Annotated in this window: 46 protein-coding genes (1 of these 46 only partly in view); 30 read left to right on the top strand and 16 right to left on the bottom strand. The window is 58.8% G+C overall.

Annotation, left to right across the window (positions count from 1 at the left end; translation table 11 throughout):
* Window positions 1-1,707, bottom strand: partial view of a heavy metal translocating P-type ATPase gene (locus tag IB272_RS25125; RefSeq protein ID WP_192445406.1) — the 5' portion only. Its footprint begins 768 nt before the window's first position; the window shows 1,707 of its 2,475 coding nt (coding positions 1-1,707); the start codon lies at window positions 1,705-1,707; its stop codon lies off the left edge, out of view.
* Window positions 1,708-1,747: 40 nt separating this feature from the next.
* On the opposite strand from IB272_RS25125, the gene IB272_RS34750 reads away from it, so the two are divergent.
* The gene (locus tag IB272_RS34750; protein WP_200953556.1) at window positions 1,748-2,371 is read left to right on the top strand and encodes an antibiotic biosynthesis monooxygenase family protein; all 624 of its coding nucleotides are present in this window, start codon (window positions 1,748-1,750) and stop codon (window positions 2,369-2,371) included.
* Window positions 2,372-2,648: 277 nt separating this feature from the next.
* The gene (locus tag IB272_RS25135) at window positions 2,649-3,587 is read left to right on the top strand and encodes an MYG1 family protein (protein ID WP_192445332.1); all 939 of its coding nucleotides are present in this window, start codon (window positions 2,649-2,651) and stop codon (window positions 3,585-3,587) included.
* Window positions 3,588-3,653: 66 nt separating this feature from the next.
* On the opposite strand, the gene IB272_RS25140 is transcribed toward IB272_RS25135, so the two are convergent.
* On the bottom strand, window positions 3,654-4,649 hold the full coding sequence (locus IB272_RS25140) for a GlxA family transcriptional regulator (RefSeq protein ID WP_192445334.1): 996 nt from the start codon (window positions 4,647-4,649) through the stop codon (window positions 3,654-3,656).
* A 627-nt stretch (window positions 4,650-5,276) separates the two neighbouring features.
* Between IB272_RS25140 and IB272_RS25145 the strand changes: the two genes are divergently transcribed.
* On the top strand, window positions 5,277-5,474 hold the full coding sequence (locus IB272_RS25145) for a hypothetical protein (protein ID WP_034799295.1): 198 nt from the start codon (window positions 5,277-5,279) through the stop codon (window positions 5,472-5,474).
* A gap of 183 nt (window positions 5,475-5,657) precedes the next feature.
* On the opposite strand, the gene IB272_RS25150 is transcribed toward IB272_RS25145, so the two are convergent.
* Window positions 5,658-6,680: a LacI family DNA-binding transcriptional regulator gene (locus IB272_RS25150; protein ID WP_192445337.1), complete on the bottom strand. Its 1,023-nt coding sequence runs from the start codon at window positions 6,678-6,680 to the stop codon at window positions 5,658-5,660.
* Between the two features lie 285 nt (window positions 6,681-6,965).
* Between IB272_RS25150 and IB272_RS25155 the strand changes: the two genes are divergently transcribed.
* From IB272_RS25155 to IB272_RS25185, 7 genes are all read left to right on the top strand, one after another.
* Entirely contained in the window at window positions 6,966-8,270 is a 1,305-nt protein-coding gene (locus IB272_RS25155; protein ID WP_089043826.1) for an ABC transporter substrate-binding protein, read from the top strand.
* Window positions 8,271-8,375: 105 nt separating this feature from the next.
* Complete coding sequence (locus IB272_RS25160) at window positions 8,376-9,323, top strand: sugar ABC transporter permease (protein ID WP_043613808.1); 948 nt, start codon at window positions 8,376-8,378, stop codon at window positions 9,321-9,323.
* Window positions 9,320-10,261 carry a carbohydrate ABC transporter permease gene (locus IB272_RS25165; RefSeq protein ID WP_043613810.1) on the top strand — a complete coding sequence of 314 codons (942 nt, stop codon included), beginning with the start codon at window positions 9,320-9,322 and terminating at the stop codon, window positions 10,259-10,261. The genes IB272_RS25160 and IB272_RS25165 overlap by 4 nt, the downstream gene beginning before the upstream one ends.
* The gene (locus IB272_RS25170) at window positions 10,258-10,446 is read left to right on the top strand and encodes a hypothetical protein (RefSeq protein ID WP_034799314.1); all 189 of its coding nucleotides are present in this window, start codon (window positions 10,258-10,260) and stop codon (window positions 10,444-10,446) included. The genes IB272_RS25165 and IB272_RS25170 overlap by 4 nt, the downstream gene beginning before the upstream one ends.
* 3 nt (window positions 10,447-10,449) lie before the next feature.
* A complete protein-coding gene (locus tag IB272_RS25175; RefSeq protein ID WP_192445339.1) occupies window positions 10,450-11,547 on the top strand; it encodes an ABC transporter ATP-binding protein in 1,098 nt (365 codons plus the stop codon).
* The gene (locus tag IB272_RS25180) at window positions 11,540-12,535 is read left to right on the top strand and encodes an ABC transporter ATP-binding protein (protein WP_034799319.1); all 996 of its coding nucleotides are present in this window, start codon (window positions 11,540-11,542) and stop codon (window positions 12,533-12,535) included. The genes IB272_RS25175 and IB272_RS25180 overlap by 8 nt, the downstream gene beginning before the upstream one ends.
* A gap of 9 nt (window positions 12,536-12,544) precedes the next feature.
* The gene (locus IB272_RS25185; protein ID WP_034799333.1) at window positions 12,545-14,215 is read left to right on the top strand and encodes a dihydroxyacetone kinase subunit DhaK; all 1,671 of its coding nucleotides are present in this window, start codon (window positions 12,545-12,547) and stop codon (window positions 14,213-14,215) included.
* Window positions 14,216-14,300: 85 nt separating this feature from the next.
* On the opposite strand, the gene IB272_RS25190 is transcribed toward IB272_RS25185, so the two are convergent.
* On the bottom strand, window positions 14,301-14,498 hold the full coding sequence (locus tag IB272_RS25190; protein WP_034799336.1) for a heavy-metal-associated domain-containing protein: 198 nt from the start codon (window positions 14,496-14,498) through the stop codon (window positions 14,301-14,303).
* Between the two features lie 327 nt (window positions 14,499-14,825).
* Window positions 14,826-15,245, bottom strand: a complete 420-nt coding sequence (locus IB272_RS25195; RefSeq protein ID WP_348646815.1) for an AlpA family phage regulatory protein — start codon at window positions 15,243-15,245, stop codon at window positions 14,826-14,828.
* A gap of 2,700 nt (window positions 15,246-17,945) precedes the next feature.
* Between IB272_RS25195 and IB272_RS25200 the strand changes: the two genes are divergently transcribed.
* From IB272_RS25200 to IB272_RS25225, 6 genes are all read left to right on the top strand, one after another.
* Window positions 17,946-20,210 carry a DDE-type integrase/transposase/recombinase gene (locus IB272_RS25200; RefSeq protein WP_192445343.1) on the top strand — a complete coding sequence of 755 codons (2,265 nt, stop codon included), beginning with the start codon at window positions 17,946-17,948 and terminating at the stop codon, window positions 20,208-20,210.
* 12 nt (window positions 20,211-20,222) lie between these two features.
* Window positions 20,223-20,633 carry a hypothetical protein gene (locus IB272_RS25205; protein WP_192445345.1) on the top strand — a complete coding sequence of 137 codons (411 nt, stop codon included), beginning with the start codon at window positions 20,223-20,225 and terminating at the stop codon, window positions 20,631-20,633.
* Window positions 20,614-21,207 (top strand): TniB family NTP-binding protein, encoded by a 594-nt coding sequence (locus IB272_RS25210; protein ID WP_192445347.1) that lies wholly within the window; start codon window positions 20,614-20,616, stop codon window positions 21,205-21,207. Before IB272_RS25205 ends, IB272_RS25210 begins: the two co-directional genes overlap by 20 nt.
* A gap of 65 nt (window positions 21,208-21,272) precedes the next feature.
* Complete coding sequence (locus tag IB272_RS35635) at window positions 21,273-23,639, top strand: transposase (protein WP_192445349.1); 2,367 nt, start codon at window positions 21,273-21,275, stop codon at window positions 23,637-23,639.
* A gap of 193 nt (window positions 23,640-23,832) precedes the next feature.
* Entirely contained in the window at window positions 23,833-24,396 is a 564-nt protein-coding gene (locus tag IB272_RS25220; protein ID WP_192445351.1) for a universal stress protein, read from the top strand.
* Window positions 24,393-24,596 (top strand): cold-shock protein, encoded by a 204-nt coding sequence (locus IB272_RS25225; protein WP_192445353.1) that lies wholly within the window; start codon window positions 24,393-24,395, stop codon window positions 24,594-24,596. The genes IB272_RS25220 and IB272_RS25225 overlap by 4 nt, the downstream gene beginning before the upstream one ends.
* A gap of 187 nt (window positions 24,597-24,783) precedes the next feature.
* Here the strand turns inward: IB272_RS25225 and IB272_RS25230 are convergent, their stop codons facing one another.
* The 4 genes from IB272_RS25230 to IB272_RS25245 form a co-directional block, all read right to left on the bottom strand.
* Entirely contained in the window at window positions 24,784-25,335 is a 552-nt protein-coding gene (locus IB272_RS25230; protein WP_192445355.1) for a papain-like cysteine protease family protein, read from the bottom strand.
* 79 nt (window positions 25,336-25,414) lie between these two features.
* Entirely contained in the window at window positions 25,415-26,359 is a 945-nt protein-coding gene (locus IB272_RS25235) for a hypothetical protein (RefSeq protein WP_192445357.1), read from the bottom strand.
* 28 nt (window positions 26,360-26,387) lie between these two features.
* Window positions 26,388-28,178, bottom strand: coding sequence for a hypothetical protein (locus IB272_RS25240; RefSeq protein WP_192445358.1), 1,791 nt, complete (start codon window positions 28,176-28,178; stop codon window positions 26,388-26,390).
* A gap of 111 nt (window positions 28,179-28,289) precedes the next feature.
* Window positions 28,290-28,862, bottom strand: coding sequence for a hypothetical protein (locus IB272_RS25245; protein WP_192445359.1), 573 nt, complete (start codon window positions 28,860-28,862; stop codon window positions 28,290-28,292).
* Window positions 28,863-29,486: 624 nt separating this feature from the next.
* Between IB272_RS25245 and IB272_RS25250 the strand changes: the two genes are divergently transcribed.
* Window positions 29,487-29,873, top strand: coding sequence for a SyrB-like regulator (locus IB272_RS25250; RefSeq protein ID WP_192445360.1), 387 nt, complete (start codon window positions 29,487-29,489; stop codon window positions 29,871-29,873).
* A 217-nt stretch (window positions 29,874-30,090) separates the two neighbouring features.
* Here the strand turns inward: IB272_RS25250 and msrA are convergent, their stop codons facing one another.
* The 4 genes from msrA to IB272_RS25270 all read right to left on the bottom strand — a co-directional run bounded on the left by msrA (window position 30,091) and on the right by IB272_RS25270 (window position 35,492).
* Complete coding sequence (gene msrA / locus IB272_RS25255; RefSeq protein ID WP_192445361.1) at window positions 30,091-30,816, bottom strand: peptide-methionine (S)-S-oxide reductase MsrA; 726 nt, start codon at window positions 30,814-30,816, stop codon at window positions 30,091-30,093.
* Between the two features lie 10 nt (window positions 30,817-30,826).
* Complete coding sequence (locus IB272_RS25260) at window positions 30,827-32,593, bottom strand: cytochrome c biogenesis protein DipZ (protein ID WP_192445362.1); 1,767 nt, start codon at window positions 32,591-32,593, stop codon at window positions 30,827-30,829.
* A 176-nt stretch (window positions 32,594-32,769) separates the two neighbouring features.
* Entirely contained in the window at window positions 32,770-34,098 is a 1,329-nt protein-coding gene (locus IB272_RS25265; RefSeq protein ID WP_192445363.1) for an ATP-binding protein, read from the bottom strand.
* Window positions 34,099-34,616: 518 nt separating this feature from the next.
* The gene (locus IB272_RS25270) at window positions 34,617-35,492 is read right to left on the bottom strand and encodes a LysR family transcriptional regulator (RefSeq protein ID WP_192445364.1); all 876 of its coding nucleotides are present in this window, start codon (window positions 35,490-35,492) and stop codon (window positions 34,617-34,619) included.
* Between the two features lie 167 nt (window positions 35,493-35,659).
* Between IB272_RS25270 and choX the strand changes: the two genes are divergently transcribed.
* Window positions 35,660-36,607: a choline ABC transporter substrate-binding protein gene (choX, locus tag IB272_RS25275; RefSeq protein WP_192445365.1), complete on the top strand. Its 948-nt coding sequence runs from the start codon at window positions 35,660-35,662 to the stop codon at window positions 36,605-36,607.
* A gap of 412 nt (window positions 36,608-37,019) precedes the next feature.
* Here choX and IB272_RS25280 read toward each other — a convergent pair whose 3' ends face one another.
* Entirely contained in the window at window positions 37,020-37,370 is a 351-nt protein-coding gene (locus IB272_RS25280) for a hypothetical protein (RefSeq protein ID WP_192445366.1), read from the bottom strand.
* A 227-nt stretch (window positions 37,371-37,597) separates the two neighbouring features.
* Between IB272_RS25280 and IB272_RS25285 the strand changes: the two genes are divergently transcribed.
* From IB272_RS25285 to IB272_RS25295, 3 genes are all read left to right on the top strand, one after another.
* Window positions 37,598-38,326: a hypothetical protein gene (locus IB272_RS25285; protein WP_192445367.1), complete on the top strand. Its 729-nt coding sequence runs from the start codon at window positions 37,598-37,600 to the stop codon at window positions 38,324-38,326.
* Window positions 38,327-38,856: 530 nt separating this feature from the next.
* Window positions 38,857-40,059, top strand: coding sequence for an SIR2 family protein (locus IB272_RS25290; protein WP_192445368.1), 1,203 nt, complete (start codon window positions 38,857-38,859; stop codon window positions 40,057-40,059).
* Window positions 40,052-41,767: an ATP-binding protein gene (locus IB272_RS25295; protein WP_192445369.1), complete on the top strand. Its 1,716-nt coding sequence runs from the start codon at window positions 40,052-40,054 to the stop codon at window positions 41,765-41,767. The genes IB272_RS25290 and IB272_RS25295 overlap by 8 nt, the downstream gene beginning before the upstream one ends.
* Window positions 41,768-42,379: 612 nt before the next feature.
* Here the strand turns inward: IB272_RS25295 and IB272_RS25300 are convergent.
* Window positions 42,380-42,931 carry a helix-turn-helix domain-containing protein gene (locus IB272_RS25300; RefSeq protein ID WP_210339507.1) on the bottom strand — a complete coding sequence of 184 codons (552 nt, stop codon included), beginning with the start codon at window positions 42,929-42,931 and terminating at the stop codon, window positions 42,380-42,382.
* A gap of 125 nt (window positions 42,932-43,056) precedes the next feature.
* Here IB272_RS25300 and IB272_RS25305 point away from each other — a divergent pair, with 125 nt between their 5' ends.
* The 9 genes from IB272_RS25305 to IB272_RS25350 all read left to right on the top strand — a co-directional run bounded on the left by IB272_RS25305 (window position 43,057) and on the right by IB272_RS25350 (window position 56,027).
* Window positions 43,057-44,229 carry an MFS transporter gene (locus tag IB272_RS25305; RefSeq protein ID WP_348646817.1) on the top strand — a complete coding sequence of 391 codons (1,173 nt, stop codon included), beginning with the start codon at window positions 43,057-43,059 and terminating at the stop codon, window positions 44,227-44,229.
* Window positions 44,230-45,522: 1,293 nt separating this feature from the next.
* Complete coding sequence (locus IB272_RS34755; protein WP_210339508.1) at window positions 45,523-47,397, top strand: amidohydrolase family protein; 1,875 nt, start codon at window positions 45,523-45,525, stop codon at window positions 47,395-47,397.
* Window positions 47,398-47,455: 58 nt separating this feature from the next.
* Entirely contained in the window at window positions 47,456-50,488 is a 3,033-nt protein-coding gene (locus IB272_RS25320) for an FAD-binding and (Fe-S)-binding domain-containing protein (RefSeq protein ID WP_192445371.1), read from the top strand.
* A 152-nt stretch (window positions 50,489-50,640) separates the two neighbouring features.
* Window positions 50,641-51,546 (top strand): GlxA family transcriptional regulator, encoded by a 906-nt coding sequence (locus tag IB272_RS25325; protein ID WP_210339509.1) that lies wholly within the window; start codon window positions 50,641-50,643, stop codon window positions 51,544-51,546.
* A gap of 160 nt (window positions 51,547-51,706) precedes the next feature.
* Window positions 51,707-52,360 carry an ABC transporter permease gene (locus tag IB272_RS25330; RefSeq protein WP_192445372.1) on the top strand — a complete coding sequence of 218 codons (654 nt, stop codon included), beginning with the start codon at window positions 51,707-51,709 and terminating at the stop codon, window positions 52,358-52,360.
* Window positions 52,360-53,463: an ABC transporter ATP-binding protein gene (locus tag IB272_RS25335; RefSeq protein WP_192445373.1), complete on the top strand. Its 1,104-nt coding sequence runs from the start codon at window positions 52,360-52,362 to the stop codon at window positions 53,461-53,463. The genes IB272_RS25330 and IB272_RS25335 overlap by 1 nt, the downstream gene beginning before the upstream one ends.
* On the top strand, window positions 53,460-54,197 hold the full coding sequence (locus IB272_RS25340) for an ABC transporter permease (protein WP_192445374.1): 738 nt from the start codon (window positions 53,460-53,462) through the stop codon (window positions 54,195-54,197). The genes IB272_RS25335 and IB272_RS25340 overlap by 4 nt, the downstream gene beginning before the upstream one ends.
* A 35-nt stretch (window positions 54,198-54,232) precedes the next feature.
* Window positions 54,233-55,123, top strand: a complete 891-nt coding sequence (locus IB272_RS25345; RefSeq protein ID WP_192445375.1) for a glycine betaine ABC transporter substrate-binding protein — start codon at window positions 54,233-54,235, stop codon at window positions 55,121-55,123.
* A gap of 58 nt (window positions 55,124-55,181) precedes the next feature.
* Complete coding sequence (locus IB272_RS25350; protein WP_192445376.1) at window positions 55,182-56,027, top strand: nitrilase-related carbon-nitrogen hydrolase; 846 nt, start codon at window positions 55,182-55,184, stop codon at window positions 56,025-56,027.
* 841 nt (window positions 56,028-56,868) lie between these two features.
* Here the strand turns inward: IB272_RS25350 and IB272_RS25355 are convergent.
* A complete protein-coding gene (locus IB272_RS25355; protein ID WP_192445377.1) occupies window positions 56,869-57,111 on the bottom strand; it encodes a hypothetical protein in 243 nt (80 codons plus the stop codon).
* Between the last annotated feature and the right edge of the window lie 560 nt (window positions 57,112-57,671).

Genomic DNA, 57,671 nt, shown 5'->3' on the forward strand with positions numbered 1-57,671 from the left:
CTCGAACCTGGCCGGTTCGGCGATCGCCAGTCCCTTTGCTTTGGCTGCGTCGACGATTGCTTCGGCGATCGGGTGTTCGGAGCGGGTTTCCACGGCGGCGACCAGCGTCAACACGGTATCACGATCGAAGCCTTCGGCGGTTTCGAGGTCGGTCAGCTCCGGGCGGCCCTTGGTCAGCGTACCGGTCTTGTCAACGGCGATGACGGCGGCGTTCCGCAGCGTCTGCAGCGCCTCGCCCTTGCGGAAGAGCACACCCATTTCGGCGGCGCGGCCGGTGCCGACCATGATCGAGGTCGGGGTGGCAAGGCCCATGGCGCAAGGGCAGGCGATGATCAGCACGGCGACGCCGTTGACGAGCGCGAAGGTGAGCGCCGGATCCGGACCGAAGACCAGCCAGACGCCGAAGGTCAAAAGCGCAATCGCGATGACGGCTGGCACGAACCAGGCGGTGACGCGGTCGACCAGCGACTGGATCGGCAGCTTGGCGCCCTGGGCCTGCTCGACCATCTTGATGATCTGCGCCAGCACCGTATCGGCGCCGACCTTGGTGGCCCGGAAGGTGAAGGAGCCGGTTTTGTTGATCGTGCCGCCGACGACTTCGCTGCCGGCCACCTTTTCGACCGGAACCGGCTCGCCGGTGATCATCGATTCGTCGACATAGGAGTTTCCGTCGAGGACGCTGCCGTCGACCGGAACCCGGTCGCCCGGGCGCACGACGACGGTGTCGCCAGTCTGCACGTCGGACAGCGGCACCTCGACCGTCTCGCCGTTGCGGATGACGCGGGCGGTCTTTGCCTGCAGACCCATTAGATGCTTGATCGCCTCGGAGGTCCGGCCCTTGGCGCGCGCCTCGAGGAACCGGCCGAGCAGGATCAAGGTGACGATGACGGCTGCAGCTTCATAGTAGACGTTGGCGGTACCGTCGGGCAGAAGGTCCGGCGCGAATGTGGCAACGACCGAGTAGATCCAGGCGGCGGAGGTGCCGATCGCGACCAGCGAGTTCATGTCGGGCGCCAGACGGAAGAGGGCGGGGACACCCTTCTGGTAGAAACGCAGGCCCGGGCCGAAGAGCACCAGCGTCGTCAGCGCGAACTGCAGATACCAGCTTTCCTGCATGCCGATATTGTTCATGACGAATTCGTGCACGCCCGGGATGAAGTGCGAGCCCATTTCGAGCACGAAGATCGGCAGCGTCAAGACAGCGGCAATCAGCAGCGCGCGCGCAAGCTTTCGCGTCTCCTGTTCGCGCTTCTCGCCTTCGCGGTCGACGCTTTCGTCGCCGGTCATGCGCTTGGCGGCATAACCGGCAACGCGAACCGCCTCTTCGAGTGCGGCGGCGGTGGCGATGCCCCTGGTTATGCGCACCGAAGCGCGCTCGGTCGCCAGATTGACGTTGGCTTCGGTGACGCCCGGAACGGTCTTCAGCGCCTTTTCGATGCGCGCGACACAGGACGCGCAGGTCATGCCTTCGATGGTGAGCTCGATCGTGTCTTCGGCCGCACCATATCCGGCATTCTCGATCGCCTTGACGATATCGGCGGACTTGGTGCTGGCATCGAAGCGGACGTCGGCGCGTTCCGTTGCGAGGTTGACCGAGGCCTCGGTCACACCAGGCACGGCGCGAATAGCTTTTTCGACGCGCGCCACGCAGGATGCGCAGGTCATGCCCTCGACGGGAATGCTGGCGCTCACTGCGGCGGCGGACATCGCTTCGAGGTCGTTTGTTCTAATGGGGGTCACAGATCCCATGATCGTGCTCCTTTCTCTGTCTTTTGTCACAACATGGGGCTTCCAACGATGGGAAGGTCAAGGGCACAAAAGAGATTTCTGCACGCCATCTTCAGAGCGGCTGGGAGAGGTCTGCCACCGCAGCGATAATTGCCCGCGATGCACGATGGACGCCGCCTTGACGCAAGCTTGGCCGCGAAGCTCGGCAGGTTTGTCAAAGCGCAGTTCGAATTGCTCCCGGTTTGCCGGCGATCGCAAGGCTGCGACCGTGCTTCGCGTGCCTCTTGCGAGTGAACTGCATCGGATCCATCCTGTAGAAGTTGCGTCCCATAGGGAGGTTAGGATGACGGCTTATAATTGTGTCCGTTTCCGCGTGAGACCCGGTCAAGAGGAACGGTTTGAGCAGCTTTTTCGCAGCGCTGGTCGCGACTTTGAAGGCTTGAGAAAGATGGCGCTCAGCAAGTCAGCGGATGGATCGTATTTCTCAATTGCCGAATGGGAAAGCCTTGAAGCGATCGCTGCGGCACGGCCCATGATGAAGGCGAACCTCGACACGTTCCGCGATACGCTCCTGGAACTCAGCCAGGATCTCGGGGTCACGGACCCGATTTCCGGCGAGGCGATCTTCGAAATGGCGCGTTAGGGCAATGTTGCTGCGCAAGGTGTGACGGCAACAGCTCCGTCGGTTGGTTGACGGGGAGGTCGGCCTTGGCTGCTAAGGTCGCGGACCTGATGACAGTGATGTCGTCGGCTTGCGAACGCGTGGGGCAGCATCAGGACTGGCACGACATCTAGCGCCGGATTTTGGATAGCTTGAGGGCAGAACACTGCGACGAAGGCGCGATGACGGGTTGAGGTCACCGCGGGCAATGGCTATGTCGTGCCGCACACACGCGTCACGAACCATAAGGCCATTCGGAATGATCCCAGACTTTCTCGTTACACATTCCGGTGGTTTCCACGCCGACGAGCTGCTTTCCAGCGTCATCCTTACGCGGCTTTTCCCTGAGGCTCGCCTCGTTCGCAGCCGGGCGTCGGAATGGCTGAAGCCCGGGGCGGACCGCATCATTTATGATGTTGGTGGCCAGTATGATGCCGGGGCCGGGCTGTTCGATCATCATCAGCGCGGGGCGCCGGTTAGAGAGGATGGCCAGCCCTACAGTTCGTTCGGCTTGATCTGGAAGCATTACGGTCGCGCCTATCTGGCAGCGTTCGGCGTTCCCGAGGCCCATGTGGAGGCGGTCCATGCGGCCTTCGATGCGCGCTTCGTGCTGCCGGTGGATCTGGTCGATAACGGCGCGCTCGACCCCTCCGTGGCCGGCCCATTGGCGGGGCTCACGCTGTCGGCGCTGCTGGAAACCTTGAAGCCTGTCTTCGACGAATCCGGCCAGGAGGCCGAGGACCGCAGCTTCCGTCAGGCCCTTTCGATCGCGCGCGCCTTCGTCGAGGCTGGCGTGTCGCAACGCGCCGCCAAGCTGCGGGCCGAGGCGCTCGTGCTGCAGCAGATCGCCCTTGCCGGTGAGAGCCGAGTGCTCGAACTGCCGCGGGGCATGCCGTTCCGCCCGGCGATCGTGAAAGCTGGCGCCGACCACCTGTTGTTCGTCGTTCATCCGCGCGAGAATGACTGGTGCCTGACGGGCATTCGCAAGGCCGATGAAGGGTTTGAGCTGCGCGCCGATCTGCCGGCTGCCTGGGCCGGCCTGACGAACGGCGAGCTGGAGGCGGCTTGCGGCGTGGCTGGCGCGCGGTTCTGCCACAACGGCCGCTTCATCGCGGCGGCAGCGACGCGGGAGGCAGCACTGGCCATGGCCGAGCTCGCCGTCAAGGAAGCAGTATCGGCGGGCAGCGGTCAGGCTTGAGGAAACTGATGAGCCGACGGCGGCGGCTATGGCCGGTGCGTTGTCGGCAGGATCGCCTGGGACGGGTCACGCCGAAAGTGTGGCCCTGAACTTGCTCGGCGATTGACCGTAGGTTTTTGCAAAAATCCGCGAGAAGTGGCCGGCGTTCTCGAACCCGACTTCGAGCGCGATGTCGATCAACGGCGCCTTCGTCTGCGTCAGCAGATGCTTGGCGCGTTCCAGCCGAAACTTCCGATAGACGAGCGCCGGCGACATTTTCGCCTTGTCCATGAACAGGCGTTCGAGCTGCCGTCGGGACAAGCCGACGGATGCGGCCAGCTCCGGGATCGACAGCGTGTTGTCCGTGTGCTGCTCCATGATGATGAGAGCGGCATTCAGGCGTGGGTCGTTGCTCTCGATCGCCAGCGGTTTTCTCGGCTGGACATGAAGATGCGAGCGGGCCTTGTCGATCTGCAGCACCTCGAGCGCATTTCGCTCGGCTTCCTTGCTGATATGCAGGCGCACGATATGGGCCGCCATGTCGGCGGCACTGCTGCCGCCAGCGCAGGATCCACGGGTGCGATCGAGATTGAAGAGACGGTCCGAGCGAACCTTGAGATCGGGGAACCGCTCGCGGAACGCCTGATAATGAAGCCAGCTGACGCAGACGGTGTGCCCGGTCATCAGGCCCGCTTCGGCAAGGACGAATGTCCCTGTACAGAGACCGATCAGAGGCACCTTGCGCGCCGCCGCCTTCTGGAGGAAGCGGACGGTGTCGTCGGCGATCGGCTGTTTGCTGTTGAGCAGGCCGCCGACCACGACGATGTAGTTGAACCCGGCGGGATCAACGAGGTCGGATGTCGGCGCCACCTGCACGCCGCAACTGGAGGCGATGAGATGCCGCGTGTTGCCCAGCACCTGCCAGTCGGCACGGATGCGGCCGGACTTGTCGAGCTCGTCGCTCGCAAGTCGCAGCGTGTCGATGAAGAGCGCGAATGCCGAAAGGGTGAAGGACCGCGCCAGAACGAAGCCGATCTTGAGACGTTCGGGCTGTGTCTCGCTGGATTTGATGGTCGACGTCATGTGCCCTTCATGCTCGTGCCGCCAAGACCTCCCGTTCCCTATCGAGCATGCTCGGACATATCAGGAGAGGTAGCCGCTGGCGGCCGAGACTTGCCTTTCGCTGTCCATGGGGAGCCTGGGTTCCGTTCTTCCGGCACCCCATGGTGTGGCGCGGGAGGTCGACGCCCGGATGAAGGCGTCTTCGTCCGCATCATAACGAAGAGGACGGGCTCAAATTGCTCTCGTCACGACCTGCGCCGCTACGGTTACGAACATTGCGGCCAGTGTCAGCGCCGCACTGAACCGTGCGACCTTCATCCGCCGTTCGCGCGAGCCGCTCCAATCATACCCCATCACTTCCCTCCCTCCCGACCGGGCCAGAACGCGTTTGCTCGGTCTTCCGCCGAACTGCAGGTCTCGCCAAGTCACGGCTTTGAGTTACCCCTCATGCTGCCGCGATGCCGCCGATCGTGTCAAGTTTACCTCGGCGCGAGCAATGTTCAGGTGCCCGTCATAGCTCTGCGCAAAGGCGGCTGCGCAAAGGAATTTGCTGTTCGAGGGCGCAAACCCCCTAGTTGTGCGGGGAGCCTCTTTCCGCCGTTGTGATAGTTTTCTCTTTGGTGTGATTTTTTAAAGGGAGGGCGAAGAATGCCCGGCACATTCTCTACCGCCGACATGGACGTGATCAAACAGCAGCACGAGGATTGGTGTCGCGCGAACGACACCGACCCGAACAGTCCCGCGGGAATAGAGAAAGCCATGCAGATGCTGGTGAATTATGGCGGCAGCGCCAGCCAGCAACCGTCCGCGCAGCCGCAGAAGGTGCGCGCCAAAGCGCGCGCCTGATCTCCGCATCCACCCACGTCATTTAGCGGTCCGCGCCTGTCCTCGATCGCCTTGAACGAAGGCGCCTGGTCATAGTCGGGTGCGTGGGGCGGGCCTCCTCACGCGCCTGTCGGCGGCGCCGTCGCGATCAGGCGTTGCCCCATCTGCTTGGGGTGCGCACGTCAAAGATGCACTCTCCGAGGGTCAGAGGTTCTCCTTGAGGAGGACCTCTATTCTGATCTTGTCCTGTGCGGCGTGCGGTTCGCGAAAATCCGTTCGCGCGCGCATGATGCGGATGGCGCTGCGCACCGCGTGTCCCGGGTCCTGGGCGATGACGGCGTCAACGCTGGCGTCGCGCAGGCCGCGTTCGCTGAAGGGGGTGCGTTCGTGGACGACCACCGTGATCTTTTGCAGATCGGTGAAGGATGCTGCGCCCTCGAGCGGGATCCTGGCCTCGGAACTCAACACGTAGATCGCCGCAACCTCTTGATTGTTTTCAAGGACTCGCTGGAGGATCTGGGTGGCCCTGCGCTCGTCGCCGTGGGTTTCGACCGAGGGCAGACATTGCAGGTGAGGGAACTGTGAATTGACGATATCGTCGAAGCCGAAGCGTCGCTGGATGCTGTCGAGCGACTGCATCGTCTCGGCCACGATCAGGACCTTTCCCGCCCTCCGGCCGACAAACCGGCCGATGATCTTGGCCGCCGTCGCGCCGGCGGCGTAGTTGTCGACGCCCACGAAATCGGCGGTCGGGAGCTTTTCCTGTCCGGACAGAAACTGCACGAACTTGACGCCGCGTTCGATCAGGCGGCCGATCGCGTCGCGCACTTGCGGCGATTCCGGCGCCATCATCGCGATCCCGTCGAATTCGTTCTCGTCTATATCGGCGAGGTACTTGGCAACCTTATGCGGGTCGTCGATCGGGATCTGGACGAAATCGAGGTCGATGAGATCCCCCTTCATCGACACCCGCGCCTCTTCCACCCGGTGGATGAGTTCCGCCAGATAGAGATCGCCGCTCGTCGGCAGCACGAACCGGAACCGGTAGCTCTTGTTGCGGGCAAGGCTGACGGCTGCCGGGTTTCGAATAAATCCAATGCGCTCAATGGCTTCGTTAACACTGCGAACGGCCTTCGGGCTGACATTCGGCCTGTCGTTCAGCACGCGGTCGACGGTTGCGAGGCTCAAGCCCGCTGCCTCAGCAAGATCTTTGGCTGTTGGCCGCATGCGGAACTCCCAGTGTGTATCGTTCCCAATCTACTCCACCAAAATCGCCGCGAAATCAAGAATTGATGTGCGCACCTCAAAAATCGCTTGCGTTGAGGTGCGCACCTCAGTTATGAATCCTTCAGCGAAGAACGCAGGCCCTGAATGCGGCCGCGCCCACCGCTAGTGCCAAGAGGATTTAGGTGCGCCAACCGCCCGGTCAGGGCGCTTTCCTTCTGATGGAGGTCAGAAGGTACAAGGGGGAGGAACCCAATGATGAAACGGATTCTGTTGAGCTCCACAGTCATGGTCGGAGCGTATTTTGCCATTGCGGGTGCGTCCGGTACGCACGCTTCCGCAGCCGAACTGACCCTTTGCTGGGCCGCCTGGGATCCGGCCAATGCGCTCGTCGAGCTCAGCAAGGATTTCGAAGCCAAGAGCGGCAACACGATGAAGTTCGAATTTGTGCCGTGGCCGAACTTCGCCGACCGGATGCTGAACGAGCTGAATTCCGGCGGCAAGCTCTGCGATCTGATGATCGGCGACAGCCAGTGGATTGGCGGCGCCGCCGAGAATGGCCAGTACATCAAGCTCAATGATTTCTTCGACAAGGAAGGGATCAAGATGGACGACTTCATTCCCGCAACCGTCATCGGTTACGCGGAATGGCCGAAGAATTCGCCGAACTACTGGGCTCTGCCGGCGTTCGGTGACGTGGTCGGTTGGACCTATCGCAAGGACTGGTTCTCGCGTCCCGAACTCCAGGCGGAGTTCAAGCAGAAATACGGCCGGGATCTCGCCGTGCCGAAGACCTTCGCCGAACTCAAGGATATCGCCGAATTCTTCCAGAAGCGCCAGGTCGACGGCAAGACCGTCTATGGCGCTGCCATCTATACGGAGCGCGGCTCAGAAGGCATTACCATGGGCGTGATGGACGTGCTCTACAGCTACGGCTTCGAGTACGGAAATCCGAAGAAAGCCTATGAGCTCGACGGCTTCGTCAACTCGGCGGACGCAGTCAAGGGCCTGGAATTCTACAAGGCGCTCTACGATTGCTGCACACCGCCCGGCCATTCCGACGCCTACATGTCGGAGGATATCGACGCCTACAAGTCCGGCCAGGTCGCCCTGCAGATGAACTTTGCCTTCACCTGGCCCGGCATCCATGCCGACGCCAATGTCGGCGGCGACAAGTCCGGCTACTTCCCCAATCCTGCTGGTCCGACCGGTGTGCAGTTCGCCCAGCTCGGCGGCCAGGGCATCTCGGTCGTCGCAGCGTCCGACAAGCAGAAGGAAGCGCTGGATTACATCAAGTGGTTCGCGCAGCCTGAAATCCAGAAAAAGTGGTGGGCGCTCGGCGGATACTCCGCACTGCGCTCGGTGGTCGAGGACCCGAGCTTCGCCACGAGCCAGCCCTATGCGCAGACGTTCCTCGATTCGATGGCAATCGTGAAGGACTTCTGGGCCGAGCCGTCCTACGCCTCGCTGCTGCAGGCCTCGCAGAAGCGCTTCCACGATTACGTCGTTGCCAACCAGGGCACGGCGAAGGATGCGCTCGACGGTCTCTCTGAGGACTGGAAGGACATCTTCGAAGACGAAGGCAAGTATTGACGCAAACACCCGCCGCCTCCCGGCGGAAGCGTCCATGCGGGGCCGGCCGGCCGATCTCTCGCGCCGGCCCCGCATGCCCATTCGTCAATGCCTTAGGGGAATACCATGCTCCATTCTTCGATCGATCGCGCTGCGCACGCGACGCCGCCCGTGCTTGCACGGCGCATCAGAGGCTTGTCGGACCGCGCGATCGCCTGGATCTTCGTCGCACCGTCCATTGTGCTTTTGCTTGCGATCAACATCTTTCCGCTGATCTGGACCGTCCGGCTGAGCTTCACCAATTTTCGCGTAAACCGCCCGAATGAACCTGTTCAGTTCGTCGGTCTGCGCAACTACCTCAACATCCTGACCGACAAGGACATCTGGCTGACGATGCAGGCGACGGCCCATTTCCTGATCTGGACGATCGTCCTGCAGGTGCTGATCGGCTTTGCTCTCGCCTATCTCATCAACAAGAAGTTCCGCGGCAACGACCTGTGGACGACCATCATCGTGCTCCCGATGATGCTGAGCCCGGCCGTCGTCGGAAACTTCTGGACCTTTCTCTACCAGCCACAGATCGGCCTGTTCAACTACGCGATCGGGTTCCTGACCGGCGCAGACCCGTCCAGTTTCTCGATGATCGGCGACACGTCGCTGGCGCCCTGGGCGATCATCATCGTCGACACCTGGATGTGGACGCCGTTCGTCATGCTCATCTGCCTTGCCGGGCTGCGCTCCATTCCGAGCAGCATCTATGAGGCGGCGGAATGCGACCGGGCCAGCAGCTGGCGCCAGTTCTGGACCATCACCATTCCGATGGTGCTGCCGTTCCTGATGCTGGCCATCCTTTTCCGCGGCATCGAGAACTTCAAGATGTTCGACCTGGTCGTGCAGCTGACGGGCGGTGGCCCTGGCTCGATCACGGAGCTGACGTCGATCAACCTGAAGCGTGAAGCCTTCGAGAAATGGCGCACCGGATACGCGTCCGCCTATGCCGTCATCCTCTTCGTGACCGTCTTCGGCCTTGCGTCGATCTATGTCAAAGCACTCAACAAGGTGAAGCAGAGATGAGCAGCTTTTCTGTAACGGAGCCATCCGCACGGCAGAAGTGGTTCGCAGGCGCCCTGGTCGTGCTTTATGCGGTGATCACCATTCTCCCGTTGCTCTGGATCATCGGAACGGGTTTCAAATCGCCCTCTGACGCGATCGCCTATCCGCCGAAGACCTTCTTCGAGCCGACGCTCGAAGGCTATGTGAACCTCTTCACGACGCGCACCCGCGTTTCGGAAGAACAACTGAAGGAAATGGGCGAACCGAAGACCTGGTACGAGCGTCTCGTTCGCAAGGATGGGCTGATCATCGCCGGCCCGTCGCGGTTCCCGGAGCGCTTCTACAATTCCGTCATCATCGGGTTCGGCTCGACGGTCCTGTGCATCGTGCTCGGAACGGCCGCGGCCTATGCCTTCTCGCGCTTCAAGGTGCCGCTCAAGGACGACCTGCTGTTCTTCATCCTTTCCACGCGCATGATGCCGCCGATCGCGGTCGCCATTCCGATCTTCCTGATGTTCCGCTCGCTCGGGCTGAACGACACCCATGCCGGCATGATCCTGCTGTATACGGCAGTCAACCTGTCGCTCTCGGTCTGGCTGCTCAAGGGCTTCATCGACGAGATCCCGATCGAGTATGAAGAGGCAGCGCTGATCGACGGCTACACTCGCTTCCAGGCTTTCTACAAGGTCGTGCTGCCCCAGGCGGCGACCGGCATCGCGTCGACGGCTATCTTCTGCCTGATCTTCGCCTGGAACGAATACGCCTTCGCCGTGCTGCTCACGTCGGGCACCGCGCAGACCGCACCGCCCTTCATCCCGACGATCATCGGCGTCGGTGGGCAGGACTGGCCGGCGGTGGCCGCCGGTGCGACCCTCTTCCTCGTCCCCGTGATGGTGTTCACGATCCTGCTTCGCAAACACCTCCTGCGCGGCATCACCTTCGGAGCGGTAAGAAAATGACAGCTTTCCTCAACCAGTTGCTCCGCCTTCGCCGTGGCGCATGGGAAATGGTGGCATCGGTGCTCATCGCGCTCGGCGTGGTCATGCTCATGCAGCCAGTGTCGCTCACGCTCTACTCCTTCTCCTTCCTCGTGACGCTGCTTGGAACAGTCATGTTCATCATCGTCAGCCATTTTCCGGAGTGACCCATGGCACAGATCAGAATTGAAAATGTGCGCAAGGAGTTCGGAGCGTTCACGGCTGTCCAGTCTTCGAGCTTCACGGTGGAAGACGGCGAGTTCTTCATGCTGCTCGGCCCATCGGGATGCGGCAAGACGACGACGCTTCGGATGATGGCGGGACTGGAGCTGCCGACGAGCGGCCAGATCTATATCGGCGGCGAAGAGGTCGGCATGAAGCGGGCGAGGGAGCGCGATATCGCCTTCGTCTTCCAGATGTTCGCCCTCTATCCCCACATGAACGTACGCAAGAACATCTCCTATCCGCTCGTCAGCCAGGGGATGAAAAAGGCGGATGTCGCCGCGCGTGTCGCCGAGGTGGCAAGGATCCTCAGAATTGAAGGCATTCTCGACAAGCCGGTTGGCGGGCTCTCGGGCGGTGACCGCCAGCGTGTTGCGCTCGGCCGGGCGATTGTCCGCAACCCGAAGGCCTTCTTCATGGACGAGCCGCTCGGCGCGCTCGACGCGGAGTTCCGCGAACACATGGCGGGGGAACTGCGGGCGCTGCACGATCGCATGGGCGCCACCACCGTCTATGTGACCCACGACCAGCTGGAAGCGATGCAGATGGGCGACAAGATCGTCGTCATGAACCACGGCGTCATCGAGCAATTCGGCCGGCCGCAGCAGATCTACGACTGGCCGGCGACCAAGTTCGTCGCCAAGTTCATCGGCTCCCCGTCCATGAACTTTCTGGAGTTCGAGGGCATGATCGGTATCGGCGGCGACAGCATCGATCTCGGTGGGAAAAAGGTGGCGGTGCCGGCGTCGCGTGAGGGCAGGGCCGGCACGCTGTCGCTCGGTGTGCGTCCCGAGCATGTCCGTTTCGTCGACGACTCCAGCTACAGAGGCCGCGTGATCGCCGTCGAGTATCTCGGCACGACACAGATCGTCACGATCGAAACGCCCAACGGCGAGATCAAGGCGCGCACGCCCTCCAGTCAGGCAGCCCGTACCGACGAGCTTCTCGGTCTCGATTTCAACGCGCGGACCTTGACGCTCTTCAATGCGGAGACGGGTCGTGCTCTTGTTTCCGAAGCCAACGAGGGAGTGCTGCGCCGTGGCTGAAGTCATCCTAAGAAACGTGACGAAGACATTCGGCACCCACACAGCGCTGGACGATGTCTCGATGACGATCCCGGACGGGTCGTTCGTGGTTCTCCTGGGACCGACAGGCGCCGGAAAGACGACGACGTTGCGTATGGTCTCGGGGCTCGACACGCCTAATAGCGGCGAGATCTTTATCGGCGGGATGTCCGTGCAAGGACTGACGCCGGCGCAGCGCAACGTGGCGATGGTATTCCAGCAATATTCGCTCTATCCGCATCTGTCCGTCCGGCAGAACCTGGAATTTCCGCTGAAATCCCCGCTCTTGAAAACGCCGCAGAAGACGATCGACGAAAAGGTGAACGCCATCGCCGAGGTCTTGCAGATTTCGCACAAGCTCGACAACAAGGCGACCGCCTTGTCCGGTGGCGAAATGCAGCGCGTGTCGATCGGGCGTGCGCTTGTCAGAAACCCGCAGATATACCTGATGGACGAGCCCTTGAGTTCGCTCGACGCGAAGCTTCGAGCCGATCTGCGCGTCGAACTGAAGAACATTCAGGCAAAGTCCGGGGCGACGCTTCTTTACGTCACCCACGACCAGATCGAAGCGATGACCATGGCAACGCATATCGGTGTGCTCGAAGAGGGCAGGCTTGTTCAGTTCGGATCACCAAGAGAGGTGTACGAAGCGCCGGTCAGCGTTTACGCCGCGACCCGCCTCGGCCAGCCGCGCATCAACGTCCTGCCTGCCAAGCTTTTTGCGGGCGCGCCGGACAAGGCGCAGTCGATCGGCCTTCGCCCCGAAAATATCGTCCAGGGCGCCGGAGAAGATGCACTCGTGACCCGTGTCGAACATCTGGGCGACCAGACGCGCCTGCATCTCACGTTCAAGCAGCACAACCTCGTGACGGTCACGGACCCCCATACTGGGTTCCGCGGCGGCGAGACTATCAAGATCCAGCCAGACAAGCCGCTCTTCTTCGACGCGGCCGGAATGCGCATCGCTTAGGAGGCGAACATGAATCAGTTTATCAACCGCAAGGAAAATGCGGTTACGGAAGCGATCGACGGGGTTCTTGCCGCATCCGGCGGCGCGCTCAGCCGCCTCGACGGATATCCGCACATTCGCGTCGTCCTGCGCTCCGACTGGGACAAGGGCAAGGTCGCGCTCGTCTCCGGTGGCGGCTCGGGACACGAGCCCGCGCATATCGGCTTCGTCGGCAAGGGCATGCTGACGGCCGCCGTCTGCGGCGACGTCTTCGCATCGCCGAGCGTGGACGCGATCCTCGCCGGTATCCTGGCGGTGACGGGACCTGCCGGCTGCCTGCTGATCGTCAAGAACTACACCGGTGACCGGCTGAACTTCGGCCTCGCGGCCGAACGCGCCCGCGCCTACGGCCTCAATGTGAGCATGGTCATCGTCGATGACGACATCGCGCTGCCGGACCTTCCGCAGGCGCGCGGTGTCGCCGGTACCCTTTTCGTCCACAAGATCGCCGGAGCGCTCGCAGAAAGCGGGGCGGACCTCGATACGATCGCCAATGCGGCGCGCAAGGTCATATCGGGCACGAGCACCATCGGCATGTCGCTCGATACCTGCACCGTTCCGGGTTCGCCGAAGGAACATCGCATCCCCGAGGGCCATGCGGAACTCGGCCTCGGCATCCATGGCGAAGCTGGCGTCGAACAGATTGTGCATTCCGATGCGAGAAGCGCTGTTGCCGCCATGGTCGAGCGCCTGCAGGCGGCGATGGAGGACAAGCCGCACGTGGTGCTCGTCAATAATCTCGGCGGAACGTCTATCCTGGAAATGTCTATTCTCATGCACGAACTCGCCCAGTCGGCGATCGCCGATCGGATCGTGCATCTGGTCGGACCTGCGCCGATGATGACGTCGCTGGACATGCGCGGCTTTTCCGTCTCCGTCTACCCGGCCGACAAGGCCGAGCTGGAGCTGTTGTCCCGGCCCGTGGCGCTTCCGGCCTGGCCAGGCGTGACCGCCGTCAGGCCGGTGAATGTACTCGCCCTGCCTGATGGCCTGACGCCGATTTCACCTCTGCCTTCGCGACACGATGCGACGCGGCAGTTCCTGCTTGCCTGCTGCAACCTGCTGATCGACGCGGAAAAGGACCTGAATGCACTCGATGCCAAGTCCGGAGACGGAGACACCGGCTCGACGCTCGCCGGCGCTGCACGGGCACTCATTCAGGCCCTCGATCGCCTGCCGCTATCCGACCACACTCAGCTCTTCCGCGCCATCGGGCAGGAGTTGAGCCAGACGATGGGCGGCTCTTCGGGCGTGCTTCTGGCGATCTTCTTTGCCGCCGCCGGGGATGGCGCCTCGAGCGGGCTTTCGATCCGCGAAGCGCTGAAAGCCGGGTTGGCGCGCATGCAGGAAATCGGCGGGGCTCAGATCGGCGACCGCACCATGGTCGACGCGCTTTCTCCGGCACTGGACGCGCTCGACGCGAGCATCGGCGCGGCCTCCAAGGCGGCGCGCGACGGCGCCAATCTGACCGCGACGCTGGTGCGGGCAAGGGCAGGGCGTGCCGCTTACATCAATGCCAAGCAACTCGAAGGGCACATCGATCCCGGCGCCGAAGCGGTCGCTCGCCTGTTCGAGCACCTGGCACGGCATCCGGATATGCTTGGGCGCCAGCCGGAGGGGGCCGCAGCCGTCGCCGGCTGACGGTGACCGAAGCATTGCCCTGACAACAAAACGCCCCGGAAAGCCGGGGCGTTTCGTGACGGGAGGTGTCGGAGGGAGCGTGCGCTCAGAGCGCGCGGCTCTCGTATCCGGCCGCCTTCAGGGCGTCTGCGATCGGCCCTGCCGCTGCGGCGGTCTCGACGCTGACTTCCCGATTGCCGAGATCGACCTTGATCGTTGCCTGCGGGTCGACGCTCAGGATCGCCTTCTGGACGACGCCGGCGCAGTGGCCACAGGTCATGTTGTCGATCTTGTAGTTCTGCATGCTTGTCTCCTTGGTTCGGTTGTGAGACAAACATGGCGTCTCCCACCGTTGGAAGGTCAATAGGCCTTCAAGATATTTGTTCACGGCATTTCCAGTGGTGAGCCAAAACCAAGATGGGCCGAAACCAAAAAAAGATGGCGCGCTCCAAAAAATGTTGGCGTGAACCATAAGCAGAATTTCCAGCTATCCTCTTATCCATATTAAGAGAATCCAGCGGATCCGGCCATACCTCGCCGCAGTTTCGCCACAGTCCGCGGTGCCGCGAACTGCATTTGCGGCACCGTTCAGTTGGGGTTGGCAAGGGTATCAGACCAAAAAAAGCTGACACTAAATGCTGGCATCCGTCGGATTGTCAGCGTCGGATTTGTGCTCAGTGCCCCGCGCCAGTTTGCCAAATCGGTCGAGGATGGCGGTCATCATAGCGGCCTCAGCGCTCCGAGCCTTCCTGGCAAATGCTTCGAAGACCGCGTTGAAAGAATTGTCGACGGTGGTTTCGTCCGGTATGCCGAAGGCTTCTCTCATTAGTTGAAGATTCCGGAGTTTCCAAGCTTTTGGGTTCTCAAGCCAAGCGTGGATTACCTCTTTCGGAAACCCGACCCGCCCGCCTGACAACTCAAGGTGCCAAGGAAAGGTGCCTTTCGGCTGCATGGTACGAATGTTCGTTTCCGACAGCGTCGTCATCTGGCAGACCTCCGGCCAAGTATAGTAATAAATGTGGAAATTAGACATAGCTTCGCCTCTCATCATTGCGTTAAAGTAAAGGTAATCACCTTCGCTCCTGCGAGCCAAAGAGGTAAAGCATAATACGCCTACTAATCGTATTCGTCTACAAAAATAGTCTATTGTGCTCGCACATATCTAGAGTGGTGTTCCTGAAGGCAAGTCATATTGTTGACAACGCGGATTTATATACTTAAAGATTCATAGTTGAATCTTTCCTGTCCGTCGGTGAGTTCTTCAAGGCTTGGGACCTTCGTATGGGCCTCTTCGGTCAGCGAGAGATGGGCCGCAGCACTCGTCCTGGGCTTTTAAAAAGGTTGACATTCACTTGCTCAGCGAACATAATGATCACGGTGTAATCATTTTGCTCACTAGGAGTGACAGCATGTTGTAGGGGAGGTGCGAGTAAGCGCAGCCGCTCGGCTGCAAGTCGAATCCTTCGCCTCAACGAGTGCGTGACCCGAATCCAATTCTCGTTTGGCTGTTCTGGACAATGTCAGCAAAGCTTGAGCAAGGATTCGCGAGTGTACGAGTTCATCGGCTTTGCGGCTGGAGATGCCCGCAAAAGCCGGCCGGAATCGTGTGTGTTGAATCCTCGAGCACAGCAGCAGTTGTGCTAGGAAGGTTTGCGCATCCGGAACGGGATCGACCGAGATCAGCCGCGTTTGAAGGATTCCACGAAGGATTCGGTCATGCCGTCCGAAGGCGGGCTGCGGAGGGAGTTAGCATGGCTCCATGCCCATCTCTCGCTGGAACGATCTCGTGGTCTTGGCGATGAAGCACGCGCCGTCAGTCACTCTGCGGAGTTTCGCAGGATGTTGATCCGGCCGAAGCGGTTTGCGATGGGGGTGATGACCAGCCCTGAGCATCTTCGCTGTTGATCCTCCGACTGTGGCAACATCGGCAAGGCCTCACGGCCAAAGACTCGGGGGCGAAAGCGAGCGCACCTTCTCTTTGTTGTCACCGCCGTTTTCGAACCCGTCTGAGCACCACCGAAGGATCGATGCTTTGGCCGCAACACGGCCAACATAACGGAGGGTATCGATCGCACCGGTATGCATGAAAAACGCCCCACTGAGTCTTCGTCACCCTGTAGACGCAGGTGGCATTTGCTAGTGTGGCCCTGGTTGGCGGCGCTTTGACGCAAAATGGCATGAACCGTCGATAGCCGTGGGTCGGCAAAGTGGCGATGATTCCTTTGATTGCTTCGACCAGTTCTCGATCAGCAGCGGCGGACGTCAACGGGCTTTGGAAGGACCAAGCTCAAGCACATCACCGTCGCAGTGAGTGGCTTTCGGCGCTTATAGGGAGCGCACCAGATGCTTCTTTGGCCGCGGCAATCTCAAGCGCTTCCTTGAGAGCTTCGCCTTCCATTGTCTTCTTCCCAAGTGGGCGCTCCGGCTCCTTGACCTGGCTCTGGAGGGCGATACTCCGATTCCGGGACGACGTCCTCTCAGAAGCCGGTGCCGTGACTGCGCCTTGCACCGCGAGCTTGCGCCAGTTGACACTTGACGCCGGGCTACGATGCTCACTGTCGCTTCCTGCTCATACGTCGCACGTGACCGGGTTTATGAGGCGAGTCCAAGTGGCTACTGACGCACCTGCGATTCATTTCAACTCGATGACAAGCTAACAGCGAAAGCGACCAAGGACTTTCGACGGTCGCCGTCTTGCGGTTCATAACTTCTTTGGGCTTCCTTGCTGATGCTTGGGGTTTCCCGCAGTACAAAGCGGCGGTTCGTGGTCGTTAAGGGCCAGCCGCGGGCAATGGTGCTTCGATATGCGGCGGCGAAAGCTCTCAAGCTTGGGCTAGGAAGAAGCAGGGGGAACAGGCTTATTGGAGGCGCGATGGGAATAAAACATAATTAAATCAAATAGTTATTGACTTTTCTTGAAAAACATGATGAGCTTTCGTTCCCCTTATTCCGTAGGAGCGCGAGCGATGGCTGCGTCTCTAACCTTTGGCCGTATCGCCAGATCTAAAGAGGGCGGTCCTCTCCGCCGCATACATTGTGGTGGTCGTCCATCTCCGTCAGGGTTCTATAGCGCCCGAAAGTCCCATGGACGGCATCTACCTTGGGAATCCAGGCCCGCTGAACTCCAGGCAATAATTCTAAACGATGTGTCGTGGCGTGTTTCGGAAGTGATGTCGCAGCCGCACCGCTTGGACATTTTTGTGAGGGGAGAGCCTTCTCCTCTTCACTATATTCCCGACCTCGAACTAGTAGCGGAGCCTTCCTTCGCCCGGGAAATATGTTCCGGTGTCCCTTTGGCGGTAGCTGCGATGGCGTGGGACCCTAAGCCTGTTCTCAGCGCCAGCGCTGCGCGCCTAGTCCTCGAGATTAAAAATGACGACGACCCAAGGAACGATGATCCCCGCTACCAGTCCAAGATTAAGCTCGCGAAGGAAGTTTATCGGAGACTTGGGTATTACTTCGCCGTAGTCCACCGAAGCGAGGGTATCGACTGTGTCGATCTCGCCTTCGCTCGCGACATTGCGGCAGACAGGTTCTGCAAAGTGGCGACAACTGACAGGTTGTTTGTCCAGGACTACCTGACCGATCAGGGTGGATGTTCGCTTCTTTCCAGATTGATCAACGCGCTAGGCGGTTCCCCCAATGCCATGGCGTGTATTAGCGCCCTTCATTTCGATCGGGTCCTGTGCATCGAAATCGCCGCGCCGCGCGACCAATGCCGAGTAGCGCTGATAGAGCGGGAGCGATGACAATGTTGGACTGCGACGTCCAAGTTGGCGAGATATATCGCTTGACGATCAGGAGACGCGAAGTCAGCTGTGATTTCACTGAGCAAAAGCGTTCTGGCATGCTCGTCTTCCAGAACCGCGAAACTGGTCGCAAGTTCAAGATGGGAGAGCACCAGTTTGTGGCGATGCGCCACAATGGCCAGGCGATCCGTGTCCGGCACCTCAGGAATGGCTTGGAGACTGTCGGGTTCGACCCTCGGGTAGTAGAGGATCCAAACGAGACGTTGATCAGCCAGACAGAGCGGAAGGCACGACAGGATGTTGCGCAGCGGCTCGCACGTGCCCGGGCGTTGTGTTTCGTCGTGACCCATTATGATGAGCAGACAGGCAGGAAGTCAGTGCCACGACTTCTTCGTGAACTGCGAAAGGTTGCGCCTCAAGAGGGTTTTGATTGGTTGCCTTCCAGAAGCACGGTCGCGCGCGCGCTGGAAATCGGTGAACCCGGCAACAGAACTGTATTGTCCTACTATGAAGATTACTACACGCAGGAGCCAGCGGCGCGATGGCCGCCAGCGATCCTTCAGTTGAAGGAGGAGGCAATCCAAGATTACTACACTGCCAGGTCTGGCAGTACCATCCGGATCAGCGACACGATCAACACGTTTCTTGAGAAAGTTGATCGCGAGTCACAGCGCCGGGTTTCAAATGGGCTCCCGGCGTTGCCGCGCCCCGACCGAGAGACGGTGCGTTTGTGGATTCATGGCGCGGCGACCGCGGAATTGTACGAAAGAAAATGGGGAAAGCGCGCGGCAATGCGGCGATACCGCGGCACCAACCCCGCCATTCAAGCTGAACGGATTCTTGAGAGGGTAATCTTCGACTCCACTCGTGTCGATGTCTGGTCTCCGATAACCGATGAGGCCGGTGAGACTCTTCTAAAAGAGCGTCCCTGGCTTACGATTGCGGTTGACGTGAAATCAAGGATGCTTTTAGCGGCGATTTTGACGTTCGAGCCCCCGTCGCTGCTGACGATCATGGAAGCGTTGAAGCAGGTCATCCGTCGCAAAGATTTCCTCATTGCCAAATATGGGTATCACAAGGGAGGGACCGACGGACACGGCAAGCTAGGCACCGCGCTCGTCGACAACGCGTGGGAGAATGCTGGATCCTCGTTCCAGGCCAGTTGCGAAAACGTCGGGATCAGTGTCGAGTGGGCACCCGTCAAGACTCCAGAGTACAAAGCCATCTGCGAGGTGACGTTTAAGATTTTGAATGACGGCATCTGGCATCGAATGAAAAGCGGCATTCCATACAAGCCGTTCGAGATGTCTTTGCGCGGTCTGACGCCGCAGAAGGAAGAGGGGTTCTCACTCGAGGTGCTTCAGGACCTACTGTGGGACTTCGTCGTTACCTGTCTCCACATGGAGCCAAGCGCTGGTACTGGCCGCGCTCGGGCGCAGGAGTGGCGCGAAGGGGTGGCGAAAGGGCATCGACATCTCGTTGACGATATTAATATGGTCGATCGTCTGTTCGGCGGTATCCGGAGGGCTTGGCTTACAACTCACGGGATCACTTACAAGGGGATGCGGTTTCACGATCCTGTGCTGACCTCGGACCTTCTCGATTCATTACTTCGCTACTCAAAAGCCCGAGATCAGCGAGCCACTCCGCTCAGCACCGGCACGGTGATTGTGCAGTTTGCGGTCGACCAGTCCGATTGTTCCTTCATTGACATCTGGGACTACCATCGAAAGCGACTTGTTCGACTGCCCAACGTCGATGCAAAATTCTCCTCCGGATGTTCCTGGCGCACGGCAAAGCTCATTCGCGAGCATGCCGAACGGGAGAACCTGGCTTTTCATACGGACGAAGAGAAATGCGCGGCGCGCGCTGCGTTCCGGCGCCGCCTTGAGTCCGAAGCCAAATCCGGACCCTATCGCGAAGCACGCAAGAAAGCCCGTGCCTACCACAGCGAAATGCGCCTGGTGCCCGGTGACGCTATCGTTGAGAGCTACGAAGAACCTAGTGTCACCGGCATGGACGGCTGCAACCTGTTCGTAGACGTCGCGATGAAGTACCGGGAGGACGAGGGGTTTGCGGCGAAGGGCTTCCGCCGAGGTGGAAAGAAGGCAACGCGTGCCTCCGTCCGTGCCCGTCAACGAAAAGCCGCGAAGGCGAAGTCGCCTAGTCCCCGCGCCATAGTCCCGTCAGTGGAGATTCCTCGCGTCGCGACGATGGTTGAGGATTCTAACGCCGCGCTCCGCCGCCTGGCGGACGATCTCGATTGAGGAGGAATTCGCATGTCCGGCGCAATTTCCATCAGTGACATAATGAGCAAATTCGACTGCATTCGGATCAAGCATCCTCGGCTTGAGGAGGCGCACATGTGGTTTGACACCATGAGGGGCACCAAACGCGCGTCCCCGCAGAGCCCCAAGAAGTTCATCTCGATTTTTGCGCCCGCCCAATCGGGGAAATCTATGAGCGTTTTGACCTACATACATACCAAAGTCGTCGATGAGGTGATCAAAGCAGGCTTGTTCGACAAAGATTTAGGTCGCGAAGCAATCGCAAAAGAGCAGAAGCTGGTTCTGCATCTGACGCTTACGGCTAAAGCGACGACGAAATCTTTTGTTGAGGATGTGCTGGTTGCGCTTGGAGACCCGTACCCGCAGGGCGATGAAAAGGGCCATGAAAAGGCGCGTCTATGATCTCATGCGCAAGTGTGGCACTGAGCTTCTGGTTATAGATGAGATCCAGCACCTTTCCGGGGATCGGCGACGAAAACGGTCCACAGCTGTGTCTGATGCGACCCCGGTCACCGATACCATGAAGGTAATGTTGATCCGTGGCCTTGTTCCAATCGTTTTTGTGGGAATTCCAGAAGCGAGGCATCACCTCTTCGGAGACCCACAGTTGGCGGAGCGCTGTATCAACGAGCTGGACTTTAAACCTCTTGATCTGATGAAGCCCAAAGAGAGAAAGATCTTTCTCGAATATTGTGGTCGCCTGAGTCTAAAGTTGCATCAGCACGAAATATTCGAAGATGAAACCGATCTTCTCAATGGAGATATCCCCGCGTGTTTGCACATTGTTTCGGGCGGGAGGATTGGGACTGTCTCTAATCTTGTGCTGTTCGCTAGCATAATTGCCTTTGAACAGGATGCCCGCTGCATAACGCGTGATCATCTCGTGCAGGCTACCGACGAATGGGCGATCCCCAAGGGAGTCATCGACTACAATCCGTTCGTCAATCCCCGTTCAGTAAAGGTGATCAAGACATGAGCGCCCAGGTGACAGCGCGAGCTCGGTCTGACTGCCCGAGGCTCGTCATTCCGTCGGCGCCCCAAGTGGGCGAGGGCATTGTTGAACTGATCGTTCGTGCCGCAAGCGAGAACTCCTACGACGGCCCTCTCGACGTATTGCGTGCTTTGGGCGTGCGAAAGTTCTTTACAGGTGATTTGGGGCGCACTTCCCCCTATGAGCGGCAACGCATAGCAGCTCTCTTCGGAGACTTTGCAGATTCAGTTTTGGAGGACGCGATTTGGCCGACCCCGGTGAAAGACCGACCAGGTTGGATCAGCTTTTTTGGGACTGCTCTACGTTCTGTGCATCTGGCATGGACCCGCTTCCGGGTGGCACCACGTTCGCTACGCCTTTCTTCTTATCTCCGGACCATCTGGCGGCTCAAAGTTCTGCCTTTTGATCCGGAGAGCAGAGAACGGTTGCTCGACGCGTGCCCTGTGTGCAAGGCTCCGTTCACGTTCACGCGTACCCTGGGAGTATCTCATTGCCCGTGCTGCGCGAAATTGGACGATGAGGGCTTCGTCCGAGGCGGTGTGGATTTAGCGGACTATCCGCAACGGATTGTGCATGTTCGCGATGAGGCGGCACTCGACTATTTTACCGGTCTGATCGATCCAAGCCCGGTCCTCAGGGCGCGAATATCGGAGTCGGCAGCTCCAGTCCTGTCGAAGCTCGACAGAGGAGATTTGTTCGAGGGTGGGATAGCAATAATTTGTGCGGTCACCACGCCTTCGGATTTTCGTGGGAGAACCCTCAACAGGCCCTTCGTTGCGAAAGACTACAAGCGCTTTACGCCGGATCTACTTGCGCGCGTAGGCCGCGCACTCATTGACTGGCCGGAAACGATCCAGGCGATCGCTGAGGAAATCCGTGCGGATGCACCACGACGGGCGGGATTTTTTGGGATCCACAAAGAGCTGGGCCCACTTCTATCGGTTACGATGGATCCGCATGTTCATCCCGATTTTCGGAAACTCCTGCGTCAGGAGTTGGACGCGAACATGGAAAGCAGCGCCTCGCGGCTTCCTACGGTCAGGCGTGCAGAAAACCGCCACCGCGACGACCTGGTGACGACGCAAGCGGCGGCGACATTGGTGGGACGCACCCGGAAATTTGTAGCAACCCAGATTGCCACCAGTCCTGACTTTACCGTCATAAGGACAGCTGGTGGCAAAGGGCCTACCCTACTCAAGGCGTCGGAACTCGAACGGGCCTTTGCACTGAAAGACAAGCTCCGTCCGTCGACGAATGCGGCAGTTCGTTTGGGAATACCTCGATCAGCGGTCGCTGATTTGGCTGAGGAAGGTCTGATCCTACGGGAGAGGGGCCCGATCGTCGCCCTGTCGTCCGGCAAGGCCTACTATCACAGCGATAGTCTCGAGGCCTTAATCCATCGTGTCATGAATACGGCGCGGCCTGAAGAGCCGCCGAAATGCGCGATCCGTATCACTGTCGGCATCAATCGGCTCGGTGGAGAGCTGAATGCGCGGTGGGGCGCGATATTCAAAGCCATTCTGGCGGGCGAGCTTCCGGTATGGCAGATCCGCGGAAGGCTATCGGCCGTCATGACGTCTCTCGCAGTGGAGCATATTAGTCGATTAGCGAATTATGTTCATGACAAACGGGATGTTCACCTTGTGCAAAGCGAGGTGGCCCTTTTAGCGGGTGAGAACCACAATACTATCACTTTGGCCATCCAGTACGGGCTTCTTTCCGACAAGCCGACTATCGACGAGGCTCGCCGCTTTGCTGAACTATACATTTCGACGCCTGCAATCCAAGCGGCTCTCGGAGACAGTGGTTGCGACATTGACATCTATTCCCTGCGCAAGGCGCTGGCCCAGCGCGGTGTGTTGCCTGCGCTCGAGCTTCCAGGTCGCGAGCGCTTCCTGTGGTTCCGCCAATCGATAGACTTCGACTGGCTGCGAACGGCGTTCGACGAGCATGAGCCACCGATGCCTTCGCTGTTGTCCGACGCTCAATGGGTAAAACTCCAGCCACTCCTCTCCTCTTTGATCCGATCCAGAGGCGCCTGCGACCAGGAGAACCGTCGCGATTTGGAGAATATGCTCGCTGTTCTCCGTTCGGGCAGAACCTGGCGCTCATTCGGCCAGGTTCACGGGCGGCTAGGACACCTGAGACGTCGATTTCAGATTTGGATCGAGGACGGTACCTGGGACCGAATCCTGCGGGAGCTCGTATCACTGAACTTGGCTGATTGGCCTCATCCGAAAACAGAAGACGGACACCGCCAACTCAAGACGGGGAGTGGGCTAGCGAGGTGTCTGCTGGTCGAACGAGCGACTTTGCTCAAGAGCAATAGTCGCAGCCATTTCAAGCCAATCGCAGATGTTCTGGCGAGTGCCCAATCAGAGGGCACCCTCATCGACCCAGGAGCTTCGCTGGAATAGCGAAGCGGGCTGAGATGCTAACAATGCCCAGGCGTCCGCGTCCTGGGAGACAGAGAACTTGGCGATCGAACGATCACCAGGCGGTGTGTAACTGTGAGTTTAGAAACCCCGGAGAGAAAGGTGAGGTGTGACATGAAGCCTAAAAACATATCTGACCAGCAGGAGCCACACGCGAAAATCGATGAGGTGAAACATGTCTAGCTATTACGATCCGAGCAGCGAAAGCTCGAAAGAACTGATGCCGCATGCAGTTTGGAATTTGGACATCATCAAGTGCCGCGCAACCGGTGCGCCGCTTGAGGTACTGAGCGTGTTTGACGTCGGACCACGCACATGTCTTTGTTTTGCGCCACGGCGAAGCTGGAGCAACGAGGCCATCATGGAGGCGCTGAACAGGCTGTCCCAAAGTACCGGCTATCCGATAACGGTCGAGCTCGGTGATGACCGACTCTTGTTTCCGGCTGTCGAGGAGTGGGCCCGCGACCACGGCGTCGATCTACGAATGGATTTGATGCTGAAGAGCCGAGTAGCTGAACGTCTTCTCCCAGATGCACTGGCCGCTATCAACGAACACTACAATCTGGATCGAGGCTGGCCGCGGGAGCTTGCTTCTAAACTGATGGCCATTCTGAACAGGGAACACCCAAGCGAGGAGCGGTGGCCCAAACCGCTCGGCCGACACAGTGCGGCTCGAATTGGCAGGGTGCGGAAAATGGGCTACCCGTTCAACCTCGCCAACAGAGGAGGGGCAATATGACAACGGGCAAGGTGAAGTTTTTCAATGCGGACAAAGGCTACGGCTTCATTACACCGGACGCCGGCGGCATTGACGTATTCGTTCACGTATCCGCGCTGCAGTACGGCGATGTCCTGAAAGAGGGTCAGACAGTTTCGTTTGATCTCGGACAAGATCGCAAGACTGGAAAATCGAAGGCGGAGAACGTTCGGCCGTTCTGAACGCAACTGCATGGCGTGAGACTCCGGCGATGCTGGAGCCTCACGCAGCTCTCTGCCGTTGGTAGGAACCATTGGCTGCCGACGAGCCGGAATCTGTGCGATCTCGCGATAGTCGATACGTTGCTCTGGCTCAGAAGCTGGCCAATTGCCACCGAGAGCGACGGTCCTCGAAATCCAGAGTCAGGTTTCAGGCATCCTCACGGAAAGCGATACACGCATGGCCCTCGATCGACAGCAGCTCGTCGAACGAAAGGAGTGAACGGTTCCCGCCCCTGCCTACTGGCAATGGATCCAATACCAGCAGCTCCTGGACACCGTCCTCTTCGGAGTACCCGATTACGACGAAATAATGATTAGCGTTGCCGACAACCAGTATGCGATCGTTCTCGATTTCTCGGCGAATGTCATCCCATTGAGGGTCCTTGATGAAGTACGCGCGGGCGACTTCCTGGCTGAAAGAGTTCCATTGACCGCGCACCAATTGCACGACGTTGCTGTTTAGGTTGCGCCCGCCGTCTTCCGCGACCCCCATGGAGTCGTCGAGTGCCCGCGCCATCTCCCATTGTTCGGTAATTCTGGTGCCGGTTCGCGATAGTGCTTCAGTGCTGGCCCTGGCTATCTCATACTGCGACAGCGTTGGCAGCCTGTAATAGGCGCGGACCATGGCCTCGGCGGCGGCGAAGCACCAGCTTCCCGTTTCCTGGGGGATCAAGGACGGAGGATTGCGAACCGTGCGCATTTTCGACTTCCTTCTCTCTAGGGTCAATGATTGACGTCGGTGGACGTGGAAGGGGCCGGTTGGACCGCCCCTTGGAAGTTCAGAAGAGGGCATCGACCGGTTCGTCGCCCAGCATGGCGTCGAACTTGAAAAGCGCTGCCTTGAGCGAAATGAGTTCCGAGCCGGAAGCGTCGATGTCGACGATACGCGGTTGGGAATCGTTCAGTTCCTCGACGACGTCGGCGATCGAGGCGATGTTGGTTCCGATGCCATCGCAGACGGCCTGCAGTTTTCCGTAGAAGAGGGAGATGTCGGTGAAGAAGGCCAGCTTGCGGCGCGCGGCCTTCTCGTTCTGATGCAGCGTGTCCTCGGTTGCTTCCAGCTGCTTGATTGTCCGGGTGTACTCGTCGCGCTGTCCCTGCAAGCTGGCGAGCAGGTCGCGGGTCGCGCTTAGTTGTCCTTCGTCCCTCTCACGCTCTTGGCGGTATCTATCGCGTTCGTCTGTGAGCGAGCGGATCTTTGCCTCGTCCTTGTCGACAAGGGTGATGATCCCCATGATCGCCCGGTCGAGACCCAGGCAGAAGATGGACCTGACTATGCTGCCTGCAGATTTATCGTTCAGTTCGTCCAGCTTACGGCGATGATGCGCGAGTTCGATTTCTGCCGACCTCATCTGATTGATGAGCTGACCGATCCGTTGGTTGAGCAACTCCACGCTCTGCTCATCCTTGTGGATTTCGACGCTAACGGCGGCGATTTCCTGCTGAATTCCGGTGATCTTCTCGTTGAGCAGGCCAAGGTCCGCGATGATCGATTTCACAAGTTCCGAAGTGACCTGCTGTTCCTTGGCATACATGCGCTCGCCGAGTTGGGCCTGGGAGAACAGATAATCGACCGCGTCCGACATTGCGGCAACCGTCGCCTCGGCCTCGTCCTGTTTTTGGTTCTTCAGCAGGTCGGTGGCTTCCGTAAGCTTCGCAAGAATAGTTTTGAATTCCACTACCTGCGGGTCTGCGGGTTCATTCTTGATCGCAACGTTGTTCATTGTTGTAACCCCTTCGTTCCTGGGACGATCAGGCGGCGCGAGCCTGCTCGATCAATGCGCGTTGCTGTTCGAGTTCGATGGTTGCTCGACGCGATTCCGACAGGTCATGTTCGACGATCACGCTGAGGTTTTTCGCAAGCTCGGGAGCCCGGCGGATCGCCTCTTCGATGGTCGGAGATTCCTGCAGGTACTTGACGGCCTTTGCCTGGGCGACGCCGGCGGACTTCAGGTAGTCGCCGGACAAGCCGTTCAGAGCGACCCACTGGCACATGTAGACCAGGAACGTCCTCATGAATTCCGGAGCACCGTATTCAGCGAGGCGGTCTTCCTTGTCGAGCTCCTTGAGGTCCTGGATGTCTCTCTGGAAACCTTGATCGGTCATGCGGCTGCAGTAGTTCGACATCTGGTCCCAGAAGAGAGATGCGTTCGTCAGCGTGCCGATGATCTTCCCAAGAGCGTCGATGGCGCTATGAAGGGAGTCTACGGACAAAGTCGCATTGCCTTCTTCGATCTTGATGTTCTTCAAGGACTCGGCGTAACCGGCCAACGCCACGAGTGATGCACGTTTCTGGTTTTCGAGTTCGATCTTCTGATTGAGAAATTTCATCTTCTCCTCATGGATCGAGTCCTCTGCACTGGCGGCGTTGCTGGCCATCTGATTGGTGGCGGCCGCCAGGTCCTTAAGAGCGGTACCGGCCGCTGCGTAGGCCTTGTTCGCCGCGTCGGCGCTCTTCTCTAGCGCTTGCACCTTCGTCGACATTTTTTCGAGTTCGGAGGCGACGGCCGCGAGTTCTTCCTTTTTCGCGTCACGCTTCTTCTTCAATGCCGACAGGTCGGCTTCCTTGACATTGCTGTCCTGCTCCATCTTGCCAACGGCTTCGTTCAATGCGTCGAGCTCCGACTTAATCTTGTCGTGGGCAAGTTTCCTGCCAGACTGCTGGTCCTGGGCCTCGATAAACTGCTTCTGAGCGGCATCGGACTGCTTTTTGGCCTCGTCGGCACCCGTTTTGGCGGATGCGATGCGATCGTTCTTCTCGATGGCGTTTCCAGCCTTGTTCAGAACCGTGCCGACCGGGTTTTGAGAAGCCGTAAATGCGCCGAGGCCCGCTCCGATGGCGCCTGTAATCGCCCCGACCACGCCCATCACCAGCGCCTTGGTCGCTTCCTTCTCTTCCCGGCTCTTGGCCTCTTCGTAGAGGGTTTGGGCATTGGAGATCTGACCGACCAGCTCCTCCTGGTTGACCTGTTCAGCCTTCTGCTTTGCAATCGTCTCGCGTTCGGCCTTCTGCGCCGCGAGCAGCCGATCGCGTTCGCTGGCCTCCTCCAGGATAGTGTTCGACTTCGCTTTGCTGGATTCGACCTGCAGGGTCTTGAACTTGTCTGCGAGGTCACCCGCCTTTTTCGACATGTTGCTCGATGAGTCTTTGCAGTGCGCCAGCTTTTTGATTGCCAGCGATTCCTGACCTTTTGTCAGCCAGCGGTATGTCTGCTGCAGCAGTTCGATGATGTTCTGGGTTTCTGTCTCGAACGTGGTCATGGTCACCACGCAGTCGTTGCAAAGCATAGCGAGGCGGCTTTGGAGTCCCGCAATATCCGCCTGCAGCGTGCCGCCCCTTGCACCCGCGACACCGTTGTAGGCCACATGGAAAAGCTCGACAGACAGGTCGAGATTTTGGGTTACGTCCTTGAGGCTCAGTTGTCCAAGGACAGCCTTCGCCTCTTTCTGAACGAGCGGGTCGTCAAATGATGGCACTTTGCTCAGGCTGTATTCGCGGTCGTCGACGGTTACGATAGCGTTGGATTCTTCATTGCTGGGCATGACGTTTTCCTCATTTTCACGTTGGATTGGAGCAGGCGCTGTCAGCGCGTGAACGAACGTCGCACGCGTCTGCAGACGGTTTCGTGGAGTGGAGGAGGGCGGCGAAGCAGCCTAGCCCTTCAACTCGTTCAATCGTGACTGCAGTTGCTGCAGCGCTTGGAGTTGGTCGGAGATCGCGCCGAGAATGTCGTTGAAGGCCTCGATGTCCGATGCGTTCTGCGGCATCGGGGCATCCTCGGATAGATCGGCATCGGCATTCCAGGGAACTAGAGCGCGCGACAGCAGGTTGTCAGCGGTGTTCTGCGCGAAGTCGAACGCCTCGAGAAAAACGGATTCCATGGCGCGCGCCATGGGCGTGGGTAGTTCCAATGCGAGTATGCCTACTCCGCCTGCAGTGGATGCTCCGTCTGGAAGACCCGTATAAAGTTCGCGGATCTTTCCGAAGCGCGCATGCTCGGCCAACCTGGTGCGTATCGGCCGCGATGTGTAACCGAGGTAGGTGGGGACGTAGTGGCTGTTCTGGAAGGATGTCTTGATCCAGAGGGAATAGATGCCCGTTCCAGTCAGCCCAAGGTTCGGAATCCTTTGTGAAACTGCCTGCAGATCCCCTTGGAGCAAATATTGCTTTGCACCGAGGTATTGCCACGTAAACTGAATTAGCTGCGCATAATGTTCGGCGTTCATTGGAGGGTCCCCATGATCTCGAGTGGAGGCGTCGTTCTCAAATCCGGCTGTCGTCTTTCACTGCCAGAACTCGGGCTTTTCGCTCGTCGAGTTATGTCCTCAAAAGTTGAGTCTGCAATCAAATATACAATTTATAGTTGCTGTTTGATTTGTAACGCTTCAAAATAGAACGTCCGAAGGCGAGTTGCCGGAGCCTGTGCGGGAGCATGCTAAGGAAGTTGGCCGAGTTCACCTCAGCGGGAGCGTCTGAACACTGCTACAAACGGGATCCGCTTTCGGTTTCATCTAAATGAACGCGACAGGCCGCCCGGGCGCATACGATCGGACGATGCCGAGTTGCTCGTCACACCGGACTCGGCTCGGGGCCGACCTCGGTGCGTATGGCCTGCCTAATCCGGTAAGTCGGTATGGCACGGCTCGGAGTATGACGATGTTGGCATTCGCGGCCGCTTGCTAAGTCGCGCACGTGCGCCGCGCCTTGGCGGAGCCCTGGATCAGCTCGGAATGAGATCTAAGCGGTCGGCTGAGCTAGCATTTCGGCCGCAAGCCATCGCTCGGAAATCGCCATGATTGACTCTGTTCCTTCTCCGTTGGAAAAAGATGCTCCATCGATGGGGAACGAATATGGCAGACGAAAGCAATACCGAAATCGCTGAGGCAACGACGCCGACAGAAATAGTGCCGCCGAAAAAACGCGAAGGTGCGAAGGCAAAGAAGGCGGCTATCACAGCACCCGCCGAGGCGCCAAAGGCCGACGCTGTCAAAGCTGTGCGGGGAGGCACGAAAAAAGCGGTGAAGTCGGTCGCCAGCACAGCGTCAACCAAGAGCACCGCGAAAAGCGTTGCGCGAGCCCGCGTGGCGAAGCAAACGACGGCGCCGCCGGCTGCGGATCTCGACGACATTGCGGACCTGCTTAAGCTCGAAGAAGAGAACGCGCGGCTCCGCAAGACGCTTGCTGAAAAGCTGCGCGCGGAGAACGCAGACCTGCGTAAAAGGCTTGGTATTTCCTAACTGTTGAGCGAGGCCGATAGGAGTTAGCGATCGGCCTCGTCCTTACTTTTGTCTGCGTGACGGTCGCAGCAATGCGTGCGACTGATCCAGCTGAAACAGTTTCAACGCCATCGATCGACTTGCTTCTATCGCTAGCGGGCGGCGCGGGAACTCTATTGGGCATCGCGCAATCCAGCTCTGGGATCTTCGGCCCCGCCGCTGCCCATTCGCTTCGAAGTTATGGTACTGAAAGGATCGGCTTCTCGCGATATAAAGTGGGATAAAGGCGTTGAAGAGCTTCGATCTTGGGCGCTTCGTAAAGACGTACGTAAGCTTGACCCGGGTTGTTGTATACGTAGTCCTGATGATAGGCCTCCGCCGGGTAGAAGGGCTTTTTGCGCTCGATAGTAGTCACTATGGGGCGGTCAAAGACCGCGGACGCGTTAAGCTGCCTGATGTAGCTTGAGGCGACAGCGGCCTGAGCTTCGTCGCGCGGGAAGATCACGGATCGGTATTGCGGACCGATGTCGGGCCCCTGACCTCCCAGTTGGGTAGGGTCGTGCGCTACCGAAAAATAGATCTCTAGCAACCGACCATAGCTGATCAGTTTGGGATCGAATTTGATCTCAACGGCTTCGGCGTGGTCGGTCTTGCCTGTTTCCGTCAGCTCGTACGTGGCCGTCTCAGCGGTTCCGCCAGCGTAGCCAGAGGTGACGCTCGTGACACCTACGACGTGCTGGAAGACCGCTTGAACTCCCCAGAAACAACCTCCGGCAAGAACTGCCTTCTGGCTCGGTTCCGTGGAGGCGATGTCATGAAGCGGCTTTGGAATCCGCGTGGCCTTGTGCGCCGGTGTCTCGCCAGCGAACGAAAGGGCCAGGCCGCCAACGACGACCGCAGCCGCGATGAGCAGGTACAGGGTTGCAGTTGACCATTTCTGGCCGTGAAGGTCCTTGTTGCCCATGGTGAGATCCTCAGCCAAAAGTGAAGACGAAGGCTTCGACGCCCGGCTTCAGAAAGCGGATCTCGAACGTCCGCTCCAGGGCGTCGCCAGACTGTCGCACCAACTGGTAGAGCCGGGTTTCTTTGACCGTTCCATTGCCTGACGCATCTGTGTCCGAGCCATGGTCGACTCCGGGCGGTTTTCCGTCTACCGTCACTTGGAACGGTACAGCGTCACCGTCGGCACCCGGTCCGAGCACCAGGTGCAAGTCACGTGCGCGAAACCGGTACGTAATGCCGCCGCCGGCCTCGTTTAGACGTGCCTGCTCCGCTCCAACGGTCCACGTGCCGGACAAGCCCCAACTATTGAGCCGAGGGTTGCTAATTGTATACCGCTGCGCGGTGTCCTCTAGAACCCGTTCGGCTGACGCAAAGTTCTGGGCACGCATGAATCCGATGTAGGTTTCGCCGGACCCCAGTCCCGCAAAGTTCGGGGCGGCTTCAGCGCCTTTTGCGTCCGGCTGGACGAAGCCGCTTTCCACCTTCCGCTTGCCCGCAGCATCAGCCAGAAGATCCTGGATGACGCGCTCGGACTCTTCGTAGTCGCCTTCCCCGAAATGGGTGTGCCGGATTTGCCCTTCAGCATCGATGAAATAGTGGGCCGGCCAGTAATTGTTGGCGAAGGCGCGCCAGATGGCAAAGTTGTTGTCGATCGCCACTGGGTAAGTAATCTTATAATCGCGTACTGCCTTCTCAACGTTCCCGATCTGCTTCTCGAATGCGAATTCCGGAGCATGAACGCCGATGACGACAAGTCCCTGATCCCGGTACTTCTCCGCCCAGGCGCGGACGTATGGAATGGTGCGTATGCAGTTGATGCAGGAATAGGTCCAGAAATCGACAAGCACGACCTTGCCGCGAAGCTCGGTCGTACTCAGCGGTTTCGAATTCAACCAATGTACAGCACCGTCGAGCGACGGGAATGATCCTTCGATCGGCAGATCGCTGCGATAGGCCGCCTGTCGCGTATCCTGAGCGGCAAGAGTCATGCGCGTGCTGTCTACGTTTGAAGATGTGCCACCGCGCATACGATCGAGGAGCGATTGTTCGAACCGCGCAGTGCTCGCGTAGGAGATCCGGGCTAGAACACCTGTGTCGAGACCAAGCGCAATCGCTGTGACACCGACTAGAACCGCAACCCCGAGACCCTGGCGAATATGGTCGCCGATGCCGAGAAAGCGTTTCATCGCAGCAAACACTCTGGCACTGGCAAGAATGGCGATGGCCAGAGAGGTCGCGGCCCCCGCGGCATAGGCGACAAGCAAGAGCGTCGTCTGGGCATTTGCCCCGTTCAGCGCCGCCCCGGTCAGCACTAGGCCGAGTACCGGTCCCGCGCAGGGCGCCCACAGCAGCCCGGTCGCAACGCCAAGCAGAATCGATCCACCGATGCTGCCCTTGTCCCCTCTAGCGGCGCTTCTCGACAGCCGGTTGCCGAGTTTTACAAGCGGGCCGGTGACGAAGGCGGCGGCCCGCGTCGAAAGCAGGGTCACACCGAAGACGGCGAGGAGTGCGATCGCCGCATACCGGCCGTAAACGTTCGCCTGTACCGTCCAACTGCCCCCGAGTGCCGCAAGCGAAGCGATGCCTGCAAAGGTCACGATCTTGGCCAGCAGCATGGGGAGAATGCGTCTGGAAAACGGCTGATCCGCGCGGGCAAACACGAAAGGCAGGACCGGCAGGATACAGGGGCTGACGATGGTCAGCACGCCTGCGAGATAAGCTACAAAAAACAGTATCATCGTCGTCTCTCTGCACAACATCAAAGCCTTCCGGCGTTGACGGCTTCACACGCGCGGCAGAGAAACACTGCGAAGTATCGGGTATGTTTCCGGTTTTCAGCGATATGTATCTGAGTGCAACAAGTGGCAGCGAGCGGATCGCAAAAGCGCTGCGGAACGGGGCTGGATGATCGTCGTCACAACGCGGCCAACGCAATCTCGGCTTCGAGCCCCCCGCCCTGCCTGTTCCGCAATGTCAACGTTCCTCCGAGAACATTGGCGAGTTGCTGGGCAATCGCCAGCCCGAGACCGGTACCACCCGTCTCGCGGTTTCGCGACTCCTCAAGCCTGAAGAATGGCTGCAGCACCTTCTCTAACTGGTCTTCTGGGATCCCTGGACCCCGGTCGGAAACTTTTATGCGGAGCTCTCCGTTGATGCCACGAGTAACATCGATCTCCGCGCTGCCGCCGAATTTGAGAGCATTATCAACTAAGTTCGTAAGGATGCGCCGCAATGCAAAGGGGCGCGTCGAAATTGCGCCGCCATTTAGCTGTGCGACCTTTACCTGCTTACCGGTATCCTGATAGTCATAGGCAAGGCTCTCGACAAAGGACGCAAGGTCGATACGGGAAGGCACTTCGGTTTTGCCATGGGCGCTCCGGGCATATGCGACACCTTCTTTTACAAGCCGCTCCACCTCTTCAAGATCCTGGACCAGCTTGGTGCGATCGCTGCTGTCGTCGGCCATCTCTGCGCGCAGCTTCATCCGGGTTATCGGCGTCTGCAGATCATGAGATATCGCGGCCAGTATTTGCACGCGTTCTTCCAGGTACTGCGCGATCCGGTCGCGCATGGCGTTGAAAGCTGCGGCTGCGTGTGCGACTTCGCGCGGCCCGACTTCGCTCAGGCGAGGGGTGTTGTGGTTCGGGTCGAGTGTGTCGGCAGCTTCCGCTAGCTTTGCGAGCGGGCGTATCGCAAGTCTCACGGCTATCCAACTGCAAATCACTAGAAGCAGAAGCTGTGCGATCAACACGAAGGGCAGCCAGTCCGCCACCTTCATCACGCCCCTCGGCGTGACGTCGATAGTCAATGGAGCCCCGTCGCTGAGGCGAAGATGCGCTTGAAAATGATGCTCCCGTTCGGTCAGAGCTTCGACCTTGATCGGGTAGGTCGCGCCTATCGCAGTCCGTATCTTGGAAGCCACCTCCGCTTCCTGTGGATCCAGCGCGGCGCTCCCGGGCGTTCCTTCGCCCAGGATGAACCGGTGCGAACCGCGTGCCAACTGATCCAGCCATGCAGGCCTCTCCGCCGCCGGGAGGCGGTCGAGAATCGCGACGGATGTGGCGATGTCGTCTTCGAGCGTTCTGAACATCACGGACTTGGCGGTCATATAGCGCTCGGAAAACAGCGCAATAAACGATAATCCATGCGCGAGCGCTAGGCCTGTCAGAAGAATGACGAAGAGGCGTGCCCTGAGCGTGTGCGGCCACAGGGAGGGCTTCTTGACGATCAACCGGGATCCCATCAGCGCAACTCCATGATCTCGAACCGACTGGAAGGACCATATGCCTTCCATTCCGCTACGCAGTCATACTCTTCTTGTAATGGGCTACAGCCTGGTTGGGGGTACCGCCGCAAACACCTGGGCAGTTGTGCCATTTCCTCGCCTGGATGAGTGTGCGCGGGCGAGGGGGCCCGGGGCTTCAAGTCGACGCGAACCTGCATCGGCTCTTGCCCTTCGATGCTCAGTTCAAGATCGGTGCGCATTATTGTGCAGGGCTCCGCGTAAGCCGACTGGCATGCCGGGCACTTGCTGCAACCACAATCACATTGAGCGGGAGCCTGTGCCGGGACATTGTGGGCCCTTTCCATGTTCGATGCGCCTAATGCGCCCTACGCATCTAAACTGCGGTTGTATCGCAGATATTTCGAGCCCTGCGGACTTTTGTAAGTCCATGTAGTATGTGCGCCTGGGGCGGCGCGATGCCGGTCTTCCCAATGCGGGCCAAGATGCGGCCGCAGGGCCTTCCAGCCGCAATCAAACTATTTTGAGGGTGGAAGGCTGAAGTGGGCTTCGGCAACCTTTTTGAGGGCTCTGATGGCCTTGTTTAGCAACGGATCGTGCCTGCGACGCCGCTGCAGAGCGACGTAAACGGGCTGTTGCATCTCGGGAGCGTCGGTGACCACCCGTAAATCGACGCCTGAATCTTGAAGACGGCTGATGGCGCGCTCAGGGAGATAGGCCGTCCCACCAAGCCGCTTGATGAGGCCAACGGCAAGCTCTTCGTAGCCGGCCGTCATCGGCGAATGTGCGAGATGCGGGAGGAGTTCCGCGTGGGTTCGTTCAACATACGCGGTGTAACATGCCCGGATATAGCGATCTGGTGTTACGTCCCGGATGTTCTCGAAGTCAGTCGAGACCATTACCAACCGTTCGGTGCCGATTTCCTCAATGTTGAGGTCAGGCAAGAACTGGGGAGCGAAAACTACGCCAATGTCGGCGGCGCCTTCCGCCAGATCCGATATTATCTTGGGGGAGGAGTCCGCTTCCAACTGCAAAGACAGACGTCTGTTGGATTTATGGAGTTCTTCGATCCAATCCAAAAAGAGGGACTGCATCAAACTGAACTGACCCGAAACGCGCAAGGTGCCTTCGTAATGCTCGAGGCCGCCAACGTCCCTGCGCGCGTGCCGCCATGCGGCCTTCAGTGACCGGGCGTGCTGCTCGAAGCGCAACCCGGAGGGCGTTGCCATCGCGCCCGAGCGTCCGCGGTAAAAAAGCCGGGTGCCGACGGCCTTTTCAAGCGCCTTGATGCGCCCGCTGATGGCCGATTGCGTAGTCTCCAGCCGTTCAGCTGTCCGACTGAAGTTTCTCGTGTCCAGCAGGTCAAGGAATGTGTCGATCAGTTCCAGGTTCATATCTTTGATCGCGCTTCACGATTGATAATGGCATTTTGGTGGCTTTATCAGATCGTTGAGATCCTGTCATCTCCTGGTTGTGAACGCGAACCGTCCTGCCCTCCAGCCTGGCGTGCTGTCTGTCCAGAGCGCGGAAGGGTTGCGGCTTCCCTAAAGGTGGAGGAGAAATGTCTTTGTCGTTTTTACGCACCCTCGCCGCTGCCTCGCTAATGCTTTTCGGGAGCTTCGAGGTTAGTGTCAGCGCCGACCGACAAACTTGTCGGACGATCCGGTTGTCGGATCCCGGGTGGGTTGACGTTGCAGTGACGAACGCTCTTGCAAGCGTTCTCCTCAATGGTCTGGGCTATACGGTCGAGATCTCGACCCAGTCCCTCCCGGTCGGATACGAAATGCTGAAGAGTGGGAAGGTGGACGTTTTCCTCGGAAACTGGATGCCCGCGCAAAGGCGGTTCGTCGACGGGTTGACGAGGGATGGTGCAGTCGAGGTCCTTACTCGCAACCTGGTGGGGGCAAAACTGACCCTAGCGGTTCCGGACTACGTAGCCAAAATGGGGGTCAAGGATTTCGCCGATCTCCAGGAGCACGCGGACGCATTCGACCGCAAGATATACGGCATCGATGTTGGCGCTGCGGTAAACGAAAACATTGAAGAGATGATCGGGGCGGGGCGCTTTGGCTTAGGCGATTGGGAAGTCATCGCGTCGAGCGAACAAGGGATGCTTTCACAGGTCGAACGAGCCGAACGAAAGGAACGCGCGATCGTTTTCATTGGTTGGGCTCCCCATCCAATGAACGAACGCTTCAATATGACATATCTCTCTGGAGGCGATGCCTTCTTTGGGGAGCGGTCCGGGGGAGCCGAGGTGTTTACCCTTGCCCGGTCAGGTTGGACTGAAATGTGCCCAAATGCAGCTGCATTCTTCAGAAAGCTCGTGTTTGACGTCGGTATGGAAAACGTCCTGATGGGCAAGATCCTCGACGGAGAGGAGGCGACCTCTGCAGCCTCTTCCTGGCTGAAGCGCAATCCTGCCATCGTAGAAAGCTGGCTGGATGGGATAACCACGTTAAATGGCGCTTCAGGCGTTCATGCGGTGAAAACAGTCTTAGCGCAATGAGCTGGTCGAAAACTCTGAATTACGGGCTATTCGGATTTTCGTGTGGATTCGCGAATCCTCTGCCCCCTATTGTTGGGAGGTTTCCGGAGCTCAGAGTTGCAGTCCGGTTTCCGCCGACGCATGACAGCTTTTGGTCCAAGGTACAGACATTATCAAGTGAAGCAGGCTCGGTCGCTCCAAGGATGGCCAAGTTCCTGTTGGAGATCCCCTGCTTGGTTCTGACTGCAGCCCCTGGGTCGGCTTCGAGACGGATGTCCCTATAATCAAGTAACCGCCCGTTGGAGGAATTTGGCCCGACAGGGCCGATCGGTTGGCCACCTGTGTTCGACCATCTGGATGGGTAGGCCGCCCGCCCCGACGGTCCACTTGTCGGCCCATTGCTGCAACGCTACCAACACGGGAAAAAGTGACGTCATTCGACGGCATTCTCCTCCTCAGCCGCCTCGATCGCAGCGAGAACACGCTTTGAAGGCTGAACCATCGGGTTCGGACTGGCGTAGTCGGGAGCGTGGAAGTACTGCTGGCGCCCGCCGAACCAGATCATGCGTGCCGGCAGATCGTAGTCCGGGTAGTCGATCAAATCAGGCCAGTCGGGATGCGGCCGGTTCCTTCGGGGTGTTTCGTAGTCGGTCTTGAACCAACGATTCAGGGCCGTGACGCTTCTTGAAGGAAGGGTCTTCGTCTTCATCTCGTTGACAGGAAGCTGCATGAAACGGGCATGCAGCCATTCAGCGAGATCGAGCGTTGTCTTTGTAGCCTTCATCCGCTTGCCTGAAGGTTCGACGGTCGCGATCTCGCCAAGCTATCTTCGCTGAATCAATGATTTCAGTCTCAGGCGGCAGATCAACCAACGCAAGGTCGCCGCGCTCGTCCACAACCCTCGGCTTGCGAAATCCGACCGCTCGTGGCACCACAGTGCGGTCGTATCGTCCTATGCCACTCGGAGCTGGATTGGAGATGTCATTGCCGCCTGTACGCGTTGTAGTACCCATGGATAGTCAGGATCCCGAAGCCTGGAGGTATGCCCTCGCATACGCGATGAAAATCGGTGGTTCCGCAGCGACCCCGGTTCAAAACTACATCCTGCTCACGCATACGAAGCAGCAATTAAAGTCGACCTCTCTGAGCGATCACGTCGGCGCTGCTGCCTCGAAGAATCTGCTGGCCAACAAGACGGTCTCCCTCTCGGATGGTGGACAACTGCGCCATGAAACACTCCAGACTCTGCGGCTCACGGGCCGGGGGGCCGTCATCATCGCATACTTCGCAGAGGACAAGCTCCTCGAAACCGTCGATGGTCTGGACGCGGTCGTAGGGGTCGTCGCGGTCCCGGACATCAAAAGCCAGGCGGATAAATGGATCGCGCGATGGAACCCGGTTGTACACGGTGAGCTACAACCTAAGACACCTGCCCCTCTCATAGATGACACCGTGATCGTGAATGCGCTTACTTCTCTATCGGGTTCAATCAATCTCTCCCATGCCGTAATGAACCCGCGTGACAAGGAATATGCCGACGAGACACTGAGGATTCTGCGTGCCAAAGGACACAAGCTGGAGCCGGATCATATCAAGTCGTGGGCGATCAGGAACAAATGGAAGCCGGGGGCCGCAGACGAACTGGCGAGACTCGCCACCCGCATTAGGGACATGAAGTCGAAGCCATCGCTTCGCAGCTTCCATAATCCCGACGGAAAATATGAGCGATGGAGCGAGTAGATGGCGTAGCTGACGACCCGCCTCGACAACTTCTCTGCTCCCTACCACCGGATGGTCGATCACCCGTTCGTCAGGCGCCTCCTCTGAAGACACCTCGCCATCGAATTCCTGCTCCGGCAAACTCGACTCGGTGATCAAGAGGACTTTGCGTCACATCGAACTGATCACGCCCAATCTTGGAGATTGGAACACTGGAAGACGACCAGGCGGCAAGCCCGCGGCCATCAACAAATTGAGAAACAAGCTCGCGCATCAGCTCATTTTCGAGCCGTCTCTCGATGAAGTGCAGCAGCTCTGGCGGTAAGCAAGCGCCGCGTAGATACGACCAATGGGATCAAGCAGGCGTGGAGGCTCTCGGTTCAGCGGCGAAGATCGGCGCGCTGGACCGATGCCCGCCTCGCTGCTCAAGGACCTCGGGGATTTCCTGCAGGACGACAAATGAGAGCGCGGCACATCTAAAGTAGCTGATCGATACGGTTGCAATCATCACGACTCATGGCAACACTCGCTGCCGACAGGGAGAGTCAGCTTTGAAAATCAAGAGTTCACAGGGTTCCGGGGATTGGATAGCAGTCCAGCAGCCCGTCGATGACATCCCTGATCCGGCGACCGCCGACATCCGGCGCGTGCTGTCTTCAGCGGTCCGGGCGCAGAACCTCGTGATCCTGACTGGTCTGGGAACTTCGTTATGCGTCCTGAAGGACGGAAAAAGAGTGGCCCCGACGATGTGGGATTTGCTATCGAGGATCAAGGAGATATTCAAAACCGCGGATATCGTCGACGGAGCGGCGGAGGGCGCGCGGTGGAAGTCCTTCGTGACTTTGGCGAACGTCGCAGAAGATACCGAGGACCTCGAACACCTGATGTCCCGAGCGACGACGGCGGCGGAATTCCTTCCCGAAGGCGATGCGAAGAAGGTACGCGTTCTTCTCGAGATCGCCGAGGGCATCATCCGCGATGAGGTCGACTTCATGGAGGACGCGATCAGCGTTCCCGTGCATGAGGCATTTCTGCGCAGGGTGGCGCGCAGATCCGCAAGACGAGCGCGGACGAAGATTTTCACGACGAACTACGACACCTGCTTCGAGACGGCAGCCAGGCGCTCCGCCTTCGTCGTGGTCGATGGCTTCGCCTTTGGAAGCGAGGCACATTTCGACTCATCGCAGTTTGATTATGATGTGGTGCGTCGTGCGGCGGGCGAGGAGAAATCGGATTTCATCGAGAACCTCTTCCACCTATATAAAATCCACGGCTCGATAGACTGGGAGGTCAACCACGCATCCGGGCAGATCGCAAAAAGGCCTGGCACGACGAAGCCGCTGCTGATCTATCCCAAGTCGACGAAATACGAACTGTCATTCAGCCAGCCGTATATCGAGATGATGGGGAGCTTCCAAGCAAGTCTCCGTACCCCCAACACGACGCTTTTGGTCATTGGCTTCGGGTTCAATGACAAGCACATATCCGAGCCGATACTCGGCGCAATCAAAGCCAACCTGTCGCTGAACGTCGTGGTGATAAATCCCGACATCGAAAAGGCCAGCGATGGCGGCGCGAAAAGCAACGGATATTTGAGCGCCTTCGGCGAGCTGATCGACAACGGGGATGCGAGGCTCGCCCTGATCGCGGGAAAGTTTGAGGAGATCGTCCCCGTGGTTCCGGATGTGATTGCGGAGACAGAACTCGAGCGACATACCGAGCGCGTCCGAAACATGGGAAGGACGCATGGCTGAACCTCTTCCCAGCTATCCGTTCGAGCGATCTCGATACCTGGGTTCCGTCTCGCGCGTCAGCCCGCTCGGGATTCGGGTGAACTTTCCTTTCGCAACAGAGGTAGCCCCGTCTCAGTATGCCGGGCACCGTGTCACCAGAGGACAGGTGGGCGAGTTCGTCGTGATCGAATCCTATGGAAGCGCCATCATAGGCCGTATCACAGAGATACAGCTTCCCGATCGCGATCGCCTTTCAGTCGAGCCCGAACGGAACGAAGGCGACGAAGTCGCGAATCCGATCGGCATGATCAAGCTCCTCGGATCGGTCGATCTGAATTCAAACCAATCAAGCCGCGGGATCGGCGAGGTGCCGAGGGTAGGGGATTATGTCTATCACGCGCACCCGGATTTTGTTCGCCATGCGATTGTTTCCACGAAGGGCGCCAAGAGCGGGCTGATCGAGATCGGCCATCTCAGCGGCGCGCCGGAGACACGGATATCGCTTTCCCCCGCCTCGATTTTTGGGAGGCATTGTGCAGTTCTGGGAACGACGGGCGGGGGCAAGAGCTGGACGACGGCCCGCTTGGTCGAACAGGTCGCAGAGCGGGGCGGAAAAGTAATTCTTCTCGATCCTACTGGCGAATATCATACGCTTCAGGGCCGGGTCAGGCATGTCCATCTCGGCGGAACCCGCGATGGCGATGCGGACAAGCGGGAGTTCGTATCCTTTCCCTATTTCCATCTTACGGAGATGGATCTGTTCGCGTTCCTCCAGCCAAGCCCCGGGGTGCAGGTCCCCAAGCTGCGCGATGCCTTGCAGAGCCTCAAGCTGGTCCATCTCGAGCCTGAACTTCTGGATCAGGATTCAAGTCTTCTCATCAAAGCCGGACGGGCGAAGAAGCCGATCAACCAGGCGATTGTCGCTCACGATCATGCTCTCCATGCGCCGTCCGCATTCTTCGAATTCAAGGATCTCGTGGAGCAGGTACTGGAGGAATGCGTCTATCCGACAGATCTGAACGGACCGAAGCATCATTGGGGCGGCAGGCATCCGAATTCCTTCGACAATTGCATCACGCTTTGCATGCGGATCACCACCTTCCAGAAGTCGCAGCCGATGGTGCCGATATTTGCTCCACCGGCCTACATGACCGATTTGACCAACGTGATCGAAGAGTTCCTAGCGGATCCTGACACGGCGGTTCTCAGGGTTTCGATGCGGTATCTAGCATTCGAACAGCACACTCGCGAACTCGTGGTCAATGCGATCGGGAGGTATCTACTCGGTCGGGCGAGAAACGGCGACTTCCAAGAAGTTCCGCTAGTCGTCGCGATTGATGAGGCTCATCAGTTTCTGAACAAGAGCATCGGCGATGAGAGCAACAAGGTGACACTCGATGCATTCGGGCTCATCGCGAAGGAAGGGCGGAAGTACGGCCTGACTTGTCTCCTTGCCACGCAGCGACCTCGGGATGTTCCCGAGGATGTTCTTTCTCAGATCGGAATGTTCGTAGTGCACCGTCTGATCAACGAGCGAGACCAATCCGTTGTGATCAACGCGAGCGGCGTTCTCGACCAATCGACGGCCGCCTTCTTGCCGAACCTGAGAGATGGTGAGGCGCTGATAGTCGGTGCGGAATCGATCATGCCGATGCCGATCATTCTCAACCAGCCGCTGAACAAGCCTCGCCTGGAGGAAAATGTCGAGAAAACCTGGATGTCAGCTTAGACCTCCTCTAGACGCGGACTGGGGCAGGAAATCGAGGCGAAGATCCCACTAACCAGAAAGGGAGGGAAATCGGACCCGCTTCTTCGAAGGTGGCCAGTCACGTGCGGGGACCTCGTTAAGCTGCTCTCTGATAACCCACGTATCCAGCTCGCCCTTCAAGGCAAGGGCTTGGAGCAAAGGGGGCGGCGTGCTGGCCTTCTACCTTGCGTGAGCTTGGTATCTAGTGGGATTACTGACTGGAGTTGAGAACGAACCGACAGCTTTGGATGTCGCTTAGGCGACGCGTGCTGAAGCCGCAGGAGTGGCGGGAGGCCCGCCGTCGATAGCCTGGCGACCCCGCCTGAAGAGCGTAGGCGCTGGTCATTCCCTGACCTGGCGAACCATCCGAATTCAACGGAAGGACCCGCGGTTGCGGCGAGGGAACTTAGACGGGGACAAAAATGAAGAAGGAACGCGCCGTCGGCGCGGCCAACTGGCAACTTGGCCGCTCCCAGTCACCCCATGGGGGAAGCATTAACTTATCCGGTCGGTCGTTGCCCAGATCAACTCGTAGATGAAAGCGATGAGGGCGCCACTCGCGGATATCTGAGCTGCTGGCAATATATATCGCACTTAGCTGGCCTCTGGTAGCACTCTGGAACTCGGGTCGACCGCCCCACCAGGCGTGCCCAGAACTGTGAAATTCCGGTCTTCAATTCTCTTGGCGGTCGAGGGCCCGCCACCGGGGCCTATCTCAAGCCGGACGTCACGAAAGCCGAGCGGGTGTCCGGAGGCCGAGGTCGGTCCCACGGGGCCGAGCACCTGCCCAGTTTCGTGTTCCACCATCAAGATCGGCGGGCCGTTCTCGCTAACAGCCCATTTGTCGCCCCATTGCTGCAAAGCGACCAATACAGGGAAGAGTTCCTCGCCTTTGGAAGTGAGACGATAGCCTTCCCGTCTGCCCTTCTCCTCAAGGGCGACCTTTTCGATAACCCCGATTTCGATGAGCCGCTTGAATCGCGTGTTCAGGATATTCCGGGCAATGCCCAGCCGTTCTTGGAACTGATCGAAACGCGTCGTTCCGAGGAAGCATTCGCGGACGATGAGCAAGCTCCACCACTCGCCGATTTCATCGAGCGCCCGCGCTATCGAACAGTTCATTTCGCTGAAGGTTTTTCGTTGCATCCCCGCAATATAGACACAACAGTTGCTTTATGCAACTTGTTCAGATAAGTTCCATTATGAAACTTGGAGCGGCGACTGACGCCGCGTTTTTTTGAAGGACTACCGCCTTGGATCGTCGCTTGCTCGTGCTCGCACTCGGCATGTTCGCCATCGGAACGGACAGTTTCGTAATTGCCGGAATTCTTCCTGAGGTGTCGAAGTCCCTCGGTGTTTCAATCGCAGTCGCCGGACAAATGGTGACCGTCTACGCCTTAAGCTTTGCGATCCTCTCGCCCGTGATAGCGGCGACCGCGGCGCATTGGCCGCGGAAGCGGCTACTGCTCGCCGGGCTAGTGGTTTTCAATTTAGGAAACCTCGTCACCGCTGTTGCCCCAAACATTGAATTGGTCTTGGCCAGTCGCTTCCTGGCCGGGCTCGGCGCCGCGATGTTCAGCCCCACTGCCACCGCAACCGGTGCTTCGCTCGTGCCGCCGGAGAAGCGCGCGCGTGCTCTCGCCATTGTGATCGCCGGACTGTCCGGTGCCACCGCCCTGGGATCGCCCCTTGGAACATTTATCGGTGGATTGGGTGACTGGCGAGCCACCATGTGGTTCGTGACTGGGGTCGGCGTCATCGCGGCACTGGGAGTCTTTGCACTGCTGCCGGCAGTGCCTGCTCTCCCGGCAGTCTCGCTTCGCGCGCGCCTGGCTCCTCTCAAGGACCCGCGTGTGGCGCTAACCCTGCTGAGCACTCTCGTGGCGTATTCGGGTTTCTTCGCTGTATACACCTATCTCGGCGTCGCCTTCGACCGGGCAACGGCCGGAAATCCCGAAGTGCTGGCTGGGCTCCTGCTGCTTTGGGGGATCGCTGCGACCGTCGGCAATTTGGCTGCCGGATACTTCACAGACCGATTTGGTAATCGCCTGATAATCAACGGCGCTTTGACCATCGCCGTGATCAACTTCGTGTTGATGCCTTGGACCAGTGCTCAGCTTTGGAGCGCCGCGGCGGCTCTCGTGGTTTGGGGGATGTGCGGCTGGGGAATGCTGGTCCCTCAGCAGCATCGATTGATCAGCCTTGCTCCGGCCTCCGCATCGCTTCTTTTGGGACTGAATTCCGCTTCCTTATACGTCGGCGTGTCCGTGGCTGGCGTGGTCGGCGCGGCGGGGATATCAGTACTAGACCGCTATCAGCTGGGATTCATCGGCGCACTGTTCGTAACTGCGGCCCTCATCATAGCTCACGCGGCGTACCGACGGATAAGCGCCGCTTCGCCGGCGGTCGGAACTCAGTCATCGGTAGTGGAGCAGAGAAGCTGAGCGGACCCGTCGTCACAAAGCGTTGAATGCCACTCGTGGCCGACGGGAATTGGCCGGTCAGCGAGAGCGTAAAAAATGGCTCTGCCGCTCCGTACTGAAGCGGCGGAAACAGGCTCAATCGCAGAGGCCGCTTGTAGCGCCTGTGCTGTTGGGGCGAAAACGCCCCGATCCTTCCTCGAAGAGGATTAGATGGCGTCGGGGCACCGGACCATGGCACATCGGCATAGGACGATCGTTCCATCTGGATGCCGCCTCAATTGCAACGTCCCAGGCTTGACGTTGTGCCGGAAGCAAAAGCTTCGCAGGATTCAGTCGGCGCGGTCGGTTTCAATCGCTCGTGACGAACAGCCGCTGAGCGCAGCTTGCCCGGACGTGTTCGGCGTGCGCCGCGGGCTGTGCGAGTGGGCGTTAGTGATCGGTCGCGTCCACGATGCGCATCAGCACCGCTCCGACTTCAAGGTGTACTACAGGCCGTTACAAATCTGGGCCTCGGTAGACACACCTGCTGAACAAGTCGCTGCTATAAACGCCTTCGTGAAGGACGAGAGCAAGAAGATCGCAGGATCGGGTTGTCCAAGCGGTGACGCTTTTCTCGCGCTCGTGCATTCAGGCGTACCAGACGGAAACGTCTGCTCTCGTGTCGGAACACCGTCAGTATCTTGCGTGGACACGAGAAGATATCAGGTCCTTCCCCTGCTCACGCCTCCGCCGTTCCAGCCGGCAGCCAGCTGGGATTGCGATTGGGGACGTGGGCGAGTTTCTCCTCCTGGCGTTCGCGTCCCCAGACGTTTCCACTGCAGGCTCATCTTCTCCTTGAGCCTGCAGTGACACGCGAGCGACACGTCCGCTTTGTGGGGCGAGGCGCACGCTGGTCGGCAACACCCTCGCGGTTCCGTTCCTTCATGGGTCGGGATTGCGTTGGGGGCGCGGTCGGAAGTCCCCCCTTTTGGCGTCCGCGCCCCCTCTTTCTGGGGTCCACATAGGCGGAAAACCGGGTGTCCTGCTGAGGCGGTTGCTTCATGCGGGACGAATCGAATGAGGTGCCCTTCGAGCGGCCGAGGGCCATCTGGCGGCTGCACAAGCCTTTCAAGCCAGGTTCAACGAACTTTCCACACGAAAGGGTTCACTCCAGAATCCGAGCTTCCTCGCTACGCCGGGTCTGCAGGGAGACGTGCGGCTTAACCGAGACCCCTCAGCAGCGTGCAAGATGGCGAACTTTTGATACGGACCGTCGGGTAGTCGGGCCGCCGTCCCGCGGCCGAGCGATATCTTGCTCTCAACAGGGAGCAGACGATGAGCACCGAAAGCATGCTTGTGGACGCGCATGTCCACTTCTACACATCGGCCGATTTGGAAGCGGTGAAGGGACTCCTTCCATACTCGCTTCCAGCACCTCACACCCTTTCCGCTTACCTCGAACATCTTAGCGAAACCGGGGCAATGCCACGGCTCGTCAATAACGTACATCTGAGTATTCTCCCGGACTCCGCTAACATTTTTGCGTCGTTCGACGAGATGGAGAGCCTGAAGAGGTCAGATCCGGGAAGATACGGTGATGTCGCGTTGGTCGGAACGATTAAGGCAGACCCGGAGTACGCGACAGCAGAGCGCCTCCGGCATCCGCAGGTGGTGGGTGTACGGATTGTGCTACACGACACGCCGCCGGACCGTGTTTCGGAAGCGCAATACACGGGGAGCGGGTGGAAGGCCCTTTTCGAGCGGCTGCGGCCGGACCAACACGTCCATGTCTACGCCAAAGAAGCTGGGACCAACCTGCGGGTCCTTAGGCAAATTCCCAGGCATATCCCCGTTCTGATCGACCATCTTGGAAGCTGCCACGCGGAGCGGGGCGCAAACGAACCCAGCTATCGAGCCCTGCTGGAGGAGGCGAAGGCGCGAGGAAACGTGTGGTTCAAGGGGCCGGGATATCGGACTTCCGCCACCGTGGACGGCGCGCTCCCATTTGTCCTGGCCATCGTTAGCGGAGTGGGGCCGGATCGCATTCTCCTGTCGGCAAGCGACGCACCTCACGTCGGAGCGGACGGCGGCGGTCGGAGCTTTGAAAGCCAGTTCGACGCAGTCGCAGCGCTCAACTTTTCGGAAGCTTTGGCCAACGCGGCGAGCGAAATCACCTCCGTTCCGGCGCGTCAGCTCTTGAGTGCCGCTGCCTATTACATTTTCCCACGTCCAGATGAAAGCGAAACGATGACGGACATCCTTATCGAAGACATTCAGTTCCCCGTCGCCTACGGCGATGCAACGATCAATTTGGTTGGCCGGGTTTTCAGGCCCGCGTCCCCTGACGCCAACCTTCCGCCGGTCGTTTTCAACTCTGGCTTTACGGGCGGCGTCTCGATGTACGGCCAGCTTTTCGGCCGCGCCTTTGCCGAACGTGGCTACCGTGTAATGACATACGACGTCGCAGGCTTCTTCACCAATAAGGATGTCCGCAACACTGCCGACCAGGACGGCATCACCGTCACGAACGTCAGCCTCGTAGATCAAACGGCGGAGGTGCTTGCCGCCGTTCGCTGGGCAAAGGCCAATTTTGGGGCAATGCCCGTAGTGGCCTCCTGGGCGATGGGATCGGTCGCAAGCCTCGCAGCGATCGTTGATCTTGCCAAGCAGGGGAAGGACCAGATCGCATTCTGGGTACCGATGAGCTACACGAGCATTTCAGCCCTTCAGGAACTCCGGGCCGACAAGGCAGCCGCTGACGCGGCTATTAAGGAGCTGGCGGATGACGCTGCGATTCCGCCATTCGACACCGGGACCGATCTGACCAAGGTGGGCTATTATCCACTTGATGCCGACACTCAGGAGTACGTTGATCGGCAGCTGGGTGCTTACACCGAAGCCGGCGGCGTTGATCGTTGGCCCGGTTGCAGCCACGTGACGGCGAAGTCCTACAAGGAATACGTAGAATTCAACCCCGAAAACGACCTGAACGGAGGCGCCGGTTATCCGCCAGCCCTTATCGTACATGGCGCTGAGAACACGTTGCATATGCCGGAGGAATCAATTCGGCTGCACAGCGTCTACCCAGGCAACGCCGGGGAGAAGGCTCTCATTATCGAAGGTATGATGCACGGCCAACAGAACCAGGCCGATAACCCAATCTTCCACCGGCTGATCAAGGAAATCGATCAGGCAATCCGTTCGGCTTGATTTTTCAGATGGCGACGCACGGTCGGGTTCTCCTGACCGTGCGGGCAGAAGATTTAACATGATCCCCAGCCTGCGTACCCGATCCGACCTTATGCCGCTCTACGGCGTTTTCTGTGCCGAACTTCAGGCGCGCGGTTTCAGCGGCGATTTGTCCGTAATGGCTGCAGATCGAACGGTGCTTTCAACAGACAACTCCATCTATCAGGTCACACCCCAGGCCGTTGCGTTCCCGAGAGACTGCGAGGATTTGGTGCGGATCGCCAAACTCCTCGCAGAGCCGCGCTTCTCGGATGTCGTCATTTCGCCTCGTGGCGGGGGAACAGGGACGAATGGTCAGTCGCTAAGCTCCGGCCTTGTCGTCGATGTTTCGCGCCACATGAACCGGATCCTCGCGATCGATCCGATCCGACGCACCGCACGCGTGCAGACGGGCGTCGTCAAAGACCAGTTGAATGCTGCCCTGAAGCCTTACGGCCTGTTTTTCGCCCCAGAACTATCTACGTCAAACCGTGCGACCATCGGCGGGATGATTTCCACGGATGCATGCGGCCAGGGGTCCTGCCTGTATGGAAAGACGCGCGACCATGTTTTGGAACTGGTTACTGTTCTGTCGGACGGTACGGTCTGGCGCTCCACGCCTCTGAACGATGCCTCCCTCAGCGTGATAGTCGAAAGAGAGGATCTCGTTGGCGCGATTCATCGTTGTGTCGCCGATATGCACGAACAAAAAGCTGCTGAAATCAGCGCGCAATTTCCGAAACTGAACCGTAGCCTCACCGGATATGACTTGGCGCATATCCGCCGGCAGGATGGTATGTTCGATTTGAACTCGCTGTTGTGCGGCTCGGAGGGTACGCTGGGATTTCTGGCGGAGGCGGTTCTCAACCTCATGCCGATCCCAACGCACGAGGCGCTTATCGCGCAGCGGTATGACAGTTTCGACGCAGCGTTGCGCGACGCCCAATCGCTAATGCGCTTCGTGCCGGCCTCGATCGAGACCGTCGACTCCCGTGTGCTCGCGCTCGCCCAAGGGGATCCAATATGGGAGGCCGTGCAAGAGTTCTTTCCAGAGGATGGCGCTGGCCCAATGAAGGGCGTCAATCTGATCGAATTTGTCGGTATGAGCCAAGGGGAGGTCGACAACGCGCTGTCGCGGCTCATCGTCGAACTCGACGATAACACGGGGAGGGGAGGCCGACGTGGCTATTCCATCGCCCGCGGAGCGTCACAGGTTCAGAAAGTTTGGGACATGCGCAAGAAGGCCGTGGGTCTTCTTGGCAACATGAAGGGCGACAGCAGACCCATCGCTTTTGTGGAAGACACTGCGGTCCCTCCCGAGCATCTTGCGGACTACATACTGGAATTCCGCGCCGCACTCGATCGCCGCGGCCTGATCTACGGCATGTTCGGGCATGTCGACGCAGGTGTGCTTCATGTCCGACCCGCAATCGACATGAAGAAGCACGGTGCCGAAGAGCTGATAAGGGAAATTACCGAGGAGGTGGTAGAGCTCACGCTCCGTTTCGGCGGACTGCTCTGGGGAGAGCATGGCAAGGGGTTGAGGTCGGAATTTTCACCCAAGGTTTTCGGAAACCTTTATCCCTTGTTGCAGGCGGTGAAAACCGCCTTCGATCCAAGGAACCAGTTCAATCCTGGCAAGATCGCCGCTCCTCCGGCAAAACCGCTCCTTCGGATAGATGAACTGCCTACCAAAGGCGCGTTTGATCGGCAGCTCACCTCCACGGTCAGGGCTGCCTTTGACGAGGCACTGCATTGCAACGGCAACGCCGCTTGCTTTTCCTGGGACCCCGACGAGGCAATGTGCCCCTCCTGGAAAGGCACTCGGCAAAGACGACATTCTCCCAAGGGACGGGCGCAATTGATGCGGGAGTGGCTTCGCCGCTTGGTGTCGGAGGGCGTCGATCCAGCCACCGAGGCTGCCAGATTACGAAAGGCGCCCCCATGGCGGAATTTCGGCCGGCGACTGCTGGCCACCTTGCGCCGCGATCCCGATGATTTTTCGCATGAAGTGAACGAGGCAATGTCCGGTTGTCTCGCCTGCAAATCGTGCACCGGGCTGTGCCCGATCAAGGTGGACGTTCCGACGTTCAGGGCGAAGTTTCTCGAACTCTACTATGGCCGATATCTGCGTCCGGTTCGCCACCACGTCATGGCCAACATTGAAGGAATGCTGCCGATGATGGCGTCATTCCCCGGACTAATAAACTTTGCAATGAATTCCGGGATCTTGAAGCTACTTGGACTCGTCCACACTCCAAGGCTCCCGAACGTGCACCTTGCCAAAGAATTGCGGGCGCGTTCGATCGGAATAGCTTCGCCGGGAGTGTTGTCAGCCCTTACCGAAGAGCAGCGCCGTACCAGCGTTGTCATCGTGTCAGATGCGTTCACGACGTATTACGAGCCGCGGGTGCTGTTGGCGGTGATCGATCTCTTCCGTCTGATGGGAGTTCGCCCCTGGTTAGCGCCATTCTACGCCAATGGGAAGCCTTTGCACGTGCACGGCTTCCTCGGAAGATTTGAGCGCACGGCGCGGATGAATTCCTTGGCCTTGCGGGCGCTTGAGGAGAGTGGGGTGAAGCTGGTCGGTATCGATCCGTCGATGACTTTGACTTACCGCTCCGAGTACCGAGCGGCTTTGCCCGGAGAGAAAGTCCCCAACGTGTTGCTAGTCCAGGAGTGGCTCCGCGATCACGCAGATCTCCTGCCTCGGGCTCCTCACAAACGTTCTTTCCGGTTCATACCGCATTGTACAGAGCGCAGCACAGCTCAGGGGGCCATTTCGACCTGGAAGACCGTATTCGGGCTCTGCGGGTTGGATCTCGCCTTCGAGGCGGCCGGATGTTGCGGAATGGCGGGCACGTTCGGGCATGAGGCTGAGCACAGAGAGCTGTCGGAGCGCATATATTCTCAAAGTTGGGCGGTCCAGGTCGCGAAGCTTGACGCACCGGAGCTTTTGGCGGATGGGTATTCATGCAGATCGCAGGCCGCCAGTATCGATGGTGTGGCCTTGCGGCATCCGATAGAGGCCTTGCTTGGTGAACTCGGCGACCTCTCGCTCCCTCGGACCTAGCGTCACGCCTGCGATTACGGCTTCCTTTTCGAACCGCGGTTGGATACGTGCAAGCGGATGAGTTGGGGAGGCGTCGTACGCCTGGAAAGATGCAGCAAGTTCGTAACGAAGCTCCAATCCGCGTAGGGTTGTTGCTCCTTCCGCAATTTTCCATGATGGCCCTCGCTTCGGCGAGCGAGCCCCTACGCGCTGCGAACCGCCTTGCAAACCACACACTGTACGAGTGGTTTTTGCTTTCCGAGGACGGGGGCATAATCACCTCGAGCAGCGGCTTCGAGACGCGGACGGTTGCCATCAGTGATGCACCCCGATTGGATCGGCTGTTCGTCGTCGCCAGCTTGGATATCGAGAGCAAACGTCCGAAACGGATTCTCCAATACCTGCAGAAGTTGGCTGTCACCGGGATGCCGTTAGGGGCATTGAGCACGGGAACGTTCATTCTGGCCCGTGCCGGATTACTGGTGGGAAAGCGATGCACTCTCCATTGGGAGGCTATGAATCAGTTCGCCGAGGAATTTCCGGATATCGAAGTGACGCGGGACCTGTACGTGCGTGACGGTAGCCGCTGGACCTGCGGCGGAGGGACCGCTGCGATCGACCTGATGCTGGCGCAAATATCCGGTGATCACGGAGCCCAGCTTGCAGCGGACACAGCCGAACAGTTTCTCCATACTCGAATTCGAGGGCCGGAGGAGCACCAACGGATGGCCATCCAATGGCGCTACGACATCCACGATGCCCGTCTTGCCTCCGCGATCGCGATTATGGAGCAGAACCTCGAATACGTCGTTCCCATCGACGATGTGGCGAAACAAAGCGGCCTTTCTACAAGGCAACTCGAGCGGCTTTGGCACCACCATTTCAAGATGACACCGCAGCGGTTCTATTTGAATGCGAGATTGAACGAAGCGCGTCGTCTCATCAGAGAAAGTAGCGAAGCTATTGCCGCTATAGCGCTCCGCTGTGGGTTCGTCTCCGCCTCGCACCTCGGCAGCGCCTACCGGCGGTTGTTCTGCTGCACTCCTAGCGACGAGCGTCGGAAATCCGACAGGGCATAGCTCTGAAAACCCCTGTACAGCAGGAGCCATAGCGCAGGGCGTGGATCGTAGGGAGAGCGCATGGCGAGTTTTTGATACTTCCCGTCGGACATTCGGTTCTTAGCGCTCGATTGTTTCACCTACGATCCGCAAATCCTCTTGAGGAGGGTGGGAGGACAATATGGAAACCATTCACTTTATCGGCGACAACCTGCCGCTGATATGGTCACGGATGATCGAGCACATATGGCTGGTCGGCGTGTCTATCGTCATCGCCATTTGCACTGGTGTGCCGATCGGCATCTTCATCACTCGCAGCCGGGCCATCGCGAATAAAGTTCTCTACGTTGCAGCGGCCGTGATGACGATACCGTCGATCGCGTTGTTCGGTCTGCTCATCCCAATTCTGTCGAAAATCGGCCAGGGCATTGGCTTTCTGCCAGCAGCGATTGCACTCATTCTGTATGCGCAGCTGCCGATTATCCGCAACACGTATACCGCAATCATGAATGTCGACACGTCGCTGCGCGAGGCGGCGGTCGGGATGGGAATGACGTTCATGCAACGTCTGAAACATGTGGAATTGCCGATTGCGCTGCCTGTCATCATAAACGGCGTCCGCAATGCCGTCGTCCTCAATATCGCGGTCGCTGCAATCGCGACATACATCGGCGCTGGCGGCCTCGGAACCTTTATCTCCCGAGGCATCACACAGACCGATCCTCGCCAACTGCTGACCGGCGCGCTCGCCGTGAGCGTCCTCGCCATCCTTGCGGACTTCGGTCTTCTTGCGCTCAGGCGGTTTCTTACATCCCCAGGCCTTCGGATAAGCTGATGATTAGACTTGATCGCCTCACCAAAGTTTTTGGTTCTGTTACCGCCGTCGATGGCGTCACCATGGAAGTTCCGTCGGGTGCAGTCTGCGTTCTGCTCGGCCCATCGGGATGCGGGAAGACGACCACGATGAAGATGATCAACCGCTTGATCACGCCGTCGTCTGGAAAGATCTTCATCGATGGGCGAGACACCTCGGCATTGGACGCTGTGACCCTTCGACGCTCGATCGGCTACGTCATCCAGCAGATCGGTCTCTTCCCTAACAAGACTATCGAAGACAACATCTGCGTCGTGCCAGACCTTCTCGGCTGGGATCGCAAGAAGTCCCGCAAAAAAGCCGCTGAGCTTCTGGAGCTTGTGAACCTCGATCCAGCGACCTTCTTGCGTCGCTATCCGAAGGAGCTTTCCGGTGGACAGCAGCAGCGTGTCGGTGTGGTGCGCGCGCTTGCGGCCGACCCTCCGGTGTTGCTGATGGACGAGCCCTTCGGCGCGATCGATCCTATCAATCGCGAAGTGATTCAAGATGAGTTCATGAAGCTCCAGGCGGAGCTAAAAAAGACGGTAGTCTTCGTGAGCCACGACATCGACGAAGCCGTGAAAATGGCAAGCCACATAGCGATATTCCGCGACGGAAAACTCATCCAATTCGATCATCCGGATGCGATCCTGTCGAACCCTGTCGATAACTTTGTGGCGGATTTTGTCGGTAGCGACCGGACGTTGAAGCGTCTTCGACTGGTCAAAGTGGCGGATGCTATGCAGAAGGCTCCAGCCAGCGTCGTAGCTGAAGACACTTTGGAATCCGCGATAGCGAAGATGGAGGCGAACGATCACACCTCCATCGTCATGGTTGGGACTGGCGGTCGGGCGCGCGGTTTCCTGCAACTGAGCGAAGTGCGGGGCAAGAACGGTGCAGTCGGCGATCACGTCGAAGCATTGCCGGGGCTAATCAACGTCAATGACGACCTAAGAAACGCGGTGTCGGCAATGTTCTCGCATGGTGTGACCTGGCTGGCCTGCGTAGACGGGGAGGGGCAATACAAGGGGTACGTCACCCAGCGTGGTATCAGTCAGCTCCTCGGTGCAGGGTATCGCGAATGACGACACAGACACGTTCTCCCGCCGCGTCCTACGTGAGCATCGCTTCCGCTGGCGCACTGTTCGCATTCGGAGCTTGGGCGGCTTCCTCAGGTCTTCTTGATACGATCCTGAGCTATCGCGGCGACATCGTTTACCTGGCTGGCCAACATCTCGTGTTGGTCGCCTACTCGAGCGCGATAGCAGCCGCAATTGGATTACCACTCGGGATCGCGCTCACGCGGAAGCCGCTGGCGCATCACGCTGATGCCATCACCCAGGTGATTAACCTCGGAACGACGATCCCGACCCTTGCGGTTCTGGCTCTCGCGATGTCGTTTCTCGGGATCGGGGCGCCGTCCGCCGTCTTCGGCCTGACAGTGCTCACGCTTCTACCGATCGTACTGAATACCATTTCCGGTCTGAACATGGTTCCTCGCCACTTGGTCGAGGCGGCTACCGGGATGGGAATGACCGAAACTCAGATCCTCCTGCGGGTGGAGTTGCCAAACGCCCTGTTTGTCATTCTTGCAGGGCTCCGCACCGCCATCGCCATCAACGTCGGTACCGCGCCCCTCGCGTTCCTGGTTGGCGGGGGAGGTCTTGGGGAGCTTATCTTCACGGGCATCGATCTGATGGATTCATCAATGCTTCTGGCGGGGGCGATCCCGACTGCAATACTCGCGATCATCGCCGACTTCGCGATCGGTCAATGCCAGTTCTGGCTGATACCAAAGGGCGTTAACCCGCTCCGCTAAACTGAAAACTCAATAAACACAGGGGAAGGAACAGCATGGAAAGCTTTAGCCTGAAATGCATCGTCGCGGGCCTGACATTCGCACTTGCGGCCGGAGTCGCAACCGCGAAGGACATTGTCGTCGGCGGCAAGAACTTTACTGAACAACAGATCATGGCAGAGATGACCAGTCAGCTGCTGCGGTCGAAAGGGTTCACGGTCGACAAGCGGGACGGTCTCGGAACGGCACCCCTCCGGCAGGCGCAGGAAGCAGGGCAGATTGACCTGTATTGGGAGTACACGGGAACTTCGCTCATCACCTTCAACAAGGTGACCGAAAAGCTCGATGCTGCTGCGACCTACGCCAGGATCAAGGAACTTGATGCCGAGAAAGGCCTGGTTTGGCTAACGCCGTCGCGCGCTAACAACACCTACGGCATTGCCATGCGGAAGGATGACGCTGCCGCAAAGGGGATCGCCACGTTGTCTGACCTCGCTGCCAAAATAAACGGCGGCACAGGCCTTTCGTTCGGTTGCAACGCGGAGTTCTACGCCCGTGTGGACGGATTGAAGCCGTTGCAGGAGGCGTTTGGCTTCGAATTCGGTCGCGCCAACGTAAAGCGCATGGACACGGGCCTGGTATACCAGGCGCTGAAGGACTCGCAGATCGACACCGGCCTCGTGTTCGTGACCGACGGGCGCATTCCTGCGTTTAACTTTGTCGTTCTGAAGGATGACAAGGGCTATTTCCCGAACTACGCCTTGACGCCTGTCATTCGGAAAGAAGTCCTGGATGGCTCTCCGGAACTGGCAGACATCCTCAACGGGCTATCAGCGAAGCTCGATGACGCTGTTATGGCGAGCCTCAATGCATCGGTGGACGTCGACAAGCGGTCTGTCGAGGAAGTTTCAAAGGAGTTTCTGGCATCGCAGGGCCTCACTCAGTGACGACGTTGATCCGCTCCTCCGTGACGAGGAGCGGGTCTCCGCAAAAGGACAGGTGACCATGTCGACCATTACAGTAGCCGCCGCACAGATTCGCTGCGTGGCAGGCGATATCCGCGCAAACATGGAGCTTCACATCGAAGCGATCGAGCAAGCGCGCCAGAACGGCGCAAGCTTGGTGGTGTTTCCCGAGCTTTCCCTGACAGATTACCTTTCAACTCCGGACATCTCGGTTCTGGGACGGACGATAAGCGCGGACGAGATCGCGACGATCGCTTCGCGCACCGGTGCGATCGCGGTGTCGTTTGGATTTATCGAACGCGCCGCGGATGGACACAGCTACAATACCCAAGCCCTTCTCTCGTGCGGCCAACTTCTACACCTGCATCGGAAGATCAACATTCCGACATATGGCCTTCTGCAGGAAGGGAAATTTTACAAGCAGGGTGGGGAGCTTTCCCTGGCTTCCCTCGAAGACGATTGGAAGACCGCGACCTTGATCTGTGCCGATAGCTGGTCGCCGGCGCTGCCTTGGTTGGTGGCGCTTCAGGGAGCAAACCTATTGATCCAGCCAATTGGTTCTGCGCGAGGTGTCGTGGACGGTGATTATGACAATCCTACCGGTTGGGAGGTAAATCTACGTCATACTGCGATGACCTACAGCTTGCCGACAATAATGGTGAACCACTGCGGGCGGCGGGGCGGTCTGGATTTTTGGGGCGGCTCTCGCATTCTCGATCAGAACGGGTTTGAGTTGGCCCGGGCCGGAGAGGATCCGGCGCTGCTGATTGCCGACATCGATATGGCGAAAGTTGAAGCGGCCCGTCGAAATCTTCCGACAATCAGGGACTCTGCTCCAGCGTTCGTAGAGGCAGAGTTGTCAAAGTATCTCGCATCGCTAACGTAAAGCAGACTTCGACGGGCCTTCGCCGCGGCCCCATGTTCGTTCTTTTTAGGCAGCAACGTGCGGCCCCCGCGGCATCTGTCTCCGACCAACCGCTTCGATACCGCGGATCAAACGTGTTCCGTGTCCCCGCGGGGAGATCGGCTGCCCCGGAGCTCCGGCGGAGCTTCGGGGCCTCGAGGCGAGCGTCCAGTCTCATTGATCGCATTCCGCGATTGATAAGACATGTCTCCTCGCGTTTATTCCAACGCGAAAACGTTGTTCATATGCTCGTGCTGGCGGACCGAGGGGTGCAGGGCGCCTGTGAGGATCTGAGTATCACCGGGCAGGTGGTGACCCACCCGCGTGAGAAGGTTTCTGAGCGACGTCCCTGCAAGTTCGCCCGCTCGGAAACGGGGAGGCGGTGGCTTAGCTATCGCCTCCCTGGATAGGCGTTGGGGCGGCCTGCGCAGGCCCATTTCCTTCTGCCTGGAACCGTCGGCCCTCAGCGCGTTGATATAGGCTATCCTGATAGTAGCTGACTGCACGCGCCGCAGATCGTCCAGGAACGAAGGGCCTCGACCGAGCAGCGGTAGGGAACGGAGATGGTTTGCAAGGAAGGAACATCGTTGCAGGGATGTTCATATTCGATCGTCGAATCCTTGCAGCGGTCAAACGCCGGCAGAAATAGGACTCCAACTTTCAGCTTCGAACAGCGCCGATCAGTAGAGGTCAGAGCAGTCGCGATTCCGGAAGGAAATCCGAATAGAAGTGTCTTCAGCTCGCTATGCGAAGAACGCCTTCTAGGGATTTGCAGTATGCCAAGAGCGGTCGGTGGTGTCCGGCCGCTCTTGGCGGATGCATACTACTTGCGCTCGATTCCGGAGTAAAATTCGCCTTCCCCGCCCTTGATCTTGGGCCAGGACTTTGCGGCGGAACTTTCGATGATGCTCCCCGTCGCGAAATTGTCCGTGCGCGCTTGGTTGCGAATCTCGCCCCGCGAGAAGTTCTGATCGATTCCTTCGTAGTAGCTGTCTGCATAGACAGCGCCTGCAAAGCTGGAAGCGGCGATGGACGTGGCCGCAAGAAACTTGACTACTTTGCTCATCGAAATTGCCTTTCTTTCGTAGACACGGCCCGTTCGATCGAGCCAGAGTAATGACTGGACTATCCAAGCCACTGGCTGTGTTTTCAGGGTCTGGCGTATCTGCCGAATGTCGGAATTTGGGGCGAAAAGTATCGGTCTGTAATCCGCGGTGGGGCCGTTACACTAAATGACGAATTCACGTATCTTTCTCGTTCGAACGTTGTCTGCCAGGGGGCAGCTTCGAAGGTGGAAGTGTTTTCGGGACGGCGGCGATGCCGGGCCCCCATAAGCATGAAATCATCTTTGAGAGCGACGAACCGGACGCGAGTTTGGGCGCTGTCGCTGCCCGGGGTCTGCGGGTCGCGACGCAGGGCGCATGCGCGGCAAGGCAACTACCTAGCGCCAGTTTTAGGTGAAGTGTGCGGACTGCGTTTTTGACGGCTACTGCGCACTAAGAGCCATCCGCAACGAGTTCGCCGCCGCGCGTGCCAATCAAACGTTTTGTCTAACTATGTACATGCCCTCCACGCACGCGACCCGTTTGACTACAGGTTCTCTCATGTCAAAGCTTTGAACGCGCC

The organism is Ensifer sp. ENS08 (assembly GCF_014852195.1).
GTDB lineage: Bacteria > Pseudomonadota > Alphaproteobacteria > Rhizobiales > Rhizobiaceae > Ensifer > Ensifer adhaerens.

Bases quoted from the DNA above. Each gene is read 5' to 3' on its own strand.
- IB272_RS34750 (WP_200953556.1), top strand. From the start codon at position 1,748: ATGATCGTGCTCCTTTCTCTGTCTTTTGTCACAACATGGGGCTTCCAA.
- IB272_RS25135 (WP_192445332.1), top strand. From the start codon at position 2,649: ATGATCCCAGACTTTCTCGTTACACATTCCGGTGGTTTCCACGCCGAC.
- IB272_RS25140 (WP_192445334.1), bottom strand. From the start codon at position 4,649: ATGACGTCGACCATCAAATCCAGCGAGACACAGCCCGAACGTCTCAAG.
- IB272_RS25145 (WP_034799295.1), top strand. From the start codon at position 5,277: ATGCCCGGCACATTCTCTACCGCCGACATGGACGTGATCAAACAGCAG.
- IB272_RS25150 (WP_192445337.1), bottom strand. From the start codon at position 6,680: ATGCGGCCAACAGCCAAAGATCTTGCTGAGGCAGCGGGCTTGAGCCTC.
- IB272_RS25155 (WP_089043826.1), top strand. From the start codon at position 6,966: ATGGTCGGAGCGTATTTTGCCATTGCGGGTGCGTCCGGTACGCACGCT.
- IB272_RS25160 (WP_043613808.1), top strand. From the start codon at position 8,376: ATGCTCCATTCTTCGATCGATCGCGCTGCGCACGCGACGCCGCCCGTG.
- IB272_RS25165 (WP_043613810.1), top strand. From the start codon at position 9,320: ATGAGCAGCTTTTCTGTAACGGAGCCATCCGCACGGCAGAAGTGGTTC.
- IB272_RS25170 (WP_034799314.1), top strand. From the start codon at position 10,258: ATGACAGCTTTCCTCAACCAGTTGCTCCGCCTTCGCCGTGGCGCATGG.
- IB272_RS25175 (WP_192445339.1), top strand. From the start codon at position 10,450: ATGGCACAGATCAGAATTGAAAATGTGCGCAAGGAGTTCGGAGCGTTC.
- IB272_RS25185 (WP_034799333.1), top strand. From the start codon at position 12,545: ATGAATCAGTTTATCAACCGCAAGGAAAATGCGGTTACGGAAGCGATC.
- IB272_RS25190 (WP_034799336.1), bottom strand. From the start codon at position 14,498: ATGCAGAACTACAAGATCGACAACATGACCTGTGGCCACTGCGCCGGC.
- IB272_RS25195 (WP_348646815.1), bottom strand. From the start codon at position 15,245: ATGATGAGAGGCGAAGCTATGTCTAATTTCCACATTTATTACTATACT.
- IB272_RS25200 (WP_192445343.1), top strand. From the start codon at position 17,946: ATGTTGGACTGCGACGTCCAAGTTGGCGAGATATATCGCTTGACGATC.
- IB272_RS25205 (WP_192445345.1), top strand. From the start codon at position 20,223: ATGTCCGGCGCAATTTCCATCAGTGACATAATGAGCAAATTCGACTGC.
- IB272_RS25210 (WP_192445347.1), top strand. From the start codon at position 20,614: ATGAAAAGGCGCGTCTATGATCTCATGCGCAAGTGTGGCACTGAGCTT.
- IB272_RS25220 (WP_192445351.1), top strand. From the start codon at position 23,833: ATGTCTAGCTATTACGATCCGAGCAGCGAAAGCTCGAAAGAACTGATG.
- IB272_RS25225 (WP_192445353.1), top strand. From the start codon at position 24,393: ATGACAACGGGCAAGGTGAAGTTTTTCAATGCGGACAAAGGCTACGGC.
- IB272_RS25230 (WP_192445355.1), bottom strand. From the start codon at position 25,335: ATGCGCACGGTTCGCAATCCTCCGTCCTTGATCCCCCAGGAAACGGGA.
- IB272_RS25235 (WP_192445357.1), bottom strand. From the start codon at position 26,359: ATGAACAACGTTGCGATCAAGAATGAACCCGCAGACCCGCAGGTAGTG.
- IB272_RS25240 (WP_192445358.1), bottom strand. From the start codon at position 28,178: ATGCCCAGCAATGAAGAATCCAACGCTATCGTAACCGTCGACGACCGC.
- IB272_RS25245 (WP_192445359.1), bottom strand. From the start codon at position 28,862: ATGAACGCCGAACATTATGCGCAGCTAATTCAGTTTACGTGGCAATAC.
- IB272_RS25250 (WP_192445360.1), top strand. From the start codon at position 29,487: ATGGCAGACGAAAGCAATACCGAAATCGCTGAGGCAACGACGCCGACA.
- msrA (WP_192445361.1), bottom strand. From the start codon at position 30,816: ATGGGCAACAAGGACCTTCACGGCCAGAAATGGTCAACTGCAACCCTG.
- IB272_RS25260 (WP_192445362.1), bottom strand. From the start codon at position 32,593: ATGATACTGTTTTTTGTAGCTTATCTCGCAGGCGTGCTGACCATCGTC.
- IB272_RS25265 (WP_192445363.1), bottom strand. From the start codon at position 34,098: ATGGGATCCCGGTTGATCGTCAAGAAGCCCTCCCTGTGGCCGCACACG.
- IB272_RS25270 (WP_192445364.1), bottom strand. From the start codon at position 35,492: ATGAACCTGGAACTGATCGACACATTCCTTGACCTGCTGGACACGAGA.
- choX (WP_192445365.1), top strand. From the start codon at position 35,660: ATGTCTTTGTCGTTTTTACGCACCCTCGCCGCTGCCTCGCTAATGCTT.
- IB272_RS25280 (WP_192445366.1), bottom strand. From the start codon at position 37,370: ATGAAGGCTACAAAGACAACGCTCGATCTCGCTGAATGGCTGCATGCC.
- IB272_RS25285 (WP_192445367.1), top strand. From the start codon at position 37,598: ATGGATAGTCAGGATCCCGAAGCCTGGAGGTATGCCCTCGCATACGCG.
- IB272_RS25295 (WP_192445369.1), top strand. From the start codon at position 40,052: ATGGCTGAACCTCTTCCCAGCTATCCGTTCGAGCGATCTCGATACCTG.
- IB272_RS25300 (WP_210339507.1), bottom strand. From the start codon at position 42,931: ATGCAACGAAAAACCTTCAGCGAAATGAACTGTTCGATAGCGCGGGCG.
- IB272_RS34755 (WP_210339508.1), top strand. From the start codon at position 45,523: ATGAGCACCGAAAGCATGCTTGTGGACGCGCATGTCCACTTCTACACA.
- IB272_RS25320 (WP_192445371.1), top strand. From the start codon at position 47,456: ATGATCCCCAGCCTGCGTACCCGATCCGACCTTATGCCGCTCTACGGC.
- IB272_RS25325 (WP_210339509.1), top strand. From the start codon at position 50,641: ATGATGGCCCTCGCTTCGGCGAGCGAGCCCCTACGCGCTGCGAACCGC.
- IB272_RS25330 (WP_192445372.1), top strand. From the start codon at position 51,707: ATGGAAACCATTCACTTTATCGGCGACAACCTGCCGCTGATATGGTCA.
- IB272_RS25335 (WP_192445373.1), top strand. From the start codon at position 52,360: ATGATTAGACTTGATCGCCTCACCAAAGTTTTTGGTTCTGTTACCGCC.
- IB272_RS25340 (WP_192445374.1), top strand. From the start codon at position 53,460: ATGACGACACAGACACGTTCTCCCGCCGCGTCCTACGTGAGCATCGCT.
- IB272_RS25345 (WP_192445375.1), top strand. From the start codon at position 54,233: ATGGAAAGCTTTAGCCTGAAATGCATCGTCGCGGGCCTGACATTCGCA.
- IB272_RS25350 (WP_192445376.1), top strand. From the start codon at position 55,182: ATGTCGACCATTACAGTAGCCGCCGCACAGATTCGCTGCGTGGCAGGC.
- IB272_RS25355 (WP_192445377.1), bottom strand. From the start codon at position 57,111: ATGAGCAAAGTAGTCAAGTTTCTTGCGGCCACGTCCATCGCCGCTTCC.